This window comes from Acidovorax sp. FW305-C-20-28 (assembly GCF_058783375.1).
Map to the genome: position 1 here is coordinate 54210 of NZ_JBYSYM010000002.1, position 55078 is coordinate 109287.

Consider the following 55078-nt stretch of genomic DNA (forward strand, 5'->3'; position numbering starts at 1 on the left):
CCGGGAACATCACCAGCGTGCCGCTGGCAGCGATCTTGGTCCACTCCCAGCCTTCGTACTGCAGGAAGTTGACGATGGCCACGGGCGCGGTGATGGCGTTGGTGCGCGTGAGGATGAGGGCGTAGAAGAAATCGTTCCACGAGAAGATGAAGCACAGCACGGCCGTGGCTGCCAGCCCCGGCGATGCCAGCGGCAGCGTGATGCGCCAGAAGGCCTGCCAGACGCCGCAGCCGTCGATGTAGGCGGCTTCTTCGAGGGCCGTGGGCACGGCCTCGAAGAAGGTCTGCATGAGCCAGATCACGATGGCCAGGTTGAAGGTCAGGTAGACGATGGCCAGGCCGGCGATGGTGTCCTGCAGGCCCAGCCAGCGGTAGGCCAGGAAGAACGGGATGGTGAAGGCGATGGGCGGCGCCATGCGCGTGACCAGAATCCACAGTGCCACATGGCGCCGCCACTTGAACTGCCAGCGCGTGAGCGCATAGGCCGCCGGCACGCCGATCAGCAGCGACAGGCCGGTGGACAGGGTGCTCACCGCCAGGCTGTTCCAGAACGACTTGAGGAAGTTGCCCTGCAGCAGGCTGCGAAAGCCCTCCAGCGTGGGCACGAAGAGCAGGCTGTCCTCGAAGATCTCCGCCCCGGGCTTGAAGGCCAGCAGTACCAGCCACAGGAAGGGGAACATCACCACCAGCAGCAGGGCGATGGCCACCAGGCCGCGGGCATGGCGGCGCAGCCAGCCGGCGCGGCGCGCAGCGGGGTGCGAGGTACTGGAGTGGGCTGCGGGCGGTGCCGACAGAGGAAGGGTGGCGTCAGCGCTGATGGTCATGGTCGTTCCATCCGAGTCGGCCCACCAGCCAGCTGAGCGCGAACACCCCCGCGAGGATCACCATCGCGATGGCGCTGGCATAGCCCCAGTAGGAAAAGTTGAAGGCCTGGATGAAGCCGTAATAGTTGGTCACCTCGGTCACCGTGCCCGGGCCGCCGTCGGTCAGCACGTAGATCAGCGGAAAGGCCTTGAAGCTGTCGATCAGCCGGAACAGCCCGCACACCACCAGCACCGGCCGGATGTAGGGGAACACGATGTAGATGAACAGCTGCCAGCGGTTGGCACCGTCCAGGCTGGCCGCCTCCAGCGGCTCGTCGGGCACCATCTGCAAGGTGGCCAGCACCATGAGCATGGTGAACGGAAACCACTGCCAGGTGTCGGCGATGGAGATGGCCCACAGGGCCGTGTCGGGGTTGGCGATGAGCGAGCGCACGGGCAGGCCCACGGCCTCCAGCGCCCGGTGCAAGGGGCTCACGTCGGGCGTGTACATGATCTTCCAGATCAGCGCCACCACGATGGGCGGCAGCACCATGGGAATCAGGAACACCGTGCGCGTGGAACCCAGCAGCCTGGAGCGGCCGTTGAGCAGCAGCGCCAGGCCCAGGCCCACCGCCAGTTGCAGCGCCACGCTGGAGGCCGACAGCTTGAGCTGCGTGGCGATGGAGCGCAGAAAGCGCTCGTCTTCCAGCAGGTGGCGGTAGTTGCCCAGCGGGTCGTTGAAGTGGAAGGTGGCGGCTGCATCCGTCAGGCTCAGCGGCGTGAAACTGGCCACCAGCAGCGCCGTGGCCGGTGCCAGCGTGATGAGCAGCAGCACCGCCAGCGAGGGCAGCAGGCCCCACAGGAAGGCGCGCCGGCGCGCGGCCTCCCAGCCCACGCCGGCTTGCGCGGTCAGCGTGCCCACGGCTGGCCCGTCACAGGTTCTGCCCCGCGCGCTTGAGCTCGGTGATCGACTGCGCCTGCGCCTGCTGCAGCGCCTGCTTGGCGCTGGCCTGGCCCGAGGCGATCAGCGCGATCGCCTTGTTGAGCTGCTGGTCCACCTGCGGGTAGACCGACACCGTGCGGTACTTCATGTGCCCGGTCTTGGAGGCCAGCTCGATCGAGTCGAGTGCCAACTGCGCCAGGTCGTTGCCGTTGATGACCTGCTTGGCGCGGAACTCCTTGGAGTCGATGTCCGAGCGGCGCGCGGGCGAACCGTAGCCCGCCAGCACCGCCTTGCGCGTGGTTTGCTTGGACAGTGCCCACTGGATGAAGGCCCAGGCGGCCTCCTTGTTCTTCGAGCCTGTGGGAATGCCCAGGCCATGCACGGCCGTGCCTGGAAAGCGCCCGGCCGGGCCTTTGGGCACCTGGCCGAACTTCAGCGTCTTGATCGTCTTGCTCGTGGCGGCATCGCCGAGTTGCGCCAGGTGCAGTTGGCCCGCGTCGGTGAAGTTCACGCGGCCAAGCTTGAGCGCCTGGGTCACCTGGTCGGGCGTGTAGGTGATGGCGCCATCGGGCCCGAACTCGCGCAGCAGGCTGGCGTAGTACTCGGCCGCGGCAATCGCCTCGGGCGTGTCGAGCGTGGGGTACAGGTCGTCGGGCGCCCTGCGGAACACGTCACCGCCAAAGGCGTGCAGGTAGGGCACGAAGGTCCAGCCGTAGTGGCTGTCGGAGACGAAGCCCGCCACGCGCTCCTTCTTGTTCACGGCGCGCAGCACCTTGACCAGGTCGTCCGTGGTGTCGGGGTAGGCCAAGCCGGCTTGCTGCACCAGGTCGAAGCGCGACGAAGCGGACAGCAGGGCCTCGGCGGTCCATGGGATGCCATAGAGCTTGCCGTCCTTGCCGGTCTCGGGCGCGCGGGCGCCGGGCAGGAAGTCGTTCACGTCCCAGTCGGCGGGCGTGAGGTTGGGGTTCTTGATAAAGTCGTCGAGCGGGGTGAGCCAGCCCGAATTGATCCAGCGGCTCGAATAGATGAAGGTCACGTTGACCACGTCGTAGGCCGAACCCTTGGTGGACAACTCCAGATCGGCGCGCTGGTTGTAGACCGGGAAGGAGGGTGCGTCGAAGTTCACCTTGGCGCCCGTGAGCGCCTCGAACTCGGGCAGGAACTGCTGCAGCAGCTTGGGGTAGGCCGCGCTGAAGGTCGAGACGTTCAGGGTCACGCCCTGGAACTTCTTGGCGCCGCTCTGGGCCTGGGCAAAGCCGGGCAGCAGGGCGGTGGCACCGAGGGCCGAAGCGGCCTGGAGCAATTGGCGTCGTTGGGTCATGGGGATTTTTCCTGGTGTCAGGCCGTGGCGGTGATCAAGGTGTCGATCTGCGCGTCGTTGGTGGCTTCGGGGCGCGTGCGCGTGCGGCTCCTGCGGCCATCCACGGCCACGGCCGGGTCGCCGTGCACGGTGACGCGGCGCACCAGACGGGCCTGGTTGCCGTAGTCGTTGATCGCGAAATGCTGGGTTGCGCGGTTGTCCCAGATCGCCACATCGTCCTGCTGCCACTGCCAGCGCACCGTGTTCTCCAGGCGGATCACGCGGTTCTGCAGGATTTCGAAGATGCGCGCCGATTCGGTGCTGGAGAAACCCGCGATCTTCTTGACGAAGTGGCCCAGCAGCAGCGCGCGCTCGCCCGACACCGGGTGCACGTGCACGACAGGGTGCTCGGCTTCGTACACGGCCGAGACGAAGACCTTGCGGTGGTGGTTCAGGCGCTCCTCCTCGACCACCACGCGCTCGGCGCCGTAGTCGTAGTCGTTGCTGTGCACGGCCCACAGGCCGTCGGCCAGGCGTTTGAGGTCTTCGGGCAGGCGCGCATAGGCGGCCGCCGTGTTGGCCCATACCGTGTCGCCACCGTAGGCCGGGATCTTCACACCGCGCAGGATGCCGTACTTGGGGAAGGCATCGAGAAAGGTCACGTCGGTGTGCCACGAATCGGCGCGGCCACCACCCTTGGAGGCGTCGAGCTCGAAGATGCGCGTGCCCGCGGGTGAGGGCACAGTGGGGTGGGCCACCGTCTTGCCCAGCAGGGCGCCGAAGGCCTGGTGGCTGGCATCGGTGAGGTGGGCCTGGCCGCGGAAGAACAGCACCTTGTGCTGCACCAGCGCGGCAGTGAGGTCGGCGATGGTGGCGCCATCCAGTTCGCCTGAAAGCTTCAGGTCCAGGACTTCACCGCCCAGGCTGCCGGCCACGCGGCGGATGCGCAAATTCCCGAAGGAGGTATCGATGTTGGATGGGGACGGGGTCGCGCTCACGGGCAGGCTCCAGCAGTGGGGGGAGCGCCGGATTCTGCGGACCCGGGGCCCGCCTGCGAAGCAAGGAAAACCGATATCCAAGCTGCCGAAACATTCGGCAATATCGAAAGCAGTGAAAGTTGGGTAAGCGCGTCCGTGTTACCTATCGGGCAGTTGGCCGCCGGAAGGCGTGGCATCCAGGGTGACCGCATCGCTGCGGTCCTTGAGGCCAATGCCCGTGAGGCCCAGGCGCCTGGCCTCCACGCACAGCCACCACAGGCGCGCCGCCGCAGCCGCGGGCGCCAGGCCTTCGGCCCGCACGTTGGAGATGCAGTTGCGCTCTGCATCGCTGCGGCCCAGCTGGGGCTGCCAGGTGAGGTAGATGCCCAGGCTGTCGGGCGAGCTCAGGCCCGGGCGCTCGCCGATCAGCACGGCCACCATGCGCGCGCCCAGCAGCGCGCCCACCTCGTCGCCCAGGGCCACGCGCGCCTGCGTGGCGATGGCCACGGGCCCCATGTGCCAGCCCTGCGGGGTGCCTTGCACGGTGGCCTGCACCAGGGGCACGGCGTTGCGCTCGATGGCCAGCGCCGAGAGGCCGTCGGCCACGACCAGCAGCAGGTCGCAGCCTGCCTGCGGTGCATCGCCGAGCCGCCGTGCGTCGGCTGCGTCCAGGCGCCGACCCAGGTCGGGGCGCAGCAGGTAGGTGGCTCGATCGGGTGCGGCGCTGGCCACGCGCAGCGTGGTGCAGCCCAGGCCGGCGAGCTGGGCTGCCAGCGCATCGGCATCGAGCGGCAGGTGCACGGCATCGCGCGCCTGGGCGTGGGCCAGGCCGAAGTCGAGCAGCTCGCGCGTGGGGATGGCCGTGCCGGCGCGGCCCAGGGCCAGCCGGGCGGCAGTGTGGGCGCGCAGGTCGCCCCAGAGGTCGGGCTGCGGGCCGATGGAGGGGGCAGGTTGGGTCATGTGCGCATGCCTATCTGCCGCAATTGGGCAATGGCGGTCTGTTGCTGCGCGGCGGGCAGCAGCCGACCCGCATCGTCGGCCAGGTGCATGCGCTGCAACCAGGCCTCGAACTCGGGGGCACGCTTCAGGCCCAGCACTTCGCGCAGGTAGAGCGCGTCGTGGAACGAGGTGCTCTGGTAGTTGAGCATGATGTCGTCGGCCCCCGGCACCCCCATGATGAAGGTCAGGCCCGCCACGCCCAGCAGGGTCATCAGCGTGTCCATGTCGTCCGAATCGGCCTCGGCATGGTTGGTGTAGCAGACGTCGCAGCCCAGCGGCACACCGAGCAGCTTGCCGCAGAAATGGTCTTCGAGGCCGGCACGGATGATCTGCTTGCCGTCGTACAGGTACTCGGGCCCGATGAAGCCGACCACCGTGTTGGTGAGCAGCGGCGAGAACGCGCGCGCCACGCCGTAGGCCCGCGCCTCGCAGGTCTGCTGGTCCACGCCGTGGTGGGCGTTGGCCGACAGGGCGCTGCCCTGGCCCGTCTCGAAGTACATCACGTTGTCGCCCAGCGTGCCGCGTTTCAGGGACAGGGCGGCCTCGCGCGCCTCGCGCAGCAGGGCCAGGTGGATGCCAAAGCCTGCGTTGGCCTTCTGCGTGCCTGCGATGGACTGGAACACCAGGTCCACAGGCGCCCCTTGCTCGATCATCTGCACGGTGTTGGTCACGTGCGTGAGCACGCACGACTGCGTGGGGATCTGCAGCGTGGAGACCACGCCATCGAGCATGTGCACCAGCCCGGTGAGGGCGGCAATGCTGTCCGTGGCCGGGTTGATGCCGATCACCGCGTCGCCCGCACCGTAGAGCAGCCCATCGACCATGGAGGCCGCGATGCCGCGCAGGTCGTCGGTCGGGTGGTTGGGCTGCAGGCGCACGGCCAGGTGGCCCGGCAGGCCGATGGTGTTGCGAAAGCGCGTGACCACGCGGCACTGGCGCGCCACGGCCACCAGGTCCTGGTTGCGCATGAGCTTGCTCACGGCAGCCACCATCTCGGGCGTGAGGCCGGGGGCCACGGCGGTGAGCGCGGCCGTATCGGCCGCCAGCAGCCAGTCGCGCAGGCCGCCCACGGTGAGGTGGGCAATGGGGGCGAAGGCCGTGGCATCGTGCGTGTCGATGATGAGGCGCGTGACCTCGTCGCTCTCGTAGGGCACCAGCGCCTCGTTCAGGAAGCGGGGCAGCGGCACATCGGCCAGGCACATGCGCGCAGCCATGCGCTCCACCGCCGATTGCGCGGCAATGCCGGCCAGCGCATCGCCCGAGCGTGCGGGCGTGGCCTTGGCCATGACCTCGCGCAGGTCGTTGAACAGCCAGCGCTGGCCGTGGAGGGTGTGGTGGTAGGTCGCCGGCATCGGTGCAAGCATGGGTGGGCCGTGGCAATGATGGCATGCCCTTGCAAGCGGTGTGCCATGGTGCGGGAAATCGGTCTTAGCTGTTTTGGTTGTTAATAACCAAAAAAACATTCGTTCCCAGAATAAAAGCCTCCACCTAGAGTGCAGACCTCAGGGCACACCTGCCCAGATTCCCACGAGGTTTTCCATGTCGGCCGTTCTGTCTTCCGCATCCGCTTCCCCGTCTGCCCACCATGGCGATGCGCCGCCGCAAGGCCTGGTGATCCGCTCCATCGTGGGCGCAGCCGGCCCGCTGGGGGCCGAGGTGCTGGGACTGGACCTGTCGCGCCCGCTGGGCCGTGAGGACTTCGCGCGCATCCACCGCGCGCACCTGGACCACCATGTGCTGGTGTTCCGCGACCAGCGCATCACGCCCGCGCAGCATGTCGACTTCAGCCGCCGTTTCGGGCCCTTGCAGATCCATGTGCTCAAGAACTTTCAGCTGGCGGGCCATCCCGAGATCCTGATCGTCTCCAACATCAAGGACGCCGCCGGCCAGCCCATCGGCCTGGGCGATGCGGGCCACTACTGGCATTCGGACCTGTCGTACAAGGACAAGCCCAGCCTGGGCTCGCTGCTGCACGCGCAGGAACTGCCGGGCGAAGGCGGCGACACCCTGTTCGCCGACCAGCACGCCGCCTACGACGCGCTGCCCGAAGCGCTCAAGGCCCGCATCGCGCCGCTCAAGGCCGAGCACAGCTACCTGGCCAAGTACGAGGAACTGCGCGCGCGCAGCCCCTGGCGCCCGAAGCTCACGCAGGCACAGATCGACGAGGTGGCGCCCTCCATCCACCCCGTGGTGCGCACCCACCCTGAAACAGGCCGCAAGGCCCTGTTCGTGAGCGAGCACTTCACTACGCGCATCGTCGGCCTGCCCGAGGACGAAAGCCAGGCCCTGTTGGCCGAGCTGTTCGCCGCCAGCGTGCGCCCCGAGTTCACCTACCGCCACCAGTGGCAGCCGCACGACCTGGTGTTCTGGGACAACCGCTCGGTGACCCATCTGGCGGCCGGCACACCCGACAGCGAGCGGCGAAAACTCTACCGAACCACCATCGAGGGCGATCTGCCTTTCTGAGGCGTGGCTCCCCCAAGCGCTTGAAGCATCTCTCTTTTTGACCCCACACAGGATTCCATGACCATGTTCCAGACCACCCGCCGCCGCATCGTGCGCAAGACCATCGCCGCCCTGGCCACCGCCGGGCTGCTGGCCGGCGGGCTGAGCGCCACGGCCCACGCGGCCGAAGGGCAGCTGCGCATTGCGCAGCAGTTCGGCATCGTCTACCTGCTGCTCAATGTGGCGCAGGAAAACAAGCTGATCGAAAAGCACGGCAAGGCCGCGGGCGTGGACATCAAGGTGGAGTTTTTGCAGCTGTCGGGCGGCTCTGCCGTCAACGACGCGCTGCTGTCGGGCAACATCGAGATCGCCGGAGCGGGCGTGGGCCCGCTGTTCACGCTGTGGGATCGCACCAAGGGCCGCCAGAACGTCAAGGGCGTGGCTTCGCTGGGCAATTTCCCCTACTACCTAGTGAGCAACAACCCGGCCGTGAAGACCATTGCCGACTTCACCGACAAGGACCGCATCGCACTGCCGGCCGTCGGTGTCTCGGTGCAGTCGCGCGTGCTGCAGATGGCATCGGCCAAGCTCTGGGGCGACAAGGAGTTCAACCGCCTGGACAAGATCCAGGTGGCGCTGCCGCACCCCGATGCAGCGGCCGCCATCATCAAGGGCGGCACCGAGATCACGGGCCACTTCGGCAATCCGCCTTTCCAGGAGCAGGAGCTGGCCGGCAACCCCAAGGCGAAGATCGTGCTCAACTCGTACGACGTGCTGGGCGGCCCCGCATCGGCCACCGTGCTCTATGCCACCGAGAAATTCCGCAACGAAAGTCCCAAGACCTACAAGGCCTTCGTCGATGCGCTGGACGAGGCGGCCAAGTTCGTCGCCGCCAACCCCGAGAAGGCGGCCGACATCTACCTCAAGGTGGCCGGCGGCAACACCGACCGCGCACTGCTGCTCAAGATCATCCAGAACCCCGAAGTACAGTTCAAGGTGCGCCCCGAGAACACGCTGGGCATGGGCCAGTTCCTGCACCGTGTGGGCGCCATCAAGAACCAGCCGACCGCGCTCAAGGACTACTTCTTCGACGACGCGCACACGGCGTCGGGCAACTGAAGGACCATGCGGGCATGAGCGAGCACACCATCCGGCTGGGCCCCTTCTCGCCGCCGCTGCAGAGCGAACGCGCGGCGCTGGAGGACGAGGTACAGGCCCTGGGCCTGGCTGGTGCCAATACGGCCGTGCCTGCCAGTTCTTCCGCAGCGCTGCTGCAGGTGCAGGGCGTGAGCATCGACTACCGCACGCGCGAGCGCGTGGTGCGTGCCACGCACCGCGTGGGCTTCGACGTGCATGCGGGCGACCGCTTCGTGCTGCTGGGCGCCTCGGGCTGCGGCAAGTCCACCTTGCTCAAGTCCATCGCCGGCTTCATTGCGCCGAGCGAGGGCCAGATCCTGCTGGGTGGCCGCGCCGTCACGCGGCCCGGGCCCGACCGCGTGGTGGTGTTCCAGGAGTTCGACCAACTGCCGCCCTGGAAGACCGTGCGCGACAATGTGATGTTCCCGCTGCTGGCCTCGCGCAGCGTGGGCCGCAAGGAAGCGGCGGAACGTGCGGCGCTCTACATCGACAAGGTGGGCCTGTCCAAGTTCGCCGATGTGCACCCGCACCAGCTCTCGGGCGGCATGAAGCAGCGCGTGGCCATTGCGCGCGCGCTGGCCATGCAGCCCCAGGTGCTGCTGATGGACGAGCCCTTCGCCGCGCTCGACGCCCTCACGCGCCGTCGCATGCAGGAGGAACTGCTCTCGCTGTGGGACGAGTTCCGCTTCACGCTGATCTTCGTCACCCACTCCATCGAAGAGGCCTTGGTGGTGGGCAACCGCATCGCCATCCTCTCGCCGCACCCGGGGCGGCTGCGCGCCGAGGTCAACAGCCACCAGTTCGGGCTGCACAGCCTGGGCGGTGCCGACTTTCAGGCCACGGCCCAGCGCATCCACCGCCTGCTGTTCGATGAACCCGGTGCGGCGGCCGTGCCGGGCTCCGTGCAGGCCGATGCCGAAGCCCTGGCGCCCGGCCGCCGTGATGGTGTGCCGCTCATCCCTCCACAGCGGCCCGCGGGTTCGCTGCCTTTTCAGATCTCCGTATGAGCGCTTCTTCCTCCCTGCTGACCCCTCCCGTGCGCCCCGAGTTCGAGCGCAGCCTGGAGCCGCTGGGCGGCATCGCGCCCGTGCAACCCTTGCCGCTGGCGGCGCGCATCTGGCAGCAAGCCTGGGTGCGCAAGCTGGTGATCCTGGCGGTGCTGGCCGTGCTGTGGGAGGTGGTTGCGCGCTGGCAGGACAACGACCTGCTGCTGCCCACCTTTTTGCAGACCGCCAGGGCCCTGGTTGAGGGCCTGGCCTCGGGCGAGCTGGTGGCCAAGACGGCGATCTCGCTGTCGGTGCTGCTCAAGGGCTATTTCGCAGGCATCCTGGGGGCGTTCCTGCTCACCACGCTGGCCGTGTCCACGCAGTTCGGGCGCGACCTGCTGTCCACGCTGACCTCCATGTTCAACCCGCTGCCCGCCATCGCGCTGCTGCCGCTGGCGCTCTTGTGGTTCGGCCTGGGGCAGGGCAGCCTGGTGTTCGTGCTCGTCCATTCGGTGCTGTGGCCGCTGGCGCTCAACACCTACGCAGGCTTCCAGTCCGTGCCCGAAACGCTGCGCATGGCCGGGCGCAACTACGGCCTCAGCGGCATCCGCTATGTGCTGCAGATCCTGGTGCCGGCCGCGCTGCCCTCCATCCTGTCGGGCCTGAAGATCGGCTGGGCCTTTGCCTGGCGCACGCTGATCGCGGCCGAGCTGGTGTTCGGGGCGTCGTCGGGCAAGGGCGGCCTGGGCTGGTACATCTTCCAGAACCGCAACGAGCTCTACACCGACAAGGTGTTCGCGGGCCTGGTGCTGGTGATCCTGATCGGCCTGGCGGTCGAGAGCCTGGGTTTCCATACGCTGGAGAGGCTCACGGTGCGCCGCTGGGGTGTTTCCAGGTAGACGCCTACACTCGGGGCATGCTCCGCTGGTTTCTCGTCGTCTTTCTTGCGCTGATGTTCATCAGCTGGCTGTCGCCCATGCTGCGGCGCATCGGCTTTGGCAAGCTGCCGGGTGACCTGCGCTTTCGGTGGAGAGGGCGCGAGTGGGATATCCCGCTCGCCTCCACATTGCTGCTGAGCTTCGTGGCCAGCCTGATCGCGAAGTTCGTTTGAAGGGCTTCACTCACTCGCTGGCGGCCTGCAAGGCCTCCAGGAAGGCCTTGCGCCACCAGTGCACATCGTATTCGCGGATGCGCGCCATGAGCTTGCCGTGCCGCGCCTGGCGCTCGGCCAGCGGCATCTGCAGGGCCTGCTGGATGCTGTCGGCCGTGCCCTGGGTGTCGTAGGGGTTCACGAGCAGGGCTTCCTTGAGCTGCTCGGCCGCGCCGGCAAAGCGCGAGAGCACCAGCACCCCCGGGTTCTCGGGGTCCTGCGCCACCACGTATTCCTTGGCCACCAGGTTCATGCCGTCGCGCAGCGGCGTCACCAGCCCTACGGCCGCGGCGCGGCACAGGCCGGGCACGCGCTTGCGCGCCACCGTGCGGTGGATGTAGCGCACGGGCATCCAGTCGAGCTCGCCATAGTCGCCGTTGACCGATCCGCACAGGCCTTCGAGCTCGTGGCGCAGGTCCGAGTAGGCATGCACGTCGTCGCGCGAAGGCGAGGCGATCATGATCATCGTGGCGCTGTTGCGGTTCTCGGGGTAGCGGTCGAGCAGCTCGCGGTAGGCGCGCACGCGGTGCGGTATGCCCTTGGAGTAGTCGAGCCGGTCGATGCCCAGCAGCAGGCGCCGGCGCGAGTATTCATCGCGCATGTTCTCGCAGGTTTCCACGGCCTCGGGTGCCTGCGTGAGCCGCGTGAACTCGTCCACGTCGATGCCGATGGGAAAGGCCTGCACCTGCACCGTGCCGCCGAACGCGCGCAGGCGCTGGGCGCCCACTTCCTCGGCACTGCCCTCGTTGCGCACATAGCGCGTGAAGTGCGAGACATCGGCCTCGCTCTGCAGGCCCACCAGGTCGTAGGCGAAGAGCGAGCGCATCAGCCACTCGTGCTGGGGAATGGCCGCCATGATGAGCGGCGGTGGCATGGGGATGTGCAGGAAGAAGCCGATGCGTTGGCGGCAGCCCATGGCGCGCAATTCAGCGGCCAGCGGGATCAGGTGGTAGTCGTGCACCCAGATGGTGTCGTCCTCGCGCAGCAGTGGCATCAGCTTGCGCGCGAACATCTGGTTCACGCGGCGGTAGCCCGCGACGTAGCTGGCGTTGAAGTCGGCCAGGTCCAGCCGGTAGTGGAACACCGGCCACAGCACGCTGTTGCTGTAGCCCTGGTAGTAGGTGTCGTGGTCTTCGCGGCACAGGTCCACCGTGGCCAGGGTCACGGGCCCGGCCTGGCGGGTGTGGAGCTCGCCCTCGCCGGGTGTGCCGCCCTCGACGACGGTGCCGCTCCAGCCGAACCATAGCCCTCCGGTCTGGTTCAGTGCCTCGCCAAGGGCGACCGCAAGGCCTCCTGCGGCAGGTTTGCGGGGATCGGCCAGGCGATTGGAGATGACGACAAGACGGCTCATTGTCCGATGATCCGTGCAGACCGTCGGTGGTCCCTGTCGGACAGGGCCGCGAACTGGCGCCTCAAATCACGCTGTCCCAGCGGGCCGACAGGCGCACGGCCGCGTTGATCACGCCCACCATCGAGTAGGTCTGCGGGAAGTTGCCCCACATCTCCCGGGTTTCGGGGTGCGTGTCTTCCGACAGCAGGCCCAGGGGGTTGCGTGCGGCCAGCATGGTCTCGAAAATCGCGCGCGCCTCGTCCTTGCGGCCGATGCGGGCCAGGGCATCGATGCGCCAGAAGGTGCAGATGTTGAAGGCCGTCTCGGGCTTACCGAAGTCGTCGGCGGCCTCGTAGCGGCGCATGTAGGGGCCATCGCACAGACTCTTTTCCATGGCCTCGACGGTGCTCACGAAGCGCGGGTCCCTGGGGTCGATCAGGCCGACCTCGGCCATCAGCAGCACGCTGGCGTCGAGCTCGTTGCCGCCAAAGCTCTCGGCAAAGGCCTGGCGTGACTCGCTCCACGACTTGGTGATGATCTCTTCCTGCATGCGCCGGGCATGGCCATGCCAGTACTCGGCGCGGTCGGGCAGGTTCAGGGCTGTGGCGATCTTGGCCAGGCGGTCGCAGGCCGCCCAGCTCATCAGGGCCGAGGAGGTGTGCACGCGCGCGCGCGTGCGCAGCTCCCACATGCCCGCATCGGGCTGGCCGTAGACGCGCACCGCGTTCTCGCCCACCTGCTCGAGCCGCGTGAATTCGCCCAGGCCCGCGCGGTGCAGCAGCCGGTGGTCGTGGAAGGCCTGGGCCGCGCCCAGCACGATGTTGCCGTACACGTCGTGCTGGAAATGCTCGGCCGCCTGGTTGCCCACGCGCACCGGGCCCATGCCGCGGTAGCCGGCCAGCTGCGGCACCAGGGACTCGGGCAGCTCGCGCTCCAGGCCGATGCCGTACAGCGGCTGGATGTGGCCGCTGCCGGCATCCACCACCACATTGCTGAGCCAGCGAAGGTAGTCCTCCATGGTGCCCACCTCGGAGATGCTGTTGAGCGCACGCACCACAAAAAAGGCATCGCGCAGCCAGCAAAAGCGGTAGTCCCAGTTGCGCCCGCTGTGGGCCGACTCGGGGATGCTGGTGGTCATGGCCGCCACGATGGCGCCCGTGTCCTCGTACAGCGAGAGCTTGAGCGTGATGGCCGCGCGGATCACTGCGTCCTGCCACTCCAGCGGCACGGCCAGGGCCCGGCTCCAGCCACGCCAGTAGGAGGTGGTCTCCTGCTCGAACAGGCGCGCCGTGTCGGCGATGCCGTCGAGCAGGCTTTCGTCGGCGCCCAGGATGAAGTTGTGCTCGCGCGTGAGCACGAAGGGCTGGCCCGAGAGCACGTGCGATACCGGCGCATCGGTGGACAGGCGCAGCGCCATGCTGCCGCCCACATAGCGGATGTGGTTGCTGCCACGCGTGATCTGCGGCGCGGTCTGGCCCCAGTCGTAGCGTACGTTGATGGCCACGCGGATGCGTGGCGAGCCCTGGATGGGGCGCACCCGGCGCACCAGCGTCATGGGCCGGAAGAAGCGCGAGCGGCTGAAGAAACGCGGCGCGAAGTCGGTGATCTCCACGCCGTGTCCGGCCTTGTCGAACAGCTGGGTGCGCAGGATGGCGGTATTGGGCTCGTACCACTGGTGCGCAGAAGCCATGTCTTCGATCTCGATGGCGAAGTGGCTGCCCTCGTCGCCCGGCTGCAGCAGGGCATTGAAGACCGGGTCGCCATCGAAGCGCGGCAGGCAGCACCAGACCATGCGGGCCTGGCTGTCGATCAGGGCGCTGATGGCGCAGTTGCCGATCATGCCCAGGTTGAGTGAGCCTTGCTGCGGGGCGGCGGCTGCGTTGTCGTTCTTGTCGTTCGTGGTCGTCATCGTGCGCGCTCCCAGGAGGTTCGTGCCGCCGACAGCCAGCCACGCAATGCGGCCGGTGTCATGCAGCGGTGGTGTGCCTGCGTCGGGCCTTCGCCCACCTTGATGCCCCAGCCGCCCAGGGCATGCACGGCGGCAAAGCCGGCTTCATCGGTCACGTCGTCACCGGCGAAGACGGGCATGCGGCCCGCAAAGGGCGGCTGTGTCATGAAGTCGGTGATGGCCTGGCCCTTGTCCACGCCACGGGGCTTGGCTTCGAAGACGAACTTGCCTTCCATGAGTTCCAGGCCATGCACCTTGCGCAATGCAATCAGCATGGTCTCGCGGCACAGGTCCTCCAGGTGCGGCGCCAGCCGGTAGTGCAGGGCCACGCTGGCGCGCTTGGGCTCGACCAGCAGGCCGGTGTGCTGCGCGGCCAGTTGTGTGGTGGCCTGGAGCACGGGCTCCAGGTTGGGCGGAGTGATGGCCGGGCGCGATCCATCGGCCAGCCGGTACTGCGAGCCGTGCTCGCTGGCCAGCGGCAGGCGCAAGGGGTCCAGGAAGTGGTCGATGTCGCTCTCGCGCCGGCCCGTGACGATGGCCAGGGCACCATCGAGGTGCGTGCTCAGGGCGGCGAGCGTGGGGACCAGGCCCGAAGAGATGCGCACGGCCTCGGGCCGGGGCGCCATCTCGGTGAGGGTGCCGTCGAAATCAAGAAAAAGCGCATGGGCTGTTGTCAGGGAAGGGAGCAGCTGCATGTGGCCGCACCTTAGCAGACGGGTCGGGGCCTCGCCAGCTCGCCACCGGCACCTGGCCGGCGCCCCAGGCCCACCCCGGCCGCGCTGCAAAGCCGCGCCAGGCTTGGGCCTGTGCAGGATGGGGGCTTGCAAAGGGAGGGCTGCATCCCCATTGTCACAAGATGAAAATGGCCATTTGTCTTACAGGCAGCACCATCTGCCCAGCGCACGCTGCAGCGTGCTCCACGGAGATTTTTGCGTGAACGAAGAAGCATCCCCTCACATCGTCTGCCCCCATTGCCACACCACCAACCGCGTCAAGCGGGCGGACTTCTCGAGCGCCCCCGATTGCGGCAGCTGCCACCAGCCCCTGTTTGCCGGCGCGCCGGTGTCGTTGGATGCCGCGTCGTTCGACAAGCATGTGGGCCGCAGCCATCTGCCCGTGGTGGTGGATTTCTGGGCGCCGTGGTGCGGCCCCTGCCTGCAGATGGCGCCGGCCTTCGCGCAGGCCGCCAAAGACCTGGAGCCGCAGGTGCAGCTGGCCAAGCTCGACACCGAGGCGCACCAGGCGATCGCTGGGCGTTTTGGCATCCGCAGCATCCCGACCATGATCCTCTTCAAGGAAGGGCGCGAGGCTGCGCGCATTTCGGGGGCCATGAACGCTGCCGACATTGCGCGCTGGGTGCGCAGCGTGGGCTGACCGCGCTCAACGGATGCCGAAGAGCCGGTCGAGGGAGCGTGTTCCCGCGCCGCGACCGGCCAAGTAGAGCAGCAGGCCGGCCCACGACAGGTGCGTGGGCCAGGCGTCGGGGTAGACGAAGACCTGGATCACCAGCACCATGCCCAGCAGCGCCAGGGCCGACAGGCGGGTGAACAAGCCCAGCACCAGCAGCACCGGGAACAGGTGCTCGGCCACGGTCGCCATCTGTGCCGCCAGTTCGGGCGGGAGCAGGGGCAGCTTGTACTCCTCGCGGAACAGCAGGTAGGCGCTGTCCGAGATGGTGAACCAGCCCTCCACCTTGGTGCGGGCCGACATCCAGAAGATCGCGGCAATGCCCAGGCGGTTGGCAAGGGCCAGCAGGCTGTGGGGCGTGGCCCATTCCAGCAGGCCGGCCAGCCGGGCCAGCGCATGGCGCGGGCCCGAGGCGGGCACCGTGGGCGTGGCAGGGGGAAACGAAGAGGTGGTGTTCATGGGGTGTCCTTCTCAGCGGGAATTCGGGGCGGGTGGCTGGCACAGTGCGCCGGCCTGCAGCAACTGGACCAGAAGCCCGCCCAGGTCGGCACCGGGATCGGCGGCCAGGGCCTGTTCGGCGGCCTGCCCCAGCGTCTGGCCTGCGGCACAGGCGTTCAGGAAATCCAAGCCCGCGCGCTGCAGCGGCCTCCACTGCACGCCGCCTGCGGGCCGGGTGAGCAGGGCGCCATCGCCCTGCCAGGGTAGATCGGCATCCATGGCTTCGCCGTTGCGTTGGCGTTGCCAGAGCGTGCAGGCCGGGTGGTCTTCGCTCCAGGCCCAGCGGGCCGCGGGGTGGGGCACCAGGTGCATGCCCGCCAGGGCATCCGGTGCCTGCGCGGCCAGCCAGGCGGCATCCAGCGCCGGGGCATCGGCCGCCAGGTGGCTTTCGGTCCAGCAGCGGTCCAGGTGGGCCACGCCGGGCAGGTAGGGCAGGTCTGCCGCGGGCGCAAAGCTCTGCAGGAAGCGGGCGAAGCCTTCGCCGTAGGCCATCAGGCGCGCATCGCGTGGGGGCTGTTCGTGCACAAAGACAGCGGCCGCTGCGCGCAACCAGTCTTCTCCGACCATGGTGCCCGCCGTGGGGTAGTTGGCCAGCAGGGCGTCGATGCAGCCCTTGTGCACCGTGTTGCGGTACACCGCAAAGCCCGGCTGGGCTTGCAGTGCAGCCAGCCATCCCGGCGCCTCGGCGTGGGGCGGCGACTGTGGCAACAGTGCGTTCGCCAGGCCTTCCTGGAAGTGGCTCAGTTGCATGGCAAGGCCTCCAGGGCCGCATGGGCCTGCGCACGTTCGGCGCGCAGCACGTCGAGTGCGGGCAATTGGTCGTCGCGTTCGATCAGGGTGGGCACCGGGCCGGTGCGCTCGATCACGCGCTGGTACAGCGCCCACACGGCGCCGGCCACGGGGGCATCGTGGCTGTCGATCAGCAGGGCATTGCCCAGCGTGGGGTCGGCCTGGTGGCCGGCCAGGTGGATCTCGGCCACGGCATGCAGGGGGAAGGCGTCCAGGTAGTCCTCGGCGCGCGTGCTCAGGTTGTGGGCGCTCACATGGACGTTGTTCACGTCCAGCAGCAATTGGCAGCCGGTGCGGCGCACCAGCTCGGCCAGGAAGTCGGTCTCGGCCCAGTCGTGGCCGTTGAGGTGCAGGTAATGCGTGGGGTTCTCGATGGCGATGGGCCGCCCCAGCACCTCCTGCGTGCGACCGATATTGGCCGCCACGCGTGCCAGGGCCGCGTGGGTGCGGGGGAAGGGCAGCAGGTCGGGCAGGTACCGGCCGCGCCAGGTGGACCAGGCCAGGTGTTCGGAGACGATGGCCGGCTCGATGCGCCGCGCCAGGGCCGCCAGCCGGGCCAGGTGCGCCTCGTCGGGCGGCGCATCGGCCGCCAGCGAGAGCGATACGCCATGCAGTGCCACCGGGTGCCGGGCGCGGATGGCCTCCAGCCAGGCCAGGCGGGGGCCGCCATCGGCCAGGTAGTTCTCGGGGTGCACCTCCCACCACAGCCCGGGGTCCGTGCATCGCAGGGCCTGTTCGTAGTGCGCGGGCTTGAGCCCCAGGCCGGCGGTGAGCGGCGGCGAGTCCATGGCGGGCAACCGGGGCTGGATCAGCTCTTCATGGGGGTGAGCGAGCCCATGCCCTTGGGCGTCTTGATCGAGGCGCAGGTGCCGGCCGGCACGAACTTCCAGGCATTGGCCTGGTAGTCCACCTTGGACGTGCCCGCACAGGTGGTGCCGGCGCCGGCGGCACAGTCGTTCTTGCCGGCCAGGGACACGCCATAGCACTTTTCCATGGCGGGCTTGGCCGCTTCGGCGGGTTTGTTGGTCTGGGCCAGGGCGGCGCCGGATGCGAGAGCGGCAAGGGCCAGGGCGCCGAGGCTGAGGGAAGAACGTGCGGTCATGTCGGAATCTCCGTTGGGCTGAGGGGGTTGTGGAACAGACCGGAGGGGCTGCGGCTGCGAATGCGCTGCGGCCACCGATCTGCGCTGTAATTCGCACTGGCGGAGCGCCGGGTTACACCGCCTGCAAAAAATCCAGACAAAAAGAAATTGCCATCCGCTGTAACCCGTGGGCCCCGCAATGCGAATACCGGTGAGGGAGAACGCATGGAGATCGAAGAGCGACTGCGCAGCCTGCTGCTGCTGGGACTGGACGCCGATGCGGCGGCCTACCAACGGTTCCTCAAGGAGCTGAGTGCCCACCTGCGCGCCTTTCTGCGCCGCCGGTTGGCGCAGCGGCCCGATGAGGTGGAGGACCTGGTGCAGGAGACCTTGCTGGCGGTGCACAACCAGCGCCATACCTACCGGACCGACATGCCGGTGACGGCCTGGGTGCATGCGATCGCGCGCTACAAGCTCATCGACTGGCTGCGCTCGCACCGGGTGAAGGAGGCGCTCAACGATCCGCTGGACGATGCCAACGAGCTGTTCTCCAGCAGCGACAGCGAGGCGGCCCAGGCCCGGCGCGATCTGGGGAAATTGCTGGAGACGCTGCCCGACCGGCAGCGCCTGCCCATCCAGCATGTGAAGCTGGAGGGCTTGTCGGTGGTGGAGACGGCGCAGCTCACGGGGCTGTCGGAGTCGGCAGTCAAAGTCGGCGTGCACCGGGGCCTCAAGGCCCTGGCCGCCAAGATCAGGGGAATGGCATGAAAACCGATGAATTGATCCAATTGCTGGCCACCGATGCCGGCCCGGTGCAGGCCCAGGCCATCGAGCGCCGTTTTGTGCTCGCCTGCCTCGCCGGCATGGCCGGGGCGGGTGTGCTGATGGTGGCGGTGTTCGGCGTGCGCCATGACCTGGCGCAGACCCTGGTGCTGCCCATGTTCTGGACCAAGCTGGTGTTTGCCGCGGCACTGGCCATGGCCGGCCTGGCGCTGCTGCGCCGCATGGCGCGCCCGGGCATGGCCGTGGGCCGCGCCGTGGCGCTGGTGGCCGTGCCGCCGCTGGTGCTGTGGGCCATGGCCGGTGGGGCGCTGTCGCAGGCCGACCCTGGCGAGCGGATGGCCCTGGTGCTGGGCAGCACCTGGCGCACTTGCCCCTTCAACATCGCGCTGCTCTCCGTGCCGGCCTTTGTCGCGGGTTTCTGGGCGCTCAAGGGCGCGGCCCCCACGCAACTGGCCTGGGCTGGCGCCGGGGCGGGCCTGTTGGCGGGAGCGTTGGGCGCGCTGGTCTATGCCCTGCATTGCCCCGAAATGGCCTCGCCTTTCATCGCCGTCTGGTACCTGGCCGGCATGGCCCTGCCCACGGCGGTGGGCGCCGTGCTCGGTCCCCGCCTGCTGCGCTGGTAGCTGCTCAGCGGGCTGGGTGGGCCGACAGCCACTGGGCCACGGCTTCCACGCGGGCCTGGTGGATCAGGTCGCCCACCTGCGGACCCGACAGGCCCTTGGCAGCCGCCTTGGCCGCGATCTCGCGTGTGACCACCGACTGCGCAGCCGCCAGCACGGCCAGCAGGCGCGGGCGCTGCGGGTAGCCGTTCTCCTCCATGCCAAGCCGGCCGCGCGCATCGCACTCGCAGGCCAGCAGGATATCGGGCATGCGCCCGGGCTTGCGCAGCGCGTCGCAGCGCTCCAGCAGGCGCACCAGCGGCGCAGCAGCCAATTCTCCGCTGCGGTGGATATTGCCATGCTCGCGCGCCACCACGTCGGCGATCTCGCGGCAGTCCACGGGCACGCGCAGGCGCTCGGCCACGTCCTGCAGCAGTTCGGCGCTGCGCCGTTCGTGGTCGATGTGGCGCGGCAGCACATCGGCCGGTGTCGTGCCCTTGCCCAGGTCGTGCGCCAGGCAGGCAAAGCGCACGGTAAGCGGAGCGTCGAGCCGTGCCGCCATGTCCAGCACCATCATCAGGTGGATGCCGGTGTCCACCTCGGGGTGGTGCTCTGCGCGCTGGGGCACCCCCCACAGGCGCGCCACCTCGGGCAGCAATACCTGCAAGGCCCCGCAGTCGCGCAGCACCTCGAACATGCGCGAGGGCTTGGCTTCCATCAGCCCGCGCGCCAGCTCCTGCCACACGCGCTCGGGCACCAGGTGGTCCACCTCGCCATCGGCCACCATCTGGCGCATCAGCGCCATGGTTTCGGGCGCCACCGTGAAATCGGTAAAGCGCGCAGCAAAGCGTGCCAGGCGCAGGATGCGCACCGGGTCTTCGCGGAAGGCCTCGGTCACATGGCGCAGCACGCGCGCCTGCAGGTCCCGCTGGCCGCCGTAGGGGTCGACCAGGGTGTCCGGCGCATCGGGGCTCCGGGCAATGGCGTTGATGGTGAGATCGCGGCGCGAGAGATCTTCCTCCAGCGTCACCTCGGGTGAGTTGTCCACCACAAAGCCGCGGTAGCCGCGCCCGCTCTTGCGCTCGGTGCGTGCCAGCGCATATTCCTCGCGTGTCTCGGGGTGCAGGAATACCGGGAAATCGCGGCCCACGGGCAGGTAGCCCTCCGCGAGCATCTGCTCGGGCGTGGCGCCCACCACCACCCAGTCGTGGTCATTCACGGGGCGCCCGAGCAGCGCGTCGCGCACGGCGCCCCCTACCATGTAGATTTGCATGGTGGCAGTGTAGGGGAGCTGCCGGCAAGACCGTCCACACGTTCTCAGGCCGTATAGTGCGTCCCTCACCAGCCCACGGTCGGCGCCATGTCCATCTCCTCGTCCCTCACCATCGCGCAACCCAACCCCGACGGCAGCATCCCCGTGCCCACGCCGCCCGACGCTGCTGCCAATGCCGCGGCCGAGGCCCTGCAGCGCGAAGCGCAGTTCGAGGCGATGCAGGCCCAGCTGGAGACCCTGCAGGAGATCCTGGCCAAGCCGCTCAATGAGATCCTGGCCGACCGCGACAAGTTCAAGGAGACCGCCGCGGCCTGGGATTCCTATGGCGCCATGTGGATGCTGTCGCAGCGCGCCATGAAGCGTGTGGCGCTGGACCTGGCGGCGCAGCAGGGTGTGGGCGAGGAGGAAGTCGTGGCCCGCGCCATGCGCCATGCCAATGCGGTGCTCAATGGTGATGGCGAGGACCTGGGCGGCATCGTTGCACAGGCCCAGTTGGCGCACATTGCGCGCCACCGGGCCTTGTTGCGCAAGCAGTTTCGGTAGCGATCCTGGTGTGCAGGAGGCGTGGCCGACGGCTGAGAAGTCTGCAACAATTGTGGAGCATGCAAGATGCCGCTTTGCGACATCACGCTTGCGCAACGACCGAAGGCCGTCGTTGGCGGGTGGTAGTCCGCATCTCAACCCCGAACAAAAGCCCGTGCACATGAAACTGAACGAGCGATTGAAGTCCGCCTGGACCTCTTTTTTTGCGCCAACGGTTCACGCGCCTTTGGTGACTGCCGAATTTGAAAGAGGCATGAAGGCGCTCCTGGAGCAAGGCGACTACGCAGCCGCCTTGATTGAGTTCAGTGCCGGTGCAGACCAGGGCGACGCGGGCTCTCAATATGAGCTGGGCAGAATGCATGCGCGGGGTCAAGGCGTACACCAGGACGACCGCGTTGCCGTGCATTGGTACCGCAAGGCTGCCGAGCAGGGACATTCCAATGCCCAGAACGATCTGGGGCTCATGTACGGCGAAGGTCGTGGTCTGCCGCAGGATCATGGCGAAGCGGTGAACTGGATCCGCAAGGCGGCTGATCAAGGGCTTGCCTTGGCGCAGTACAACCTGGGTCACCAATATGCCGATGGCGAAGGTGCTCCCCAAAGCGACAGAGAGGCGGTGTCCTGGTACCACAAGGCGGCCGGGCAAGGCTTGGCAAGCGCCCAAAACCAACTGGGCTTCATGTACAGCGAGGGGCGTGGCGTGCCGCAAAGTCATGTGGACGCAGTGAACTGGATCCGCAAGGCGGCCGAACAAGGGCTTGCTTTGGCGCAGTACAACCTGGGCCTGAAATATGCCAACGGCCAGGGCGTATATCGAGACGATCATGAGGCGGTGATCTGGTATCGCAAAGCCGCTGAGCAAGGCTATGCACTTGCCCAGAACGACCTGGGCTTCATGTGCAGCGAAGGCCGTGGCCTGCCACAAAGCCATGGCGATGCAGTGAACTGGATTCGCAAGGCCGCCGAGCAGGGGCTTGCCATGGCTCAATACAATTTAGGCCACAAGTATTCGTTTGGGCACGGTGTGCCCAGAGACGACCAGGAGGCGGCGCGTTGGTATCTCATGGCCGCCGAACAAGGGCATGCAGGTGCTCAGTACAACCTGGGCCACAATTACGCCAATGGGCTGGGCGTGCCACAAGACAATAGTGAGGCGGTTTGCTGGTATCACAAGGCTGCGGAACAAGGGTACGCAAGCGCCCAGAGCGATCTTGGTGCCATGTACAAGCGCGGTCTCGGGGTGCCGCAAAATCACGCCGAGGCAGTGAGCTGGTACCGAAAAGCGGCCGAGCAAGGGCTTGCTGCCGCACAGACCCGTCTGGGGTTTGCATATGCCAATGGCCAAGGCATAGCCAAAGATGACAGCGAGGCTGTGCACTGGTACCGCAAGGCCGCGGAGCAAGGGGATGCAGTTGCCCAGGGCGACCTGGGCTTCAGGTATTTCGATGGCCGGGGTGGTCTGCCTCAAGACGATGCCGAAGCCGTGAGGTGGCTCCGCAAGGCTGCCGAACAGGGCTATGCGACAGCCCAGAACAACCTGGGCATGTTGCACGAGCATGGCTTTGGCGTGGCTGCCAACCCCGTGATTGCCTATGCGCTGTTCAACCTGGCGGCGGAGCAAGGCGATGACAAGGCTGTGGACAACCGTGCCCGCGTGGCCGAACTGCTTTCCTCCGAACAGGTCGACGAGGCGCTGGCCATGTCAGGTTCATGGAGAGTGGGCATGCCGATGCCATAGGACCAAGTCCTGGACAGCACCTAACGCCAAACCTCCTGCCCTCGAACCACGCCAAAGCTGCACTCCCCCTGTACAGGCTTGCAGGCCGCTGCCCAACTGAGCGGGCTGAACCATCCCCCACGCTGGTTCTTAATGGAAAACCGGCCGGAAGAAGCTGCGCTCGTAGCTGATGATGCAGCCCGTTTCTTCCGCATAGCGGAAGGCGGCCTGGCACTCGGCATCTTCCATGGAGCGCTGGCGGTAGACCTCGTAGCTCGCCAGGCTCTCGAAGGTGAACAGCGCCAGTGCGATGTTGTTGGCGCCCTCGCTGGGCATGAAGTAGCCGTGGTGCTGGCCGCCGAATTTCTCGACCAGTGGGATCCACAGCTTGCCATAGTGCTCGAATTCCTTGAGCTTGGACGTGTTGAGCACGTAGCGCAGGTAGATGGTGACGGCCATGCGCTGCTCCTCAAACATGGCGCAGGCGGTAGGGTTCCTCGAAGTCGAGGAAATCCTTCTCGGCCAAGGCGTCGTCGATCCAGGCCTTCACGCCGGGCAGGGCGCGCACGCGCTGCACGTAGGCGGCGATCTGCGGTGGCAGGGGCAGGGCGTAGCTGTGCAGGCGCATGCACACGGGGGCGAAATAGGCGTCGGCCACGGTGAACTCGCCGAACAGCAGCGGGGCGCCGTGTTCCGCGAGCAGGGCGCTCCACATGTCCACTAGGCGCTGCACGTCGGCGCGCACACCGGCCTTGTCGCGCCAGATCAGGGCGCCGGTGGTGGCCAGGTCGGCCTCGATGTTCATCGGGCAGTTGCTGCGCAGGGCGGTGAAGCCGCTGTGCATCTCGGCGCAGACGCTGCGCGCGCGGGCACGCGCCTGGGCGCTGGCGGGCCAGAGCTTCTTGTCGGGGTGGGTTTCGGCGACATATTCGGCAATGGCCAGGGTGTCCCAGACCACCAGGTCGCCGTCCACCAGCACGGGCACCTTGCCGGTGGGGCTCACGGGGCCGATGGCGCGCTTGAATTCGGAGTCGGCTTCGAAGCTGTCGAAGCGCACGCGCACCTCGTCGAATGCGATGCCCGCCTGGCGCAGCAGCACCCAGGGGCGCATGGACCACGAGGAGTAATTCTTGTTACCGATATAGAGCTTTGGCATGGATGGCACTCTTTGCAAGGGGAAATTTGGGCAAGACTTTCCATGCTAACGCCGGCCGGTGGCTTGTGCCAATGACCGATGGGCGGGTTTTTGATGCGCAGTACGCATCAAAGCCGGTGCGCGGCGCTGGAATGGGGCACTGCGGCACAATTCAGCGCTTTGTCGCCTGTTTTCTCCTCCGGTCCGTCCGGACCGGCGTCGCTGATGCGCTCGTCGTCTTTTTTGTACTTTTTCTTCAAGGTTTGGTGGTGTCTGCTGGTGTGGGTGGCGTGCTGGCCCGCGTCCGTCCAGGCTGCGGAAGAGCGCGATGTGCCGGCCCTGCTGTCCGCGAAGGCCGGCGGCATGTCCATCGTGCCGTTCATGGGCATGTTTGAGGACACCGGCCGCACGCTGGACATCGCGCAGGTGCGCACCCCGGAGAACGAGGCCCGCTTCGCCTACCCGGATAATCCCCTGAAGGGCGCCGAATCGGACCGGGTGCTCTGGTTCCGCGTGCGCCTGCAACTGGCCGACCCGGCTGACGCCCTGCGCGACTTCCTGCTGCTGGTGCCCACCGTTTCCACGCACGAGCTGCGCTTTTACGGTCCCTACAACGCCCAGGGGCGCGCGCTGGGCGACCCGGTGGTCACCGGCATGCGCCACCCGTGGGCCACGCGTCCGGCGGACTCGGAGCAGATGGCCTGGCGCTTCAAGCTGCCCGACGACGGGGTCTACACCGTGTACTTCCGCGTCGAGTCGACCTTTGCCCGCTTTTATGCCGCACGTGTCTGGGATCTGGCGGACTACCTGCAGGAGACCCAGGACAAGCGCATGTTCGATGGCGTCTGCTACGGCCTGCTCATGGGCCTGGCGATCTTCAGCACCGTGATGCTGCTGGTGTTCCGCGAGAGCATCTACGCCTGGTACTTGGTGTCCTGCATCGGGGCATTGCTGGCGCTGGCAGGTTTCAACGGCCACACGCTGCGCTACCCCTTTGCCCACTGGCCGGCGGCGGCGGGTTTCTTCTACAGCATGGCCCCGCCGCTGTGGGCCATCTCCAAGCTGATGTTCGGGCGCAGCCTGCTGCGGCTTTCGGACTACGCGCCACGCGTGGACAAGGTGGTGCTGGCCATGGTGGCCGCGCTGGCGCTGGCTGCCGTGTACGGCCTGCTGGGGTCACACCCGCTGTGGCTGTTCCGCCTGGTGCAGGCCTCGGTGGTGGCCTCCACCGTGGTGCTCACCGTCGGCGCCGTGATGGCCATGCGGAGGCGCTACTGGCCGGCCGTTCTCTACTGCCTGGGGGTCACCATTCTGCTGCTGGGTATCTGCGCCATCATCGTCGCGAGCTGGGGCTGGGTGGCCTGGACGCCGCAGCAGATGGACATGACGCAGACCGTGCTGGTGGCCGAATCCATCGTCTTCGCGGCCGCCATGGCGTCGCGGGTGCGGCTGCTGCGCCGCTCCGAGCAGGCGCTGACCGTGCGCACCCAGGAACTGGTCGAGGCCCTGGGCACCGACGCGCTCACCGGTGCCGCCAACCGCGCAGGCCTGACCAGCCACGGCGAGGCCGCCATCCGTGCCGGCCAGCCGTTCGCGCTGCTGCTGCTGGATCTGGACGGCTTCAAGGGCGTCAACGACACCTATGGCCACGCCGCAGGCGACGCCGTGCTGGTGGCCATGGTGCGCCGCCTGCGCGCCCAGCTGCGCGCGGGCGACCTGGTGGCCCGCCTGGGAGGGGATGAGTTCGCCGTGCTGATCGCGGGCAGTCCTTCGCGTGACGTCATTGCCGCCATGGCCCGGCGCATGGCGGCCAGCGCCGCCGAACCCCTGGTCTTCGAGGGCCGCGCCCTGGTCGTGGGCATGAGCCTGGGCATCGCCTGCCACCCGGCCGATGGCCGCACCCTGGCCGACCTGCTGCGCGCCGCCGACAGCGCCATGTACACCTGCAAGCGCCGCCCCGAAGGCGGCGACTGCTACGCCTTTGCCTCGGAACTGCGGGCCGGCTGAGCCTTTCCGGGTCCCAATCCGTCACTGGCCCCGGAAAAGGGCGCACCCCCATACCAGGGCCACCGTGGAACTGGCTTTGCCAGGCCACTGGTGGCGTCCCCCTGGGGGGAAGGCGCCGAAGGCGACTCAGGGGGGAGAACGTGTTCACGGCCTTTTCGGGGCCGCGCAAGTGCCTTGCCGGGATGGGGCGAAATCGGGCGATTGGACGCCCCGGCTGCTTGCATGGGCATGGGCCCATGCGGCGCACCCGAAGCATCCACTCATCCCGATTGCGCTCCAACGCGGCCCCGGAAAGGCCGTGAACACGTTCTTATACCGGCCAGACCACCCCGTTGTCGTTCAGGATCGCGTCCAGCGGCGCGTCCCAGGATTCCGGCTCGAACTCTTCCAGGAAGCCATTGGTGAACCCCAGCCCCACCGTGAAGGGCTTGGGTTGCAGCGTGGCCAGGGTGCGGTCGTAGAAGCCGCCGCCATAGCCCAGCCGGTAACCGCCCGCCGCATAGCCCACGCAGGGCACGAACAGCAGGGTGGGGACGATGAGCTCGGTGTCCTTGGGCTTGGGGATGCCATAGGCATCCTCTTCCATGGGGCAGCCCGGGTACCAGGCGTGGAAGGTCAGGGTCTTGTGCTGCTTGTTGACCACGGGCAGGCCAATGCGGCGCAACTGGGGTTCGTCGAGCAGTTCGCCGTCTTCCTTCCAGCGGTGCAGGGCGGGCAGCGGGTCGAATTCGCCCTTGATGGGCCAGTAGGCGCCGATCACCGTGTCGGGCCGGTTCACCAGCCAGATGCGCATCACTTGCTGTAACAAATCGGCCCGGTGTAGGCGATCTGGCAAATTCAGGCGTTCTTCTATCAAGGCGCGCCGCAGGGCTGCTTTGTCCATCAGATAATTCCCCCATGCAATTGACTCAGATTCTGACACCGCTGCTGGTCAGCGCCTTGCTGGCCACCACCGCGCCTCTTGTCCAGGCGCAAACCCGGGCCGACGATACCCTGCTGGAGATGCAGCAGGCGTTCAAGCGCGGCGACCGCAAGAAGCTCGAGCAATTGCTGCCCGCCGCGCGCGGCCACGTGCTCGAGCCCTGGGCCGGCTACTGGGAGCTCAGGCTGCGGCTGGGCGAGGCGCAGCCGGCGGAAATCCAGTCCTTCATGCAGCGCTATGCCGGCAGCTACCAGGAAGACCGCATGCGCAACGACTGGCTGCTGCTGCTGGGCCAGCGGCGCGACTGGGCCCAGTTCGCCGAGCAGCACCCGAGCTACCGCATGTCCGACGACCGCGAGGTGCGCTGCTACGCCCTCTTGATCGACGACATCAAGGGCAACCCCCAACCCGGGGCTGCCGACGACATCAAACGCAATTGGTACGCGCTGCGCGAGGCCGACGATGGCTGCACCCATGCGGCCAGCCAGTTCTACGCCAGCAAGAAGATCAGCGCCCTGGACGTCTGGCGCAAGGCCCGCTTCGCGGTGGATGCCAACCGGCCGCGCGTGGCACGCAATGCGGTGGAGATCGTCGCGCCCGACGCCGCGGCCCAGGTCAAGGAGCTCATGGATGGGCCCACCAAGTACCTCACGGCCCGCGCCACGGCCCGGGGCCAGGCGCGCCAGGAGCTGGTGACGCTGGCGCTGATCAAGCTCGCCTCGGGCGACCCGGACAATGCCGCCGCCCAGCTGGACGGCAAATGGAGCGTGCACCTCTCGCCCGAGGAGCGCAACTGGGTCTGGGGCGTGATCGGCAAACAGCAGGCGCAGAAGCTGTCGTCCGACGCCAACCGGGCCTTTGCCAACATCACGCGCGATGCCGACCTCAACGATGACATCCTGGGCTGGAAGGTGCGCGCCGCCCTGCGCGCCGGCCAGTGGAAGGTGGTGGGCAAGGCCATCGACGCGATGAGCGAAGAAGGCCGCCAGGACAGCACCTGGGTGTACTGGAAGGCCCGCTCCCTGCTCGCCGGCAAGCCCGGTGAGGCCGAGCGTGCCGAGGCACGCAAGCTGCTCGAAGGCATTGCCAGCACACGCGGCTTCTACGAACAGCTGGCTACCGAAGAACTGGGCCAGCGCATTGCCATGCCCCCCGCACCCGCACCGCTCACTGCCGAGGAAAAGGCCGCCGCACGCGCCAACCCAGGCCTGAACCGCGGCCTGTACGCGATCTTCCTGGGCCTGCGCTCCGAGGGGGTGCGCGAGTGGAACTACGCCACCAACCTGCACATCCCTGGCGGCATGCCCGACCGGGAGTTGCTGGCCGCCGCCGACTTCGCCTGCGCGCGCGAGGTCTGGGACCGCTGCATCAACACCAGCGAGCGCACGCGCAGCGTGATCGAGACCAGCCAGCGCTTTCCCACGCCGTTCCGCACGGCGGTGGTCGAGCGTGCCAACAGCATCGGCCTGGACCCGGCCTATGTCTACGGCCTGATCCGCCAGGAAAGCCGCTTCATCATGGATGCGCGCTCGCACGTGGGCGCCTCGGGCCTGATGCAGGTGATGCCGGCCACGGCGCGCTGGACGGCCAAGAAGATCGGCATGACCAACTTCACGGCCGACCAGATCAACGACCGCGACACCAACATCGCCATCGGCACGGCTTACCTCAAGCTGGCGCTCGACGATTTCGCGGGCTCCATGCCCATGGCTGCCGCCGCCTACAACGCCGGGCCGGGCCGCCCGCGCAACTGGCGCAACGGCCCGGTGCTGGACGCCGCCATCTGGGCCGAGAACGTGCCCTTTGGCGAAACCCGCGACTACGTGAAGAAGGTGCTGGCCAATACCACCAACTATGCGGCCATGCTCACGGGCCAGCCCCAGTCGCTCAAGGGCCGGCTGGGCACCATCGGCCCGCGCGATGCCTCGGCGCCCGAGGTCAACAAGGAACTTCCCTAACCAACAGAACGGCCTCAGAGGGGCCGTTCTGCTTTGCATCAGACTTCAGACCACATCCGCAGCAGGTTGTGGTACTGGCCCGTGAGGGACACCGTCTCCTCGGTCTCGCCCAGGCGCTCGCGCAGCTTCTGGATGGTCTGGTCCAGCTCGAACAGCATGGCGCGGCGCGTGTCGTCGCGCACCATGCTCTGCACCCAGAAGAAGGAGCACACGCGCTCGCCGCGCGTGACCGGCTCCACGCGGTGCAGGCTGGTGGAGGGGTAGAGCACCAGGTCGCCGGCCGGCAGCTTGGCCTCGTGCGTGCCATAGGTGTCCACCACCACCAGCTCGCCGCCCTCGTAGTCCTCGGGCTCGCACAGGAACAGGGTGCACGACAGATCCGTGCGCAAGGCGCCTCCGCCCGGCAGGGGGCGCATGGCGCCATCCACATGCAGGCCATAGGTCTCGCCGCCCGCGTAGCGGTTGAACAGCGGCGGCACGGTGCGCAGCGGCAGGGCCGCGGCGAAATACAAAGGATGCGCCGCCAGCGCCTGCTGAATGAGGCGCCCCTGCTCCAGCGACACCGGCGAGTGCTCGGGCAGCTGCCGGTTGTGCTTGACCTGAGCACCCTGGGCGCCCACGGTGGCCCGGCCGTCCACCCAGTCGGTGGCGTCGATGGCCGCGCGCAGGGCGCGCACCTGCTCGGGCGCGAGGACTTTGGGAATGTGCAGCATCATGGCAATGGCTTTCGTCAGAAACAGGAAAGCCCCGGTTTCCCGGGGCCCCGCATGGCAGGCAGTTTCAGACTGCCTTGTGGCGCTCGATCAGAACGTGAAGTTGGCCGTCAGGCGTGCCGAGCGGGGGATGCCTGGCGTGTAGCGGTAGCCGCTCTTGTTGATGGCGGCCACGTAGTCCTTGTCGGCCAGGTTGTACACGTTGAGCTGGACATCGAAGTTCTTGTTGATGCGGTAGGAGGCCATGGCATCGAAGACCCAGTAGGCCTCGGTGTAGGCCGGCGTGCCCACGGCACCGTCGGTGCCGCGCAGCAGCTCGCCGGCGTAGCGCGCACCGCCGCCGATCGTCACGCCGAAGGGCAGGCGGTAGGTGGTCCACAGCGTGAAGGCGTTCTTGGGCGTGTAGGCCAGGGCCGTGCTGCCATCGGCCGTCTTGGGTGCGCCGCTGAGCACCTTGGTGTCCATGGTGGTGTAGCCCGCGCTCAGCGACCAGTCGTTGGTGATGGCGCCGATAGCGGTCAGCTCCAGGCCCTGCACGCGCTTCTTGCCGGTCTGCACGAAGTTGGCCGAGTTGGTGGGGTCGGTCTCGATGTCGTTGGAGACATCGGTGCGGTACAGCGCGCCGGCCAGGGCCAGGCGGCCGCCCAGCACGTCCCACTTGGTGCCGACTTCGATGGTCTTGGCCTTCTGCGGATCGAACTTGGGGTTGGCCGCGTTGTTGGCGGCGGCGCTCAGCTGGTTGTTGGCGCCGCCCGGGGGCTGGGCCGAGGTGGCGTACAGGGCATACACGCTGCCGTTGGCGGCGGGCTTGTAGACCACGCCGACCTTGGCGCCGATCAGCGTGTCCGACAGGCTCGCCGACGACGGCGTGAGCACGCCGGCCGGCAGCGCGCCCTGGGTCACGGCGTCGAAGTCGGTCTTGAAGCGGTCCACGCGCAGGCCGCCCGTGAGTTGCCACTCGGGCGACAGCTTGGCCGTGTCGAACAGGTAGGCAGCCACGGTGTTCGTCACGCCCTTGGACCAGGCGCCGTTGGCGATGCGGTTGAAGCCCGTCACGTTCGGGTTGGGGTTGTACAGGTTGGCTGCAGGCAGCGAGCCGGCCGGTGCATACGTGGTGTTCACGCTGGCAAAGCCCTGGCTGTAGTAGCCCAGGTTGGTCTGCTCTTCGCGCGAGATCTCCAGGCCTGCGGCCAGGTCGTGCTGCACCGAGCCGGTGTGCACCGTGGTGGTCAGACTGGTCTGGTTGACGGCGATCTTGTTGACCTGGTTGACGTTGGTCGGCAGGTTGCGCGTCACCGTCCAGGTCGATGGGTCGGCCGGGTTCGGCGTGGCCAGCAGCGCCGAGGCGGCCGTGAGCGCGCCCGTGGCCGGGAAGCCGCCGCCCATGAAGGCGGTCAGGCGGTAGTCGTTGTGCGTGCGGCCGAAGCGCGTGGTGTTGCGCAGCTTCATGCCCGAGGCGAAGTCGTGCTCGATGCGCGCCGTGACCATGTCCATGTCCACGTCCGCATAGTCCGACGTGGTGCCATAGAAGTTGCTCGAATTCACGCGCGCCGCGGTGTTCAGGAAGGGGCGGCGGTTGGCCAGGGCCAGGGCATCGGGCGAGGTGTAGCCGGGCAGGCCGATGGTGGGCACGCCGCCATCGGGCATGTTGTCCTGCTGGACGTGCAGGTAGTTCAGGAACACGCGGGTGGGCGAGTTCAGGCCCAGGGCCAGCGAGGGGGCCACGCCCCAGCGCTTGTTCTTGACCAGGTCGCGGCCGGCCACGCCCGAATCCTCGCTCATCACGTTCAGGCGGAAGGCGGCGCCGGGGAAGCCCTCCAGGGCCTTGTTCCAGTCCACGGTACCGCGCTTGTACGAGGCGCTGCCCGCGCCCAGCGATGCGGCGAAGCTGTTCTCCAGCGTGGGCTGCTTGCTCACCAGGTTGATGGCACCGGTGGGCGCCGTGCGGCCGTTGTCGGTACCGGCCGGGCCCTTGACCACTTCTACCTGCTGGATGTTGAACACATCGCGCGAAACCGCACCCAGGTCGCGCACGCCATCGACGAAGATGCTGCTGGAGCTGTCGAAGCCGCGCATGTAGATCGCGTCGCCCGTGCTGGTGTTGCCGTTTTCGCCTAGGAAGAAAGTGCTGGCGCCCGGGGTGTTGCGCAGGGCCTCGGTCAGGGTCGAGGCGGCCTGCTCGCGCAGCACCTGCTCCTTGACGACCGAGATGGTCTGGGGCGTATCCAGCAGCGGCTGGGTGAACTTGGGCGAGAAGACGGTGCCGGCCTTGTAGCCCGCATCGCCGGCCGATTCGACCTTCACCTCGGGCAGGGTCGCGCTCGGGGCGGTCTGTGCCTGGACGGGCATGCCCAGGGCCACGAGGGCGGCGGCGGCCGCCACGCCCACAGGCGTGGCCCGCGGGCCGGAAACGGGGTGCTTGCGGCTCTTGATGTATGTCGTGTTGTGCGCCATGAAAGGATCCGTAGGAGTGAGAAACCGGAACTTGGCTGGCTACAGGGACTACAGGCAGGAGCGCGCGGCAACAAAACGGCGGCGCGGCGGGTGTCGGTCGGTGTCGGCTGGCTGGGGCCTGCGCAGCCGGGCATGCGGCAGGTTTGCAGGAGCATCAAATGATAACAATTATCATTTGATGTTGATTACATCTGGCTGCAACGGGGCCGGATACCGACCCTGAAAATGGCCCGATGTTGCATTGCGGCAACAGGCTGTGGTGGGGTGGCTCGGCAGGGAGCCGGCGGTCTTCAGGCGTTGTGCAGCATCTCGCCCCGGCGCGTGGCGGCGCCCGAGCGGATCAGGTCGTCCATCAGGCCGGCGAGCCATTCAACTTCTTCCTGCTCGGCGAAATGCCGTGCGTGCAGCATGCCGAAGTAAGGGGTGGCTTCCGTCCAGGCCCTGAGGTCGGCCAGGCTGATCTGCTGCCATTCGAGCAGCTTGTACTTGAGCAATACCTTGGCGGCATAGAGCGCATGCTTGTGCGGGTTGCGCACAAAGCCATCGAGCCGGCGGCGCGCGCCCTCGATGGCGCGCGGCGCATCGGCGAACACCGGGCCGTGGCCCGGTATCACCGTGCGCGGTGCCAGGCGCTCGATCAGGTCCAGCGTGGCGCCCACCTGCGCAAAGGCATCCTCGCCTTCGAGTTCGGGGAAGACCACGCCGAAACCGTTCTCCCAGAGTGCATCGGCCGAGATCAGGATGGCATCGCGCGGTTCGAACAGCACGATGGAGTGTGTGTCGTGCCCGGGCGCGGCATGCACCTGCCAGGTGCGGTCGCCCAGCAGCACGCAGGAGCCCGGGTCGAGCAGGCTGTCGGCCCGGAACGGGGGACATTGCTGGCCGGTGGGCGTGTAGCTCAGGGCATAGGCATCCCACTGGCGCACATGGCGGGCCTGGCCCGGCGGTATGGCCGTGAGCGCGCGCGGCCAGGCTTTCTGCAGCGCGGCGTTGCCACCGCAGTGGTCGCTGTGCAGGTGGGTGTTGAGCACCCGGTCCAGCGGCCTGCCGCCCAGGGCCGCCTGCACCAGCGCCACGGTCTGCTCGGCATGGCTGCAGTAGCCCGTGTCCACCACGGCCGTGTCGTGGTGTCCGATGAACAGGATGTTGTTGGCCGACAGCCAGCCGCGTTCCAGTACGGCGATTTCAGGGGGCAGAAAGGGCGTGGAAGAGGCTGGCGTGGACATCAGGGCGGGCTGGCAGAGGGCGTGGCGCAGCGGCTGGCTTGCCTGCTGCGGCGATCTGTCAGCCTAACCCAGGGCCCGTGCGCGGCGGGTTATCCAAAACCCGCGCGTCACCGGGCAGATTGCTTCAGAACGTCACACCGGCGCAGAGGACCACGTTCGCATAGGGCGTGCATTCCCCCGTGCGCACCATCACGCGGGCCTCGCGGCACAGGCGCTTGAAGTCCTCGTGCGGCAGCGCCTCGGGCACCACGGGCAGCTGGCACCAGCCGGGCAGGGCGCCGCCGGCGCGTTCCACGGCCTCGGTCGCGATCAGGGCGCGCTCCACCTGCATCTCCGCCAGCACGGCTTGCAGTACATCGGCCACGGCCGGGATGCCTGGCGTCAGAGCCAGGTCGATGCGCCGGGGCCCGGGCGGAATGGGCAGGCCCACGTCGCCGATCACCAGCATGTCGCCATGGCCCAGGCAGGCAATGGCGTGGGAGAGTTCGGCATGCAGCAAGGTCGTGCGTTTCACAGCGGGATCCAGTCGGGTGGTTGGGGGCTGGCCGCCACGGCGGCCCGGGTGGGAATGGAGGGCTGGGCACCGGCCTGCGTCACGCACAACGCGGCAGCGCGCATGCCTTCGCGCACGGCGGCATTCAGGGGCTCGCCCTGCCCCAGGCCCACGGCCAGTGCCCCCAGGAAGGTATCGCCCGCAGCAGTGGTGTCCACCACCTGCACCTGCATGCCGGGGTGGTGGGTACTGCCCCGGGCGTCGGCGGCCACGGCGCCCTGCGCGCCCAGGGTCACCACCACCTGGGCCGGGCCCAGGCCGCGCAGTGTCTGCGCCGCCACGGCGGCGTCGGCCACGGTCTCCACGGCGGTGCCGGCCAGGGCGGCGGCTTCCACCTCGTTGACCACCAGGGTGTGCACCAGCGGCCACAGGCCCTCGGGCAGGGGCTGGATGGGCGAGGGGTTGAGCAGCACGGGGCAGCCGGCCGCAAAGGCCTGCTGCGCTGCGGCCAGCACCTCTGGCAAGGGGGTCTCGAACTGCAGCACCAGGCTGCTGGCGCGGCCCAGCACCGGGCCCAGCGCTGGCGCATCGAGCGCGAAGCGGCCATTGGCGCCCGGCACCACGACGATGCGGTTCTGCCCCGTGGCTTCCACGGTGATCGCGGCCACGCCCGTGGTCTCGGTGGCGTCGGTCTGCACACCGGTGTGGTCGATGCCGTCCTGCGCCAGGCCGGCGCGCAGCGTGTGGCCATAGGCGTCGTCGCCCACGCGGCCGAACAGGTGCACCTGGGCGCCCTGGCGCGCGCAGGCCACGGCCTGGTTGCCACCCTTGCCACCGGGCACCAGATGCAGGGCCTGGGCCAGCACGGTCTCGCCGGGGCCGGGGGCCTGGGCCACCTGCAGCACCAGGTCCATGTTGAGGCTGCCCACCACCGCGATGGTGGGTGCCGTGGGGTGCGCCGGGCTCGTCGTCATGGCCGGGCCTCCGCGGTGGAGGCGCGCACGCGCAACTCGGGCTGCAGCATGACCTTGCGCGCATCCTGGCGCTTGCCGTCGATGCGCTCAAGCAGCATGTCCACCGCCAGTGCACCGATGCGCTGTTTGGGCTGGGCCACGGTGGTCAGCGGCGGGCTGGTGAAGGCGGTGAGCTCGATGTCGTCGAAGCCCACGATGGACAGGGCCTCGGGTACGCGCAGTTCGCGTTCGTGCGCCGCGCACAGTGCGCCCATGGCCATGAGGTCGTTGCAGACGAAGACGGCGGTGGGCGCATCCTGCGCACGCAGCACGGCATGCATGGCTTCGTAGCCGCCCTGGCTGGTAAAGTTGCCGTGCCACAGCAGGCCCTCGCCCTGGCCGCAGCCGGCATCGGCCAGCGCAGAACGCCAGCCGGCGATGCGCTGCTCGCTGGGGGCGATGCCCTCGGGGCCGCCGATGCAGGCGATGCGCCGGTGGCCCAGCGACAGCAGGTGGCGCGTGGCCAGCAGGCCGCCCTGCATGTGGGCGGTCTCGACCAGGTCGCAGGGCTGCTGCTCGGTGAGTTCGATCTCTCGGTCCACCAGCACGGTGGGGATGGACAGGCCCGCCAGTTGCGTGGGCAGGGTGGCGTCGTGCCCGGTGGAAACCACGATCAGCCCGTCGATGCGCCGCTCGGCCAGCACCTGCAGGTAGCTGCCCTGGCGGTGCGCCTCGTCATTGGTGTTGCACAGAATGACGTTGTAGCCCGCGCCGAAGCAGCGGTCTTCCACCGCATGCACGATCTCGGCGAAGTAGGGGTTGGAGCTGTTGGGGATCAGCATGCCCAGCGTGCGCGTGTTGTTACTCTTCAAGCTGCGCGCAATGGCGCTGGGCACATAGCCGAGCTCGCGGATGGCCTTTTCCACGCGCGCACGGCCTTCGGGGCTCACATGGCGCGTGCCGTTGACCACGTGGGATACCGTGGTGACCGATACGTCGGCGTGCCGCGCGACGTCTTTGATGGTAGCCATGCAGAAATCAGGAAAGGTTCGGAGACAGGGAGATCATGCCGCGGCTGCGCGCCGCTGGCGCAGGGTGTCCACGATGACGGCGGCGACGATCACCACGCCGGTGATGATGCGCTTGCTCGGCTCGCTGGCGCCCACCTGGGCCAGGCCGGCCTCCAGCACGGCGATGATCAGCACGCCGAAAGCGGTGTTCACCACCGAGCCGCGCCCGCCCATCAGGCTGGTACCGCCGATCACCACGGCGGCGATCACCTGCAGCTCCATGCCGGTGCCGGCATTGGGGTCGGCCGCCTCCAGCCGGGCCGACTGCATCAGCCCGGCCAGGCCGGCCAGCAGGCCAGTCATGGCGAACACGATGATGCGCACGGGCCGCGGGTCCACGCCCGCCAGGCGCATGGCCTCTTCGTTGGTGCCTATGCCCACCACGCTGCGGCCGAACACCGTGCGCGTGAGCACCAACTGCGCCACCACCACGAGCAGCAGCGCGATCAGAAAGGCCACCGAGATGCCGCCGAGCAGGGGTGCGGCCAGCCACGAGATGGCGTCGCCCACATACTGCGTGCGCGAGTCCGTGACCACATAGGCACCGCCGCGCACGGCTTCGAGCATGCCCAGCGAGACGATGAAGGTCGGCAGGCGCCAGGCCACGGAAACGGCGCCCGTGACGGTGCCGCAGATCAGCCCCGTCGCCAGCGCCAGCAGCGCGGCGGCGGGCACGCTCCATTTCCACTGCACGATGGCGGCGGCCGAAGTCGCGGCGGACAGCGCCATCACCGAGCCCACCGACAGGTCGATGCCCGCGATGATGAGCACGAAGGTCATGCCCACGGCCATCACGGCCAGCGCCGGGATTTCGTTGGCGATGGTGATGAAGGTCTCGGCGCTCCAGAAGTATTCGGACAGCGTGGAGAACAGCGCCACCATGCCTGCCAGCACGGCCAGCAGGCCGAGGTAAGTGCCCAGCTGGCTGCGCCAGGCGGGTGTGGGGCGGGGCGCTGCGGTGGCAGGGGATGCGGGGGCGTTCATGCGGTGGCGGGAGAAGAGGGAGAAGGGGAGGGGCCAGGGGCTTCGCGCCCGCCCGGCTCGGAGAAGGCGGCGGCCAGCAGCGACTGTTCGGACCACTGGCCGCGCTCGAACACGGCCACCAGGCGGCCAGCGCTCATCACGCCGATGCGGTCGGCCATGGCCATCAGTTCGCGCAGGTCGGACGAGACCATGAGCAGGGCACGCCCGTTGGCGGCCATGCGGTCGAGTTCGCCATAGAGCTCGGCGCGCGCGCCCACGTCCACGCCGCGCGTGGGCTCGTCGAGCAGCAGCACCCGGCCTTCGCGGTGCAGCCAGCGCGCGAACACCACCTTCTGCTGGTTGCCGCCCGAGAGCGTGCCCACGGGCTGCTCCGGGCTGCGGCAGCGGATGCCCAGCGTCTGGACGAAGCCCTGCACCAGGCGGTTTTCCTTGGCGCGCTGCAGCCAGCCCGCGCGCGAGATCGCGGACAGGTCCGACAGTGTGGCGTTGACGCGAATGGACTGGGCCAGCAGCAGGCCCTGGGACTTGCGGTCTTCGGTGACCAGGCCCACGCCAGCGGCGATGGCTTGGAGCGGCGAGGCAAAGCCGCGCGGCAGCACGCGCGGTGCGGTGCCTGCGGCGGTATTCTCAGGGTGCAGCGTCACGCTGCCCCGGTCGGCGCGGTCCGCGCCGAACAGCAGGCGCACGAGTTCAGTGCGGCCCGAGCCCACCAGGCCCGCGATGCCGAACACCTCGCCCGCGCGCAGCTCCAGGCTCACGTCCTGCACGGCCGTGCCACGGCCGATGCCCTGGGCGCTGAGGACCACCGGGCCGGCGGTGCGGCGCGGGCGGTGCTCCAGGTCGTTGACCGAGCGGCCCACCATGCGCTGCACCAGGTCGTCCTCGCTCAGGCCGGCCATGGGGCGCGCGTCGACCAGGCGGCCGTCGCGCAGCACGGCCACGCGGTCGGCGATGCGGCGCAGCTCTTCCAGCCGGTGCGACACGTAGACAATGGCCACGCCGCGCGCCGTCAGGCGCGCGATCTGCTCGAACAGGTAGTTGGTCTCGCGCGGAGTGAGCATGGCCGTGGGCTCATCGAGCACCAGGATGCGCGTGTCGTCCTGCAGGTTGCGCGCGATCTCCACCATCTGCTGCTGGCCGATGCCCAGGCGCGACACCGGCGTGGCCGGGTCGATGTGTTCCAGGCCGATCTTGGCCAGCTGCGTGCGCGCGGCCGCATGCAGCGCGCCCTGGCGCACCCAGCCTGCGCGGTGCGGCAGGCGGCCCATGAGCAGGTTCTCGGCCACGGTGAGCGTGGGCACCAGGCCCAGCTCCTGCATCACCATGCGCACGCCCAGGCGCTCGGCCTCGCGGCGCGAGGCCGGGGCATAGGTTGCGCCGGCCAGGCGCATGCCGCCGCGCGTGGCCTGCTCCAGCCCGCAGACGATCTTGGACAGTGTGCTCTTGCCCGCCCCGTTCTCCCCCGTGAGGGCCAGCACCTCGCCGGCGTTGAGCGACAGCGTCACGCCATCGAGCACGGTGGCGGTGTAGTCCTTGCCCACTGCGGCAATCGACAGCAGCGGGGCGGCAGGGGGCGAAGAGGGTGGCTGGCTCATGGGGACGGCGGAGAAAGCTTACTTGCTGCCCTTGGTGACCAGCACTACCTCGGTCTTCACCTCGGCGGGCAGCTGGGCCTGGGGCGTCTTGGCGGCGATGGCCTTTTGCGCCAGCTCGATGCCGAACACGGCCTGCTTGGCGGCGTACTGGTCGGCGGTGGCGAGCACGCGGCCATCGGCCAGCATGGGCTTGATGGCGCCGATGTTGTCATAGCCCACCACCTGCACCTTGCCGGTCTTGCCCGCGGCCTTGACGGCGGCCACCACGCCCAGCGCCATGCTGTCGTTGCCGGCCAGGAGGGCCGTGAGGTCGGGGTGCTCGCGCAGCATGCCGGCGGCCACGGTGTTGCCCTTCTCGATCTCCCACTGGCCGGACTGCACGCCCACCACGGTGATGCCCGCGGCCTGCATGGCGTCCTTGTAGCCCAGGGTGCGCTGCTGCGCGTTGAAGGTGGTGGACACGCCTTCGATGATGCCCACCTTGTCGCCCGACTTGAGCGACTTGGCCAGGTGATCGCCCACCAGCTTGGCGCCCGCGCGGTTGTCGGGGCCGACGAAGGGCACGGTGAGGCCCTTTTCCTTCAGGGCATCGCTGTCCAGGCGGTTGTCGATGTTGACCACGATGATGCCCTTGTCCACGGCGGCCTTGACGGCGGGCACCAGGGCCTTGGAATCGGCCGGCGCCAGCACGATGGCGCTGACCTTCTGGGCCACGGCCTGCTCGATCATCTTGATCTGGGCGGCCGTGTCGGTCTCGTTCTTGATGCCGTTGGCCAGCAGCGTGTACTCGCTGGCGTGGGCCTTCTGGTGCGCCTTGGCGCCGTCTTCCATGGTGCGGAAGAACTCGTTGGCCAGCGACTTCATGACCAGGGCGATCTTGGGCTTGTCCTGTGCCCACACCGGGTTGGCAAGCATGGCGCCGAGCACGGCAACTGCGGCGGCGGTCTGAACGGAACGGCGGGTGAACTGCATGGTGTCTCCTGTTGGAATGGTGGGCGAGGCATGGGCACCGAAAAGCGGTGCGGGATTGCGCGAGGAAGCCCCGGCGCATGCCTGGCCAGTGCGTGGTCGCCCGGCGATCATACTAAAAGCAAACGTTTGCGCAAACGTTTGCTAATTGGTGAAAACCCGTGCATGGGGCCATCTTCATCGTGCGCCAGGGCCACCGTTCCGCGGCAGCAGAGGTGGGTTGGGCGCAGCGCCCGCGGTCTTACGTCCGCCGGTGGGGCGGGGCCGTCAGAGGTTGTATCGGCCCGGGGAGAGAATGCCGTCGGGGTCCAGCGACTGCCGGAGGCGGCGGGCCAGTGCCAGGGCAGGATCGTCCCCGCCCTCGAGCTTGTGGAAGGCCTGTGAGCCCACGCGGTAGGGAACGATGCCCAGTTGGCGACCTTCGTCGAACAGCGCGTTGAAGCAGCGCCAGGCGCGTTCCGTCTCGGCGGGCGAGCGGCCATCGAAGAGCAGGGGCACGGAGCTGTCGAAGCAGCGCTCGGACAAGCTGGTGAGCGTGATCAGGGGCTCGAATCCGTGCGCCAGGCACACCCGGTGGACCATGGCCTCGAAGGCGAGCACGGTGTCCGGCACCATGGGCACCAGCGGGGCGTACCAGATCAGGCCGCGTTCTCCGTTCAGGAGGTCGCGTGGCAGCTCGTCGGGCAGCGGGGCGCCTGTTTTCCAGTAGGGCAGGCGCAGCGCCAGGTCGTCGGGAATGCCTTCCATCAGGTTCAGGGCGCTGAGCATGCGCGTGGCCTGGTCCTGACCCAGCCCCAGGCGTGCGCCCAGGCGCGGGAAACGCAGCGCCAGGCGCTGCAGCAAGGCGGCCTTGCGGCGGGTCAGGCTGACGCTGCGGCCGCTGCAGTGGGCAAAGCCGCGCCGGATTGCTGCGATCGCCGCGCGGGCCACCGGTGCCTCGCTGTAGACGCTGCCCACGACCAGGTAGGCGCCCAGGCGGTGGGCCTGCAGCAGCCCGGCGAGCTCCTGGGCCTGCAGGGGCTCGCCGCGCGCCAGGGGCCCTGCGGGGTAGGGGCAGGCCATCGACGCCAGGCGGTAGCCGTTGAGGATGTTGACACCGCCCATTACCCCGCCCATGGAGCGCAGCAGCCCGCGCAGCGCCACGATGGCCGGCGCCAGCTGGTCCGGCCGATCCAGGAAGATGTAGAAGGCTTCCACATGCGGCGGGCGCCGGGCCAGCGCGATCGTCATCTGCGTGACGACGCCGAAGTTCGACTGCGAGAACAGCCCGTCCAGGTAGGGGCCGATGCCCCACTTGTAGCCCGGCGCCATGCGTTCGCCGCCCAAGGTGGCGAGCCGGGGCCGGTAGAGGCTGCCGTCGGGCAGCACGGCTTCGAGGGCGATGACGGCGTCGAAATGGTCGGCATGCGGCGTGATGCCGTAGCCCCGCTCCAGCGCATTGCCCACCAGGCTGGTGCTGGTGCCGGCGCCGGTGGTCGGCACCATGAAGGGCAGGCCCAGCTGGTCCAGGTGCGCACGCAGCTGCCCCTGGGTGACCCCGGGTTCCAGGGTCACGGTGCCCAGTTCGGCGTCTAACGCGATGATGCGGTTGAGCCGCGACAGGTCAAGCACCACGCAATGGTCCGAAGGGGGGCAGGCGCCGCCGTAGCCCCAGTTGCGCCCGGTGCTGACGGGGTGCAGGCGGATGCGGTGCCGCGCGGCGATGCGCACGATCTGCACCACGCTGGCCACGGTCGCCGGGCGCAGGGCCGCCGGTATGGCGCGTGCACCGCCCGCGCCATAGCGTTCGGCCGCCGCCGGTGCGGCCAGCACGCCGTCGGCGCCGAGCAGGTCGTGCCACTCCGCCAGCGCCCGGTCCAGGGCCTGCTTCGGGTACGGCATGGCGTTCATGGAGCCGTCCTCTGCCGCGCCAGTGCGGCCCGGATGCGGTTGCGTATGCCTTGCTCCTCGGCGTTGGAGAAGCTGTGCGAGTAGAACGGCGGCGGCTCCCCGGCCCCCTGGTTGCCGCGCGCCTGCAACTGGCGCCCGATCTGCGCGAAGTCGGCCACCAGCAGCACGCCCGGTGCCTTCACGCGCGGGTTGTCCGCCGCCGCACCCTGGGCGGCAAAGCCCAGCACCCGCGTGTAGAAGGCCACATGCCGCGGGTTGACCTCGACCACGGCATGCGTGGCCTGGTTGACCTGGTGCGCGAAGATGAACGCCACATGGAACATGGACGCCAGTGTGGCAGGCATTGGCGCTTGCGGGGCGGTTGCCAGCTTGGTGAACTCGCACAAAGACGCACCGCGGGCGCGGAAGGCGTCGAGCGGCTCCTTGAAGCACGCGTCGGACAGCATGCCCTGGCGGGTGTCGAGCTGAACGGTCAGCGTGCCGATCACCTGCCGGTCTTCATAGGCCACGATGGTCATGCGCTCGGGCGACAGGGTCAGGCTCTGGGAGCCGTAGCCCCGCTGGCGGTAGCGCCGGTTCAGCAGGCCCAGGGCGTCTTGCAGCACCGACGAGCGCCGGGCGACCCGGATCTTGAACCCCTGGCCCGGGGCCGCTGGCACCAGCTCGGGGTGCATGAACAAGGTGCTCGACGGCGCCTCCCTGGCCTGGCGCCCGGTGAGGGACTGCACCAGACGCCGTATCGCCGGGGCACTGCCGCGCTCATGCATGGCGTGCTCCTGCAGAGGCCAGCCTTTCGGCCAGGGGCACGGCGAAGCGGCGGCCCAGCAGGCCGACCGACACCCACATGGACAGCGACCAGAACGGAATCGGTACCGGCCCCGAGCCGGGGTAGTGCCACAGGCCGGCGCCCACGCCCACGCCCTCGACCAGTGCACCAAGCGCGACCGCGCACAGGGCATAGGCCAGGTCGGCACGGGTGTGGAACAGCGCGAGCAGGGCCGCGCAGGAGACCGAGGTGGCGAGGGTCAGGGCCCGCGCGTCGCTGCCGAACAGGGAGAACGCCAGCACGGTGAGCAGGAGCCCGAACCAGGCGCCGGGCCCGAGCGGAACGCTGCGACCGGGCTCGTTCACGAAGCGCACGAGGTGCAGGTACCAGCCCATCCACAGCAGGGGCTCATGCCAGGGCATGAGCAGGAAATCCTGCTGCCGAAAGGCAAACGCGCCGGAACGCAGGGCCATGTAGTTCTGGGCCACGAAGAAGGGGCCGACCAGGGCGAACAGAACCCACTCCCGGCGCTCGATGGGGCGCAGCACCAGCACCCATTGCAGGGGCAGCACGAGGGCCAGCAGCCAGGAGGATTCGACAAAGGCGATCTGGAGCAGGGCCAGGGCGAGGCTGGCGGCGACCACGCCGCGCTGGGGGGCTCGCCTCACACCCGTGTCCATGGCGTACAGCGAAGCGGGGCGGTGTGAGGGGCCGCGCCGGGGCGGCGGGCCGTGCAGGGTGGGGCGGTCATGCCGCGATTTCAGGGCAAAACGGCCCGGCGGGCCATTGCACTGAGCGGCTAAGACTTAGGTCGTAGAGCGGTCGAGCAGGTGCAGCAGCAGGGCGCGCAGCTTGCCGGGACGCACCGGCTTGTGCAGCACGGCATGGCCGCTGTCCGTGGCCTCGCGCAGGCGCTCTGGCGCGGTGTCGCCCGTCACCAGAATGCCGGGGACGGGGTGGCCGCAAAAGGCCACCACCTTGGCGATGGCCTGCGCACCGTTCTCGCCGCCGCGCAGGCGGTAGTCGCTGATCACGATCTCGGGCAGGGGAGCGCCCGAGCGCAGTCGCGCCAGCAGCTCGTCCGCGCTGGCCGCTGCGGTCCAGGTGCAGCCCCAGTGTTCGAACAGCTGGCGCATGCCTTCCAGAACGATGGGGTCGTCGTCGATCGCCGCGATCGAGCGCCCCCGCAGCGACTGCAGCCCGCCGGTGGCCGGGGCGGCCGCCGGCGGTCCGGCGGGCGCGGCGGCGCTGCCGGCATCGCAGACGGGGACTGTGATCGTGAAGGTGGAGCCGCAGCCAGGGGCCGAGCGCAGCGACACCGGATGGTCCAGCATGCGGCTCAGGCGGTCCACGATCGCCAGGCCCAGGCCGACGCCGTGGCTGCGGTCCCGCTCGGTGTTCTGCACCTGGTAGAACTCCTGGAAGATCTCCCGGTGCAGCGCTGGGGCGATGCCCGGCCCGCTGTCGCGCACCTCGATGCGTACCGCGCCGGCCCGCAGGCGGCAAGCGACCAGCACCGTGCCTTGCGGGGTGTGCTGGATGGCGTTGCTCACCAGGTTGCGCAGCATGCGGTCCAGCAGCGCTGCATCACTGCGAACGGTCGTGCCCGGTGCCGGGCCATGCAGGGCAAAGCGCAGGCCCTTGCGCTCGGCCACGGGGGCGAACTCGGCCTCGATCCGTGCCAGGGTGCGCCACAGCGGGATGGCTTGCACGTCGCACGCGATCACCCCGGCATCCAGCTTGGAGATGTCCAGCAGGGCGTTGAACTGCTCCTCCAGCGTGTGGATGGTGGCCGTGATGCTGTGCAGCAGGTGCTGCGATGGCGGGTCGTCGTCGATGCGCGGGCGCAGCGATTCGAATAGCAGGCCGAGCGCATGCATGGGTTGGCGCAGGTCGTGGCTGGCGGCCGCGAGAAAGCGCGACTTGGACAGGTTGGCGTAGTCGGCCTGCTCCTTCTGTAGCTTCAGTGCGTCGATCAGGTCCATGTTCTCGAAGCGCAGCGTCAGCGAGCGCTGGATCATCGCGTGCACGTTGTGCGCAAAGGCCAGCGTGGCGAAGGCCAGGGCCAGGGTCAGGCTGATGAACAGCCCCCTGGCGCCGGACTCCATGCCCGCCACGCCCAGCAGGGTGAGGCCCAGCATGGGCACGATGTAGCCGTAGAACAGCCGCCGGTCCGTGGACAGGAAGGCGGCGCCGCCGAAGGCCATGCCGGTGATGGCCGGGAACAGGACTTGGTGCACGTGGGACGATGGGAGCAGGGCCGGTGCGAGCCCGGCCACGCCCCATACCAGGCCGGTGCCCCAGGCGATGGTGGCGAAGCGCTGCTGCGCCGCATCGACGTCCGTCGGCACGGGCCCGGACAGGGCGCGCCGGTAGTGCAGGTAGTCCCAGGCACCCTTGGCCGTCAGGGCGCCGCTGAGCCCGCACCATGCCAGCAAGGCCCCGGGGGGCACCGTGCTCCACAGCGCGGCCACCACGAGCAGGCACAGGCCGAAATTCGCGCTCAGCGTGAAGGGGTAGTTCCGGTAGATCAGCCGCACCTGCTCGGTGCGCATGCGGGCAGTCCAGGCGGCGTCGCGCATGGGGCGGGACGGTCAGGACGGGCCGGTGCCGCGCTGGAACAGCGCCACGATGGCCTGGGCCCGCGAGCTGACGTTGAGTTCGCGCAGGATGGCCGTCACATGCACCTTGACGGTGTTTTCCGTGAGGTTCAGCGCGCGCCCGATCTGCTTGTTCGACTGGCCCTGCGCCATCAGCTGCATCACCTGCTGCTGCCGCTCCGTCAGGCCAAGGGCGCCGTCGCGGGTGGGCGTGGCCAGCGCATCGCCGTCCTGCAGCAGGTGCGAGGGCAGGTAGGCATCGCCCGCCAGCACCAGGCGCAGGGCGTGCTCCATCACCTCGGCGGACGAGGCCTTGGGAATGAAGCCGAGCGCGCCCAGGCGCAGTACCTCGAGGGCTTCGTGCCGGTCCTCCGAGGCCGAGACCACCACCACGGGCAAGGCCGGGTGCTGGCTGCGCAGTGTGGCCAGGACCTTCATTCCGTCCAGCCCGGACAGGCGCAGGTCGAGCAGCACCAGGTCCAGGTCGTCGCCGAGCAGGGGGCGGGCCTCATCGTAGGAGGCGCATTCGAACACCGTGGCGGCCGGGTCCAGCCGCGCCATGATGCCCTTGAGGGCCTGGCGGAACAGGGGATGGTCTTCCAGGAGCAGGAACTTCACGGTGCTTTGTCGGCGGCGGTGGTGCGGGGCGAGCGCAATGTAGCACTTCCACCCCGTGCCCCGGCCGCGCGGCCCCCCCGAGGCAACTAAGCCGTGGGTGTGCGCAGCTCGCGCCGCAGGATCTTGCCCACGTTGCTCTTGGGCAGCTCGTCGCGGAACTCGATGTACTTGGGGCGCTTGTAGCCGGTGAGGTTCTCCTGGCAGAAGCGGGCCACGTCTTCCTCGCTCAGCGCCGGGTCGCTCTTGATCACGAAGACCTTGATCGCCTCGCCCTGCTTTTCGTCGGGGATGCCGATGGCCGCGCATTCGACCACGCCGGGGCACAGCGAGACGACCTGCTCGAGCTCGTTGGGGAAGACGTTGAAGCCACTGACCAGGATCATGTCCTTCTTGCGGTCGATGATGCGCGTGTAGCCGCGCTCGTCCATGATGCCGATGTCGCCGGTGCGCATGAAGCCGTCGGCCGTGAACGCCTTGGCGTTCTCCTCGGGCTGGTTGTAGTAGCCGGTCATGACGTTGGGGCCGCGGATGCAGATCTCGCCCGATTCGCCCTGGGCCAGGCTGTTGCCCGCATCGTCCTTGATGGCGATGTCGATGCCCGGCAGCGGCAGGCCGATGGTGCCGCTGAACTCGGTGTTGGTCACCGGGTTGTTGGTGCCGATGGCGCAGGTCTCGCTCATGCCCCAGCCTTCGATCATGGTGTTGCCCGTGACCTTCTGCCACTGCTTGGCCGTGCCCTCGGAGGCGGCCATGCCGCCGGCCTGCGACACGCACAGGTGCGAGAAGTCGAGCGCGCGGAACTGCGGGTTCTGCAGCAGCGCATTGAACAAGGTGTTCACGGCGGGCAGCATGTGGAAGGGACGCTTCTTGAGCTCGGCCACGAACTTGGGGATGTCGCGCGGGTTCGGGATCAGCGTGAGGCTGGAGCCCTGGCGGATGGCCAGCAGGCACAGCGTGAGCGCGAAGATGTGGTACAGCGGCAGGGCCGCGACGCTGTTGGCTTTGCTGAGGTCGCCCACCTTGGACAGCGCAGGGGTGAACCAGGCCTCGGCCTGCAGCGTGGCGGCCACGATGCAGCGGTGCGTGAGCACGGCACCCTTGGACAGGCCGGTGGTGCCGCCCGTGTACTGCAGGAAGGCGATGGAGTCGAGCGTGGCCTGGCTGGGCGCCAGGCTGCGGCGCTCGCCCAGGGCCAGTGCCTTCTTGAAGGGCACGACCTTGCGGCCGTTGGTCAGCGGCAGCTCATAGGCCGGCACCATCTTGGCCAGGTGGCGCACGGCAAACGTGATCCAGTGGCCGAACCAGAAGCCCAGCAGGTCGCCCATGGAGGCCATGACCACATGCTGCACGGCCGTGTTGTCGATCACCTCGGCCAGCGTGTGGGCAAAGTTCTCCAGGATCACGATGGCCGTGGCGCCCGAATCCTTGAGCTGGTGCTGCAGCTCGCGCGCCGTGTACAGCGGGTTCACGTTCACGCAGGTGTAGCCGGCGCGCAGCACGGCGGCCATGGTCACGCCGAACTGCGGCACATTGGGCAGCATGATGGCCACGCGTGCGCCGGGTTCGAGCCCCAGGCCTTGCAGGTAGGCGCCCAGCGCGCCGGACAGGCGGTCGAGCTCGCCGTACGACATCCACTGGTCCATGCAGACCGAGAAGGGGCTCGATGCGTTCTTGCGGAACGATTCCTCCAGCATATGGGCCACAGAGCGGTATTGCTCGGGCTTCACGTCATGCGGGACGCCCGGTGGGTAGCTCTTGAGCCAGATCTTTTCCATGCGCTTTCCTTGTGCTCACCAGTAGATAGATGGGCACAGATTGTGGAAGTGCAGGCGGGAGGCCGGCTACCGGGCTTGTCCTAGGGTGCGGGCCAGTTCGGTCCCCGAGGTGACAGCATCGCCGTCGAACAGCTGGACCATCAAGGCCTGCTCGCGCTGCTCGATGGTGGCCAGGAACTGCTCGACCGCACCGCGCTGGCGTGCGAGCTGGCCAAAGGTGTCGAACCCCGCTTCAAGGAACTGCTGCAGGGCACCCATGCCCGCCGCCGTGGCGGGCCCGCGCATCATGCGCAGCATGGTGCGCAGGCCGGGCGCCCGGGTCAGGCGCGCCAGGTCGCGGCCCATGGCCAGCACGCGCGCCAGCTGCTGTTGGCGCCCGCTGCGGTCGCCCACGGCACGCCAGGCGGCCACGTAGCGCACAGCGTCGCTGGCAATGACGCTGGCACTGGCACTGGCATCGGCCTGCGGCCAGGCACGGCCCATGTCCTGGTCCAGCACCTCGGTCTGGGCGTGCAGCACGGCCAGTGCCACGGCGGTGTCCACCACGGGGCGCGGAAACATGGTCTGCAGCGTGCCCGCGATGCGTGCGAATTGCTGGTCGCGCGCCGTGTAGTCGCGGTCGCTGTAGAGTTCCTCAAGGAAGAAGCGGGCGGCCGGGCCGAACGAGGGCGAGGCCATCAGGTCGGCGTAGGTGCCGGAAAAGCGCCTGGCCTGCAGGGTCTTGACGGTGGCCACGGCGGTGCCCAGCACGGTATCGCCCGTGCGCTGCTGGCGCAGTGCCGTGACATCGGCAATGCTGTCGCGGATGGTCTGGGCCGCGTCCATAGGTCCCTCTCCTGAGCCCGCACAATGCGGGCATGCCATTAGACCCTGTTCAAAATGGCCTTGAACAGCCTCCGTTGACCGGAAACAACTCCACTGCAAACCATGATTGCGCGCTGGCAAAAAATCCTTCTCCTGATCCTGGCGCTGGCCGAAGCCGCCTGGCTGGCCTGGCAATGGCCGCAGTCCCCGGTGCGGGCACTGCTCGGGGCACTGGTGCCGCTGGCCCTGTTCTGGCTGGTGATGGCGGTCGAGTTCGTGCTCATGCACCACCTCAACGGGCGCGATGGCGCGCGCCGGGCGCGCACCGGGCAGGTGGTGCGCGCCTGGTGGGCCGAGGTCTGGGTGGCCCTGGTGGTGTTCTGCTGGCGCCAGCCGTTTCGCCACCAGGCGGTGGGCGACTGGTTGCCGGCGCAGGCCACGGGCCGCCGCGGTGTGGTGCTGGTGCATGGCTTCATGTGCAACCGGGGGTTGTGGCTGCCCTGGCATGGGCCGCTGCGCGCGCAAGGCCATGCCCACGTGGCGGTGAACCTGGAGCCGGTGATGGGCTCCATCGACGACTATGCCGCGATCATCGAGGACGCGGTGCTGCGCGTGACGGCCGCCACCGGCATGGCACCGGTGCTGCTGTGCCACAGCATGGGGGGGCTGGCGGCGCGCGCCTGGCTGCGCGCACATGCGGCCGATGCGCGCGTGCACCGTATCCTGACCTTGGGCACGCCGCATGGCGGCACCTGGCTCGGGCGCTTCAGCCGCGCCGTCAATGGGCGCCAGATGAGCCTGGCGGGGGACTGGGTGAAGACCCTGCTGCATGCGGAGCCGCAGGGGCGTGCGCAGCGCTTCGTGTGCTGGTACTCCAACTGCGACAACATCGTCTTCCCGGCCAGCACCGCCATGCTGTCGGGTGCGGACAACCGCTTTCTCGACGGTCCGGCGCACGTGGAAATGGCACTGCAGCCCGAGGTCATGGCTGCCTGCCTGGCCGAGATCGGCAGAGACTGAGGGCCGCGCGGCCGCCTATTCGATCTTGATCTTCGCCGCGCGGATCAGGAACTCGTACTTGCTGTTCTCCGAGCGCACGAACTGCGCGAAACCATCCAGCGTGAGCTCTTCGGGCGTGATGCCCATCTGCTTGAATTTTTCCTTGCCGGCGGGCGACTGCATGACTGCCGTGAACGCTGCCGCATAGCGCTGCGCATCGGCCTGGGGCAGGGCGGCGGGGGCGAACAGGCCGAACCAGGTCGACACATTGAAGCCCTGGACCGAGTCGTTGATGCTGGGCACCTGGGGCAGGGCCTCGTTGCGGCTCAGGGTCGTCACGCCCAGCGCGAGCAGCTTGCCCGAGCGGATGTGCGGCAGCGCCGAGGCGAGGTTGTCGAACACCAGCAGCACCTGGCCTGATTGCAGCGCGGCCAGTGCAGGGTTCGATCCCTGAAAGGGCGTGTGGCCCATCTTGGTGTTGGTGAGCGACTTGAACATCTCGGCCGAGATGTGGCCGATGCTGCCGTTGCCGCCCGAGCCGTACTTGGCCTGGTCAGGGTTCTTCTTGAGGTACTGCACCAGGTCGGGTGTGGTCTTGATGCCCAGCTTGGCGGCCTGCTCGGCGTTCACCACCAGCACATTGGGCGTGCGGGCCACGAGCGAGATGGGCTTGAAGTCCTTGATCGGGTTGTACGGAAAGTTCTTGTACAGCCAGGGGTTCACGGCGTGGGTGGCCACGGCCCCCATCAGCAACTGGTTGCTGCCGGCGGGCGACTTGGCCACCAGGTCGGCGCCGGTGCCGCCACCGGCGCCGGGCTTGTTTTCCACCTTGATGGCGCCCAGTTGTGCGGCCGCGCCCTCCGCGATGATGCGCGCCGACGTGTCCAGCGGACCGCCCGCGGGGTAGGGCACCACGATGGTCATCGGGGCGGACGGGGTCTGCGCCAGGGCGGCGGTGGCCGCCGCGGCCAGGGCGACGCTGAACAAGCTGCTACGGAGCGACATCGGGATCCTCTTGATTTCCGGGAACGCGCAGTATAGGCATCTGTACAGGGTTTACCCTTTGTTACCGCATGGGTGTTCTTCGGAATCGAGACCCTCCCGCAGGGGCGCAGTAGCGGTCAGGGGCGTGGGGCCGTGGCCTGCAGGGCGCGCAGGGCCAGGGCGGCGTCCACCCGCTGCAGCTCTTCGGCCGAGAACAGCTGCTGGCGCAGTGCCTGCGCAGCGGCCTCGCCCTGCCGGGCGCGGGCCTGGGTGAGTTCGTCGAGCCGGCTTTGCCAGTGCTGCTCTTCGCGGTCCAGCTGGGCCAGGGCGTGGGCGGCCTGCTCGCCGTACTGGGCGCTGCGCGCCACATGGCGTTGCACATCGCCGACACCCTGGGCGTTGAAGGCCGCGGTCTGGGCGGCCGCATCCAGGTGGGCCGTGGCGGCCGCGCGTTCGGCGCGGCGCTCGGGGGCGAGTTCGGATTCAGCGGCGCGCAGTGCGCTGGCACGCTCCTGCGGCGAGAGCTGGGTGTTGCGCGCAATCTCCAGGCGCGCCAGGGTGTAGCGGTCGAGTTCGGCCTCTTGCGCGAACAGGGCGTCGTACTCGTCGTCCTGGAAATGCTGCTGCCGGACCTTCTGGCGTGCCTCGATGGCATCGCGCAGCGCGCGCGGATCGCTGGGGTCGCGCGGCGGCGTCACGGCGCCCAGCGCCACACGGTAGTCCACATAGCGCTCGGCCAGCGCCAGGGCGCGGGTGGCCAGCGCCGCGGGAAAACGCTGGCCCACCAACTGCGCCAGGCGCTGCTTGAGCGCATCGGGATCGCTGGCGTCGCCGGCCTCTGCAATGAGAGCTTCCAGTGTGTGGCGCAGGCCATGCACCAGCAGGGGGTCGGCGCCCCCGGCTGCCGAGGACGCAGCGGTGAGCGCTGCGGACGCCGGTGTGAGCGCTGCCGAGGCCGCAGTGCGCGCAGACCGCGCCGTATCCGCGGTAAGCGCTGCTGCACTGAGGCCCGGGCCGCTGTCCTGGCTCGCCTCGGCCCGCCAGGCGCGCCAGCCGAGCACGGCAGCGACCAGCAGCGCCAGGGCAATGGCGGTCACAGCGGGGCGGGGCAGGCGGTCCATGGCACCGATCATCGCAAATATTTACAGGCCGGCTGCCTTGAGGCGGTTGGCCTGCTGGCGGTACAGCGTGACCGGGTCGGTCGAGAACCAGTCGCGCAGACCCACGAGCTGGTTCACCTCATCGAGGTGGTTCTGGCGGTAGTCGCCCAGGTGGGTGCCCAGCCGCGAGGAGCAGGCCGAGACCAGGCCATCGTTGGCCTCGCCGAACACCAGGCCCAGCACGCCGAGCAGCGCGTCGCTGGCGTCCAGCACGTTGGTCAGGGTCTTGGTGCCGGTCCAGGAGTAGTAGCGCACGCCATTGACCAGCTCGGCACCGTTGCCGCAGCCGCTGGTGGGCACGCCTTGCGGAAAGCGGCGGTTGAAGGCGGCCGACCCGGCCGTGGTCAGCGAGTCGAGGGCTGCCGTAGGTGTCTGCGGCAGGCCGGTGCCGCCCGAGGTCAGGTTGATCAGGGCCACCAGTGCCGTGGCTGCGCCATTGGCAATGGTTTCGGAGACCGAGCCCGCAGGTGCCACGCCGCGCACGATGTCGGCCACGCGCGAGCCTCGGTTCACCCCACCCACCGAGGTCACCGAGGCGACCTTGCCCGGTGCCACCCCGGCCACATAGCGCGCCGTGGGGCCGCCGTGCGAGTGGCCCACCAGGTTCACCTTGCCCGCACCGGTGATGGCCAGGATGTTGTTCACCTGCGCCAGCAGCTGCTCGCCCCGCACCTCGGTGCTGTTGGCGGCCGAGACCTGGGCTACATAGACCTTGGCGCCCCCTTGGCGCAGCGCATCGGGAATGCCGTAGAAGTAGTCCACGCCCAGCGCCGAGTCGAAGCCGAACAGCCCGTGCACCAGCACGATGGGGTAGCGCGTCTGCGTGTACCCGGCCTGTGCGTGGGCACTGGCCCCCAGGAGCAGTGTCGAAGCGGTGGCGGCGAGCGCGAGTCGCCGCAGAAGGCGGCCAAAGAAACCGGTCATGTGCTTGTCTCCGTTGATGGATATTTTTGGTTTTCGCAAAAAAGAACGACCGTTCGTTTTTGCGCCATTCATTGTTCTTTGCTCGGCCCATGTGTCACTATCGGGACATACCCGAGTTTGATGAAGGGCCATCGCGGCACGCTCCAATTTCGTAAAATCCTGCGCCATGACTGCTTCCAACGCACTTGACAAGCTGGATCGGGCCATCCTGCGCCGTTTGCAGGAAAACGGCAGGGAGACCTACGACGTGATCGGCGAGCAGGTGGGGCTGTCCCCGAGCGCTGTGCTGCGCCGGGTCAAGCGGCTCGAAGACGCGGGCGTGATTGCGCGCTACGTGGCCCTGGTGCCGCCCGAATCCGTGGGCCTGGGGCTCACCGCCTACCTCAATGTGCGCCTGGAAAAACACACCGAAAGCCACAAGCGCAATCCCATGGATGTGTTCCGCGCCAGCGTGCAGACCTGGCCCGAGGTGGTCGAGTGCGCTTCGCTCACGGGCGAGATGGACTACCTTTTGCGCGTGGTGGTGGCCGACATGGCGCACTACAGCCGCTTCATCATGGACACGCTGCTCAAGCACCCGAGCGTGCAGGACTGCAAGACCAGCTTCGTGCTGGACCGCGTGAAGGCGACCACCGCAGTGCCCGTGTGACAATCCCGGCGCCGCGGCGGCCTGGCTGCCGCGTTCCAGAGAGGGACTGTTCGTGATCGCCATCGACGACCTGCATTTCGGCTACGGCCGCAACGCGCTCTACCAGGGCTTCTCGGCCCAGGTGCGCCAGCCCGGCATCTATGGCCTGTTCGGGCGCAACGGCAGCGGCAAGTCCACCCTGCTCAAGCTCCTGTGCGGCTTGCTTACCCCCTGGGCCGGCCGCATGCAGGTGCTGGGCCAGGTGCCGCGCGAGCGGGCGGCCGACTTCCTGGCCGGCATCTGCATCGTGCCCGAGGAATTCCACCTGCCCAACCTGACCACGGGCCAGTTGGCGGACACCCAGGGCGTGTTCTATCCGCGCTTTTCCAGGGCCTTGTTCGGCGAGTACCTGGACGAACTGGAGGTGCCCACCGCCAGCCGTTTCGAGGCCATGAGCCTGGGGCAGAAGAAAAAGGCGGCGATCGCCTTCGCCCTGGCCACCGGCACACCGCTGCTGCTGATGGACGAGCCCACGAACGGCCTCGACATCGTGGGCCGCGGCCAGTTCCGCCGCCTGGTGCAGCGGCCCGAGCATGCCGAGCGCGCCGTGCTCATCAGCACCCACCAGGCGCACGATCTGGAAAGCATCCTGAGCCATATCTGGTTCATCGACCAGGGGCAACTGGCCTTGTCGGCCCGCATGGCCGACCTGGCCGGGGTGCTGCGCACCGGCGTGGCGGGTGGCGAGCAGGATTTGCCGGCCGCGCAGGACCTGCTCTACCAGGAGCGCATTGGGCAGCAGATCGCCTATGTGGCGCGGCATTCCCCCTCCGACGCGCAGACGCTGCCGGTGGACGGCTCCGTGCAGCTGGAGCTTCTCTACAAGGCACTGAGCCTCAACCGCGATGGCATGCTGGCGGCGCTGGTGCCAGCGCAGCAAACGGGCGTGTCCCCGGAGCAGGCATGAGCATGGAATTCATCCCGGTGCGCGCTCCCGAATCGCCCACGTTCTCGTGGGCGCGTTGGCGGCGCCTGGCGCGGGCCCAGTGGGCCGAGCAGCGTCCGCAGTACCTGGCGCACCTGCTGGTGTGCGGCATGCTCTACATCGCGCTGCTGTTGTTCTTGCTGGGGGTGTCCGGCTTTTCTGCGTTCCAGACCCCGGTGCAGGTTTCGCTGTACTTTGGTGGCTTGTTCCTCACGGGCTTTGTGTTTGCCGGGCGCTATTTCGGCGCCATGGCGCAGCGCGAGTCGGCCTTGCTGGCCCTGATGCGGCCCGCGTCGGTGTTCGAGAAATGGCTGCTGTGCGCTGTGGTGGTGGCCATGGCCTATCCGCTGGCCTACAGCCTGTTGTTCCTGGCCATCTCCTGGCCCGTGCAGCAGATCGCCATGGCCGTGCGCTCGGCCCTGGAGCCGCAGACCTTCAAGCCCGAGGACTATGCGCTCTTCGTGCCGCTGGCGAAAATGGCCGCGCGGCAGGCCATGCCAGTGCCTCAGCAGGCCGGGCTGCTGATCGGCTTCTGGGCCCTGCAGGCGTTTGCCGTGGCGGGCTCGCTCTACTACGCGCGGGCGTCCCTGCTCAAGACCCTGGCCTTGGGCTTTGCGCTGTTCGTGCTCACGGCGCTGGTGTGTTCCGTGGCGGGGGTGCGGGCTGAGGTGCTGTTTGCCTGGTGGTCCTCGCGCCGGTCCGTGCCCCTGGATGCGGGCGTCCAGGCCATCAATGTGCTGCTGTGGATCGGCTTGCCGGCGCTGCTGTGGCTGCAGGCCTATGTGCACCTGAAAGAAAAGGAGCTGCAGTGAACCCCTCTGTGGCCCGTCGGCACCCCGCACCCCGGCGCGGGCGCTGGCTTTTTCTGGCGACGCTGCTGCTGTTCTGGATGCTGCTGTTCGCGAGCGGCATGGACCGCTTCAAGAGGCCTGATCCCGCTGCCGTGGCCTATACCATCGAGGCCCAGGCCTTGGCGGGCGTGACCGGCCTGCGGCTGGAGGAGGCGGGTGACAATGCCTCGCGGCTGTTGGTGCGCGTGGTGCTGGACGATGTGCCCGATGTGCGGATCACCGTGCAGTCGCGCCCTGGGGATGGCGATGGTCCGGACCCGCTGTTCGGGAAATTCCCGGGGCTCACCGCCACCCGCGAAGGCGACACCCTGGTCCTGCACTGGACCGAAGCCCCGGCGCCCGCCGGTACCCCGCCCAGGCGGCATGGGAAGTCCATGGTGTGGATGGATGAGATCGTGCTGCCCACCCAGTTCCGGCACCTGGCACTTGCACGTGCCCGCATCGAAGCGCAAGTCCCCGTGGAACGGCTGGAGGTGGCGGGGCAGTCGATCGCCGTGCGCGGCACCGTCCAGTACCTGGATCTGTGGTCCACCCAGTGCCGGCCTTGCGGCACCTGGAGGGTGCCTGGAGTGGCCGAGGACCCGGCCCAGTGCGCGGAACGCACCCGCCGGGGTACGGCGTCGATGGAGGTGAATGCCGCGCGCATGCGTTCGCTGCGGGTGGACGCGCGTGCCGGACAATTGGATCTGTCGGAGACCCAGGCCTTGGAAAGCGCGGTTCTGCAACTGGGTGACTCCGTGGCCCTGTCGGTGGACCGGGCGAGCGTGCTGGAAAAGGCGCGCGGCAGCGCCCGGGATGCAGCCCCGGGCCAGCCTGCCGCCTGCGGCCTGCCGGCTGCGGCAGCCACGCCCGTGCCCGTGCTGTCGGCCTACACGGCGCAGGCCGAGGCCCCGCCCGTCCGCCGACTG

The 55078-nt window shown here is 68.5% G+C and carries 54 protein-coding genes (2 of these 54 only partly in view); 17 read left to right on the plus strand and 37 right to left on the minus strand.

The features are described from left to right. The 6 genes from AC3WOH_RS03600 to AC3WOH_RS03625 all read right to left on the minus strand — a co-directional run. A protein-coding gene (locus AC3WOH_RS03600) for a carbohydrate ABC transporter permease (protein ID WP_492228042.1) crosses the window boundary here: on the minus strand, positions 1–823 show its 5' portion. It extends 71 nt beyond the left edge of the window; 823 of the gene's 894 nt are visible here — the first part of the coding sequence; its start codon is at positions 821–823; the stop codon falls past the left edge of the window. Continuing rightward, entirely contained in the window at positions 807–1724 is a 918-nt protein-coding gene (locus tag AC3WOH_RS03605; RefSeq protein WP_492228043.1) for a carbohydrate ABC transporter permease, read from the minus strand. The genes AC3WOH_RS03600 and AC3WOH_RS03605 overlap by 17 nt, the downstream gene beginning before the upstream one ends. 10 nt (positions 1725–1734) lie before the next feature. Next, positions 1735–3066 carry an ABC transporter substrate-binding protein gene (locus AC3WOH_RS03610; RefSeq protein WP_492228044.1) on the minus strand — a complete coding sequence of 444 codons (1332 nt, stop codon included), beginning with the start codon at positions 3064–3066 and terminating at the stop codon, positions 1735–1737. A gap of 17 nt (positions 3067–3083) precedes the next feature. Beyond that, complete coding sequence (locus AC3WOH_RS03615; protein ID WP_492228045.1) at positions 3084–4043, minus strand: TauD/TfdA dioxygenase family protein; 960 nt, start codon at positions 4041–4043, stop codon at positions 3084–3086. A 138-nt stretch (positions 4044–4181) separates the two neighbouring features. After that, a complete protein-coding gene (gene eutC / locus AC3WOH_RS03620) occupies positions 4182–4982 on the minus strand; it encodes an ethanolamine ammonia-lyase subunit EutC (protein WP_492228046.1) in 801 nt (266 codons plus the stop codon). Further along, positions 4979–6373, minus strand: a complete 1395-nt coding sequence (locus AC3WOH_RS03625; RefSeq protein WP_492228292.1) for an ethanolamine ammonia-lyase subunit EutB — start codon at positions 6371–6373, stop codon at positions 4979–4981. Before AC3WOH_RS03625 ends, eutC begins: the two co-directional genes overlap by 4 nt. 187 nt (positions 6374–6560) lie before the next feature. On the opposite strand from AC3WOH_RS03625, the gene AC3WOH_RS03630 reads away from it, so the two are divergent. The 5 genes from AC3WOH_RS03630 to AC3WOH_RS03650 all read left to right on the plus strand — a co-directional run bounded on the left by AC3WOH_RS03630 (position 6561) and on the right by AC3WOH_RS03650 (position 10700). After that, positions 6561–7487, plus strand: a complete 927-nt coding sequence (locus AC3WOH_RS03630) for a TauD/TfdA dioxygenase family protein (protein WP_492228047.1) — start codon at positions 6561–6563, stop codon at positions 7485–7487. A gap of 63 nt (positions 7488–7550) precedes the next feature. Further along, positions 7551–8585, plus strand: a complete 1035-nt coding sequence (locus AC3WOH_RS03635; RefSeq protein ID WP_492228048.1) for an ABC transporter substrate-binding protein — start codon at positions 7551–7553, stop codon at positions 8583–8585. 14 nt (positions 8586–8599) lie between these two features. After that, positions 8600–9610 carry an ABC transporter ATP-binding protein gene (locus tag AC3WOH_RS03640; RefSeq protein WP_492228049.1) on the plus strand — a complete coding sequence of 337 codons (1011 nt, stop codon included), beginning with the start codon at positions 8600–8602 and terminating at the stop codon, positions 9608–9610. Then, entirely contained in the window at positions 9607–10488 is an 882-nt protein-coding gene (locus AC3WOH_RS03645; protein ID WP_492228050.1) for an ABC transporter permease, read from the plus strand. The genes AC3WOH_RS03640 and AC3WOH_RS03645 overlap by 4 nt, the downstream gene beginning before the upstream one ends. 17 nt (positions 10489–10505) lie before the next feature. Next, positions 10506–10700, plus strand: a complete 195-nt coding sequence (locus AC3WOH_RS03650; protein ID WP_492228052.1) for a DUF2905 domain-containing protein — start codon at positions 10506–10508, stop codon at positions 10698–10700. Between the two features lie 10 nt (positions 10701–10710). Here AC3WOH_RS03650 and otsA read toward each other — a convergent pair whose 3' ends face one another. From otsA to otsB, 3 genes are all read right to left on the minus strand, one after another. Further along, the gene (gene otsA / locus AC3WOH_RS03655) at positions 10711–12090 is read right to left on the minus strand and encodes an alpha,alpha-trehalose-phosphate synthase (UDP-forming) (protein WP_492228054.1); all 1380 of its coding nucleotides are present in this window, start codon (positions 12088–12090) and stop codon (positions 10711–10713) included. Positions 12091–12151: 61 nt separating this feature from the next. Continuing rightward, positions 12152–13978, minus strand: coding sequence for a glycoside hydrolase family 15 protein (locus tag AC3WOH_RS03660; protein WP_492228055.1), 1827 nt, complete (start codon positions 13976–13978; stop codon positions 12152–12154). After that, on the minus strand, positions 13975–14712 hold the full coding sequence (otsB, locus tag AC3WOH_RS03665; RefSeq protein ID WP_492228056.1) for a trehalose-phosphatase: 738 nt from the start codon (positions 14710–14712) through the stop codon (positions 13975–13977). The genes AC3WOH_RS03660 and otsB overlap by 4 nt, the downstream gene beginning before the upstream one ends. 238 nt (positions 14713–14950) lie before the next feature. On the opposite strand from otsB, the gene trxC reads away from it, so the two are divergent. Continuing rightward, positions 14951–15391: a thioredoxin TrxC gene (gene trxC / locus AC3WOH_RS03670; protein ID WP_492228057.1), complete on the plus strand. Its 441-nt coding sequence runs from the start codon at positions 14951–14953 to the stop codon at positions 15389–15391. A gap of 6 nt (positions 15392–15397) precedes the next feature. On the opposite strand, the gene AC3WOH_RS03675 is transcribed toward trxC, so the two are convergent. Genes AC3WOH_RS03675 through AC3WOH_RS03690 form a run of 4 tightly spaced genes read right to left on the minus strand, consistent with a single transcriptional unit; the run spans position 15398 to position 17813 of the window. Beyond that, positions 15398–15883: a DoxX family protein gene (locus AC3WOH_RS03675; RefSeq protein WP_492228058.1), complete on the minus strand. Its 486-nt coding sequence runs from the start codon at positions 15881–15883 to the stop codon at positions 15398–15400. Between the two features lie 12 nt (positions 15884–15895). Beyond that, positions 15896–16672 (minus strand): HvfC/BufC family peptide modification chaperone, encoded by a 777-nt coding sequence (locus AC3WOH_RS03680; RefSeq protein ID WP_492228059.1) that lies wholly within the window; start codon positions 16670–16672, stop codon positions 15896–15898. Further along, the gene (gene bufB / locus AC3WOH_RS03685) at positions 16663–17499 is read right to left on the minus strand and encodes an MNIO family bufferin maturase (protein WP_492228060.1); all 837 of its coding nucleotides are present in this window, start codon (positions 17497–17499) and stop codon (positions 16663–16665) included. The genes AC3WOH_RS03680 and bufB overlap by 10 nt, the downstream gene beginning before the upstream one ends. 20 nt (positions 17500–17519) lie before the next feature. After that, positions 17520–17813, minus strand: coding sequence for a BufA1 family periplasmic bufferin-type metallophore (locus tag AC3WOH_RS03690; protein WP_184858859.1), 294 nt, complete (start codon positions 17811–17813; stop codon positions 17520–17522). A 204-nt stretch (positions 17814–18017) separates the two neighbouring features. On the opposite strand from AC3WOH_RS03690, the gene AC3WOH_RS03695 reads away from it, so the two are divergent. Beyond that, positions 18018–18560, plus strand: a complete 543-nt coding sequence (locus tag AC3WOH_RS03695) for a sigma-70 family RNA polymerase sigma factor (RefSeq protein ID WP_184858857.1) — start codon at positions 18018–18020, stop codon at positions 18558–18560. Continuing rightward, positions 18557–19198 (plus strand): NrsF family protein, encoded by a 642-nt coding sequence (locus tag AC3WOH_RS03700; RefSeq protein ID WP_492228061.1) that lies wholly within the window; start codon positions 18557–18559, stop codon positions 19196–19198. Before AC3WOH_RS03695 ends, AC3WOH_RS03700 begins: the two co-directional genes overlap by 4 nt. A gap of 4 nt (positions 19199–19202) precedes the next feature. On the opposite strand, the gene AC3WOH_RS03705 is transcribed toward AC3WOH_RS03700, so the two are convergent. Then, on the minus strand, positions 19203–20447 hold the full coding sequence (locus tag AC3WOH_RS03705; protein ID WP_492228062.1) for a multifunctional CCA addition/repair protein: 1245 nt from the start codon (positions 20445–20447) through the stop codon (positions 19203–19205). Positions 20448–20534: 87 nt separating this feature from the next. Between AC3WOH_RS03705 and AC3WOH_RS03710 the strand changes: the two genes are divergently transcribed. After that, the gene (locus tag AC3WOH_RS03710; protein ID WP_492228063.1) at positions 20535–20990 is read left to right on the plus strand and encodes a hypothetical protein; all 456 of its coding nucleotides are present in this window, start codon (positions 20535–20537) and stop codon (positions 20988–20990) included. A gap of 160 nt (positions 20991–21150) precedes the next feature. After that, positions 21151–22728 (plus strand): SEL1-like repeat protein, encoded by a 1578-nt coding sequence (locus AC3WOH_RS03715; RefSeq protein ID WP_492228064.1) that lies wholly within the window; start codon positions 21151–21153, stop codon positions 22726–22728. 129 nt (positions 22729–22857) lie between these two features. Here the strand turns inward: AC3WOH_RS03715 and AC3WOH_RS03720 are convergent, their stop codons facing one another. The 3 genes from AC3WOH_RS03720 to AC3WOH_RS03730 form a co-directional block, all read right to left on the minus strand. Beyond that, positions 22858–23166 carry an NIPSNAP family protein gene (locus AC3WOH_RS03720; protein WP_492228293.1) on the minus strand — a complete coding sequence of 103 codons (309 nt, stop codon included), beginning with the start codon at positions 23164–23166 and terminating at the stop codon, positions 22858–22860. A gap of 10 nt (positions 23167–23176) precedes the next feature. Beyond that, positions 23177–23863, minus strand: a complete 687-nt coding sequence (locus AC3WOH_RS03725; RefSeq protein WP_492228065.1) for a glutathione S-transferase family protein — start codon at positions 23861–23863, stop codon at positions 23177–23179. 107 nt (positions 23864–23970) lie between these two features. Then, positions 23971–24225, minus strand: coding sequence for a hypothetical protein (locus AC3WOH_RS03730; RefSeq protein ID WP_492228066.1), 255 nt, complete (start codon positions 24223–24225; stop codon positions 23971–23973). Here AC3WOH_RS03730 and AC3WOH_RS03735 point away from each other — a divergent pair. Then, positions 24206–25849: a sensor domain-containing diguanylate cyclase gene (locus AC3WOH_RS03735; protein ID WP_492228067.1), complete on the plus strand. Its 1644-nt coding sequence runs from the start codon at positions 24206–24208 to the stop codon at positions 25847–25849. The two genes, AC3WOH_RS03730 and AC3WOH_RS03735, sit on opposite strands and share 20 nt — an antisense overlap. Positions 25850–26159: 310 nt before the next feature. Here AC3WOH_RS03735 and AC3WOH_RS03740 read toward each other — a convergent pair whose 3' ends face one another. Then, the gene (locus AC3WOH_RS03740) at positions 26160–26732 is read right to left on the minus strand and encodes a 5-formyltetrahydrofolate cyclo-ligase (RefSeq protein WP_184858842.1); all 573 of its coding nucleotides are present in this window, start codon (positions 26730–26732) and stop codon (positions 26160–26162) included. A 14-nt stretch (positions 26733–26746) separates the two neighbouring features. Here AC3WOH_RS03740 and AC3WOH_RS03745 point away from each other — a divergent pair, with 14 nt between their 5' ends. Then, positions 26747–28729, plus strand: coding sequence for a lytic transglycosylase domain-containing protein (locus AC3WOH_RS03745; protein WP_492228068.1), 1983 nt, complete (start codon positions 26747–26749; stop codon positions 28727–28729). Between the two features lie 38 nt (positions 28730–28767). Here AC3WOH_RS03745 and AC3WOH_RS03750 read toward each other — a convergent pair whose 3' ends face one another. The 16 genes from AC3WOH_RS03750 to AC3WOH_RS03825 all read right to left on the minus strand — a co-directional run bounded on the left by AC3WOH_RS03750 (position 28768) and on the right by AC3WOH_RS03825 (position 47660). After that, complete coding sequence (locus tag AC3WOH_RS03750) at positions 28768–29445, minus strand: Fe2+-dependent dioxygenase (RefSeq protein ID WP_492228069.1); 678 nt, start codon at positions 29443–29445, stop codon at positions 28768–28770. An 87-nt stretch (positions 29446–29532) separates the two neighbouring features. Further along, entirely contained in the window at positions 29533–31896 is a 2364-nt protein-coding gene (locus tag AC3WOH_RS03755; RefSeq protein WP_492228070.1) for a catecholate siderophore receptor Fiu, read from the minus strand. A 290-nt stretch (positions 31897–32186) separates the two neighbouring features. Next, positions 32187–33122 (minus strand): MBL fold metallo-hydrolase, encoded by a 936-nt coding sequence (locus AC3WOH_RS03760; protein ID WP_492228071.1) that lies wholly within the window; start codon positions 33120–33122, stop codon positions 32187–32189. 124 nt (positions 33123–33246) lie between these two features. After that, positions 33247–33636, minus strand: a complete 390-nt coding sequence (gene rbsD / locus AC3WOH_RS03765; protein WP_492228072.1) for a D-ribose pyranase — start codon at positions 33634–33636, stop codon at positions 33247–33249. Next, positions 33633–34589 carry a ribokinase gene (gene rbsK, locus AC3WOH_RS03770; protein WP_492228073.1) on the minus strand — a complete coding sequence of 319 codons (957 nt, stop codon included), beginning with the start codon at positions 34587–34589 and terminating at the stop codon, positions 33633–33635. The genes rbsD and rbsK overlap by 4 nt, the downstream gene beginning before the upstream one ends. Continuing rightward, positions 34586–35599, minus strand: a complete 1014-nt coding sequence (locus tag AC3WOH_RS03775; protein WP_492228074.1) for a LacI family DNA-binding transcriptional regulator — start codon at positions 35597–35599, stop codon at positions 34586–34588. The genes rbsK and AC3WOH_RS03775 overlap by 4 nt, the downstream gene beginning before the upstream one ends. Before the next feature lie 33 nt (positions 35600–35632). Beyond that, a complete protein-coding gene (locus AC3WOH_RS03780) occupies positions 35633–36622 on the minus strand; it encodes an ABC transporter permease (RefSeq protein WP_492228075.1) in 990 nt (329 codons plus the stop codon). Further along, positions 36619–38217, minus strand: a complete 1599-nt coding sequence (locus AC3WOH_RS03785; protein WP_492228076.1) for a sugar ABC transporter ATP-binding protein — start codon at positions 38215–38217, stop codon at positions 36619–36621. The genes AC3WOH_RS03780 and AC3WOH_RS03785 overlap by 4 nt, the downstream gene beginning before the upstream one ends. Before the next feature lie 18 nt (positions 38218–38235). Further along, positions 38236–39189: a sugar ABC transporter substrate-binding protein gene (locus tag AC3WOH_RS03790; RefSeq protein ID WP_492228077.1), complete on the minus strand. Its 954-nt coding sequence runs from the start codon at positions 39187–39189 to the stop codon at positions 38236–38238. A gap of 264 nt (positions 39190–39453) precedes the next feature. Then, complete coding sequence (locus AC3WOH_RS03795; protein WP_492228078.1) at positions 39454–41076, minus strand: FAD-binding oxidoreductase; 1623 nt, start codon at positions 41074–41076, stop codon at positions 39454–39456. Next, the gene (locus tag AC3WOH_RS03800; RefSeq protein WP_492228079.1) at positions 41073–41843 is read right to left on the minus strand and encodes an N-acyl amino acid synthase FeeM domain-containing protein; all 771 of its coding nucleotides are present in this window, start codon (positions 41841–41843) and stop codon (positions 41073–41075) included. Before AC3WOH_RS03800 ends, AC3WOH_RS03795 begins: the two co-directional genes overlap by 4 nt. Next, on the minus strand, positions 41836–42510 hold the full coding sequence (locus AC3WOH_RS03805) for a hypothetical protein (RefSeq protein WP_492228080.1): 675 nt from the start codon (positions 42508–42510) through the stop codon (positions 41836–41838). Before AC3WOH_RS03805 ends, AC3WOH_RS03800 begins: the two co-directional genes overlap by 8 nt. 138 nt (positions 42511–42648) lie before the next feature. Further along, entirely contained in the window at positions 42649–44424 is a 1776-nt protein-coding gene (locus AC3WOH_RS03810; protein ID WP_492228081.1) for an ATP-binding response regulator, read from the minus strand. 12 nt (positions 44425–44436) lie between these two features. Continuing rightward, positions 44437–45060, minus strand: a complete 624-nt coding sequence (locus AC3WOH_RS03815) for a LuxR C-terminal-related transcriptional regulator (RefSeq protein WP_492228082.1) — start codon at positions 45058–45060, stop codon at positions 44437–44439. Positions 45061–45146: 86 nt separating this feature from the next. Next, positions 45147–46835, minus strand: coding sequence for an AMP-binding protein (locus AC3WOH_RS03820; protein WP_492228083.1), 1689 nt, complete (start codon positions 46833–46835; stop codon positions 45147–45149). A 66-nt stretch (positions 46836–46901) separates the two neighbouring features. Beyond that, positions 46902–47660 carry an FFLEELY motif protein gene (locus AC3WOH_RS03825; protein ID WP_492228084.1) on the minus strand — a complete coding sequence of 253 codons (759 nt, stop codon included), beginning with the start codon at positions 47658–47660 and terminating at the stop codon, positions 46902–46904. Between the two features lie 102 nt (positions 47661–47762). Between AC3WOH_RS03825 and AC3WOH_RS03830 the strand changes: the two genes are divergently transcribed. Next, on the plus strand, positions 47763–48659 hold the full coding sequence (locus AC3WOH_RS03830) for an esterase/lipase family protein (RefSeq protein WP_492228085.1): 897 nt from the start codon (positions 47763–47765) through the stop codon (positions 48657–48659). Positions 48660–48674: 15 nt separating this feature from the next. Here the strand turns inward: AC3WOH_RS03830 and AC3WOH_RS03835 are convergent, their stop codons facing one another. From AC3WOH_RS03835 to AC3WOH_RS03845, 3 genes are all read right to left on the minus strand, one after another. After that, entirely contained in the window at positions 48675–49643 is a 969-nt protein-coding gene (locus tag AC3WOH_RS03835; protein ID WP_492228086.1) for a Bug family tripartite tricarboxylate transporter substrate binding protein, read from the minus strand. Between the two features lie 116 nt (positions 49644–49759). Further along, positions 49760–50743 carry a lipase secretion chaperone gene (locus AC3WOH_RS03840; RefSeq protein ID WP_492228087.1) on the minus strand — a complete coding sequence of 328 codons (984 nt, stop codon included), beginning with the start codon at positions 50741–50743 and terminating at the stop codon, positions 49760–49762. A gap of 21 nt (positions 50744–50764) precedes the next feature. Beyond that, positions 50765–51706, minus strand: coding sequence for an esterase/lipase family protein (locus tag AC3WOH_RS03845; protein WP_492228088.1), 942 nt, complete (start codon positions 51704–51706; stop codon positions 50765–50767). A 166-nt stretch (positions 51707–51872) separates the two neighbouring features. On the opposite strand from AC3WOH_RS03845, the gene AC3WOH_RS03850 reads away from it, so the two are divergent. The 4 genes in view from AC3WOH_RS03850 to AC3WOH_RS03865 are tightly spaced (at most 52 nt apart) and all read left to right on the plus strand, a layout consistent with a single transcriptional unit that may run on beyond the window. After that, entirely contained in the window at positions 51873–52355 is a 483-nt protein-coding gene (locus AC3WOH_RS03850) for an Lrp/AsnC family transcriptional regulator (protein WP_184858796.1), read from the plus strand. Positions 52356–52407: 52 nt separating this feature from the next. Then, complete coding sequence (locus AC3WOH_RS03855; RefSeq protein ID WP_492228089.1) at positions 52408–53301, plus strand: ATP-binding cassette domain-containing protein; 894 nt, start codon at positions 52408–52410, stop codon at positions 53299–53301. Further along, positions 53298–54131 carry a hypothetical protein gene (locus AC3WOH_RS03860; protein WP_492228090.1) on the plus strand — a complete coding sequence of 278 codons (834 nt, stop codon included), beginning with the start codon at positions 53298–53300 and terminating at the stop codon, positions 54129–54131. Before AC3WOH_RS03855 ends, AC3WOH_RS03860 begins: the two co-directional genes overlap by 4 nt. Then, positions 54128–55078 carry the 5' portion of a hypothetical protein gene (locus AC3WOH_RS03865; RefSeq protein WP_492228091.1) on the plus strand. 6 nt of this gene lie beyond the right edge of the window, so only the first 951 of its 957 coding nucleotides appear in the window; the start codon lies at positions 54128–54130; its stop codon lies off the right edge, out of view. Before AC3WOH_RS03860 ends, AC3WOH_RS03865 begins: the two co-directional genes overlap by 4 nt.

Bases quoted from the DNA above. Each gene is read 5' to 3' on its own strand.
- AC3WOH_RS03610 (WP_492228044.1), bottom strand. From the start codon at position 3,066: ATGACCCAACGACGCCAATTGCTCCAGGCCGCTTCGGCCCTCGGTGCC.
- eutC (WP_492228046.1), bottom strand. From the start codon at position 4,982: ATGACCCAACCTGCCCCCTCCATCGGCCCGCAGCCCGACCTCTGGGGC.
- AC3WOH_RS03625 (WP_492228292.1), bottom strand. From the start codon at position 6,373: ATGCCGGCGACCTACCACCACACCCTCCACGGCCAGCGCTGGCTGTTC.
- AC3WOH_RS03630 (WP_492228047.1), top strand. From the start codon at position 6,561: ATGTCGGCCGTTCTGTCTTCCGCATCCGCTTCCCCGTCTGCCCACCAT.
- AC3WOH_RS03635 (WP_492228048.1), top strand. From the start codon at position 7,551: ATGTTCCAGACCACCCGCCGCCGCATCGTGCGCAAGACCATCGCCGCC.
- AC3WOH_RS03640 (WP_492228049.1), top strand. From the start codon at position 8,600: ATGAGCGAGCACACCATCCGGCTGGGCCCCTTCTCGCCGCCGCTGCAG.
- AC3WOH_RS03645 (WP_492228050.1), top strand. From the start codon at position 9,607: ATGAGCGCTTCTTCCTCCCTGCTGACCCCTCCCGTGCGCCCCGAGTTC.
- AC3WOH_RS03650 (WP_492228052.1), top strand. From the start codon at position 10,506: ATGCTCCGCTGGTTTCTCGTCGTCTTTCTTGCGCTGATGTTCATCAGC.
- otsA (WP_492228054.1), bottom strand. From the start codon at position 12,090: ATGAGCCGTCTTGTCGTCATCTCCAATCGCCTGGCCGATCCCCGCAAA.
- AC3WOH_RS03660 (WP_492228055.1), bottom strand. From the start codon at position 13,978: ATGACGACCACGAACGACAAGAACGACAACGCAGCCGCCGCCCCGCAG.
- otsB (WP_492228056.1), bottom strand. From the start codon at position 14,712: ATGCAGCTGCTCCCTTCCCTGACAACAGCCCATGCGCTTTTTCTTGAT.
- AC3WOH_RS03675 (WP_492228058.1), bottom strand. From the start codon at position 15,883: ATGAACACCACCTCTTCGTTTCCCCCTGCCACGCCCACGGTGCCCGCC.
- AC3WOH_RS03680 (WP_492228059.1), bottom strand. From the start codon at position 16,672: ATGCAACTGAGCCACTTCCAGGAAGGCCTGGCGAACGCACTGTTGCCA.
- bufB (WP_492228060.1), bottom strand. From the start codon at position 17,499: ATGGACTCGCCGCCGCTCACCGCCGGCCTGGGGCTCAAGCCCGCGCAC.
- AC3WOH_RS03690 (WP_184858859.1), bottom strand. From the start codon at position 17,813: ATGACCGCACGTTCTTCCCTCAGCCTCGGCGCCCTGGCCCTTGCCGCT.
- AC3WOH_RS03695 (WP_184858857.1), top strand. From the start codon at position 18,018: ATGGAGATCGAAGAGCGACTGCGCAGCCTGCTGCTGCTGGGACTGGAC.
- AC3WOH_RS03700 (WP_492228061.1), top strand. From the start codon at position 18,557: ATGAAAACCGATGAATTGATCCAATTGCTGGCCACCGATGCCGGCCCG.
- AC3WOH_RS03705 (WP_492228062.1), bottom strand. From the start codon at position 20,447: ATGCAAATCTACATGGTAGGGGGCGCCGTGCGCGACGCGCTGCTCGGG.
- AC3WOH_RS03710 (WP_492228063.1), top strand. From the start codon at position 20,535: ATGTCCATCTCCTCGTCCCTCACCATCGCGCAACCCAACCCCGACGGC.
- AC3WOH_RS03715 (WP_492228064.1), top strand. From the start codon at position 21,151: ATGAAACTGAACGAGCGATTGAAGTCCGCCTGGACCTCTTTTTTTGCG.
- AC3WOH_RS03720 (WP_492228293.1), bottom strand. From the start codon at position 23,166: ATGGCCGTCACCATCTACCTGCGCTACGTGCTCAACACGTCCAAGCTC.
- AC3WOH_RS03725 (WP_492228065.1), bottom strand. From the start codon at position 23,863: ATGCCAAAGCTCTATATCGGTAACAAGAATTACTCCTCGTGGTCCATG.
- AC3WOH_RS03735 (WP_492228067.1), top strand. From the start codon at position 24,206: ATGTCCATCGTGCCGTTCATGGGCATGTTTGAGGACACCGGCCGCACG.
- AC3WOH_RS03730 (WP_492228066.1), bottom strand. From the start codon at position 24,225: ATGAACGGCACGATGGACATGCCGCCGGCCTTCGCGGACAGCAGGGCC.
- AC3WOH_RS03740 (WP_184858842.1), bottom strand. From the start codon at position 26,732: ATGGACAAAGCAGCCCTGCGGCGCGCCTTGATAGAAGAACGCCTGAAT.
- AC3WOH_RS03745 (WP_492228068.1), top strand. From the start codon at position 26,747: ATGCAATTGACTCAGATTCTGACACCGCTGCTGGTCAGCGCCTTGCTG.
- AC3WOH_RS03750 (WP_492228069.1), bottom strand. From the start codon at position 29,445: ATGATGCTGCACATTCCCAAAGTCCTCGCGCCCGAGCAGGTGCGCGCC.
- AC3WOH_RS03755 (WP_492228070.1), bottom strand. From the start codon at position 31,896: ATGGCGCACAACACGACATACATCAAGAGCCGCAAGCACCCCGTTTCC.
- AC3WOH_RS03760 (WP_492228071.1), bottom strand. From the start codon at position 33,122: ATGTCCACGCCAGCCTCTTCCACGCCCTTTCTGCCCCCTGAAATCGCC.
- rbsK (WP_492228073.1), bottom strand. From the start codon at position 34,589: ATGACGACGAGCCCGGCGCACCCCACGGCACCCACCATCGCGGTGGTG.
- AC3WOH_RS03775 (WP_492228074.1), bottom strand. From the start codon at position 35,599: ATGGCTACCATCAAAGACGTCGCGCGGCACGCCGACGTATCGGTCACC.
- AC3WOH_RS03780 (WP_492228075.1), bottom strand. From the start codon at position 36,622: ATGAACGCCCCCGCATCCCCTGCCACCGCAGCGCCCCGCCCCACACCC.
- AC3WOH_RS03785 (WP_492228076.1), bottom strand. From the start codon at position 38,217: ATGAGCCAGCCACCCTCTTCGCCCCCTGCCGCCCCGCTGCTGTCGATT.
- AC3WOH_RS03790 (WP_492228077.1), bottom strand. From the start codon at position 39,189: ATGCAGTTCACCCGCCGTTCCGTTCAGACCGCCGCCGCAGTTGCCGTG.
- AC3WOH_RS03795 (WP_492228078.1), bottom strand. From the start codon at position 41,076: ATGAACGCCATGCCGTACCCGAAGCAGGCCCTGGACCGGGCGCTGGCG.
- AC3WOH_RS03800 (WP_492228079.1), bottom strand. From the start codon at position 41,843: ATGCATGAGCGCGGCAGTGCCCCGGCGATACGGCGTCTGGTGCAGTCC.
- AC3WOH_RS03810 (WP_492228081.1), bottom strand. From the start codon at position 44,424: ATGCGCGACGCCGCCTGGACTGCCCGCATGCGCACCGAGCAGGTGCGG.
- AC3WOH_RS03820 (WP_492228083.1), bottom strand. From the start codon at position 46,835: ATGGAAAAGATCTGGCTCAAGAGCTACCCACCGGGCGTCCCGCATGAC.
- AC3WOH_RS03825 (WP_492228084.1), bottom strand. From the start codon at position 47,660: ATGGACGCGGCCCAGACCATCCGCGACAGCATTGCCGATGTCACGGCA.
- AC3WOH_RS03830 (WP_492228085.1), top strand. From the start codon at position 47,763: ATGATTGCGCGCTGGCAAAAAATCCTTCTCCTGATCCTGGCGCTGGCC.
- AC3WOH_RS03835 (WP_492228086.1), bottom strand. From the start codon at position 49,643: ATGTCGCTCCGTAGCAGCTTGTTCAGCGTCGCCCTGGCCGCGGCGGCC.
- AC3WOH_RS03840 (WP_492228087.1), bottom strand. From the start codon at position 50,743: ATGGACCGCCTGCCCCGCCCCGCTGTGACCGCCATTGCCCTGGCGCTG.
- AC3WOH_RS03845 (WP_492228088.1), bottom strand. From the start codon at position 51,706: ATGACCGGTTTCTTTGGCCGCCTTCTGCGGCGACTCGCGCTCGCCGCC.
- AC3WOH_RS03850 (WP_184858796.1), top strand. From the start codon at position 51,873: ATGACTGCTTCCAACGCACTTGACAAGCTGGATCGGGCCATCCTGCGC.
- AC3WOH_RS03860 (WP_492228090.1), top strand. From the start codon at position 53,298: ATGAGCATGGAATTCATCCCGGTGCGCGCTCCCGAATCGCCCACGTTC.